Raw genomic sequence first — 56,210 nt, forward strand, 5'->3', positions numbered from 1 at the left:
TCTCGACGCCCACGGTCAGCACCGGCGCACGGTCGTAATGATAGAAAAATTCGTTGTAGCTGTCGCACAGCGCCCGCAAGAAGGTGTCGGAGATGTGCTGCTCCGCCGCCACCGCGCGCTTCTGAATGCGCGCATAGAGCGCTTCGGGGCTCGCCTGCAGATACACCACAAGGTCTGGCGGCGGAGACGCCACGCGCAGGCGCGCGGCAAGCGCCTGAAAAAGCTGCAGCTCTTCTTCGGAGAGCGTCAGGCGCGCGAACAGGTCGTTGCGCTCGGCAAGGAAATTCGTCACGAGCGGGGTGCCGGCGGCAAGCTGCGCGGCCACCTGCCGCGAGAGATGCTCGCGCTGCAGCGCCACCGCGAGTTGGGCGGCCAGCGCGTGGCGCGACGTGTCGCGGTAGAAGCGCTCGAGAAATGGGTTGTCCGCGCGCGAGCCGAGCAGCGTCTGCATCGACCAGCGCTCGGCCAGACGCGTCGCGAGTGGGGTCTTGCCCGAACCGATCGGCCCTTCGATTGCGATGTACTGGAGCGCGGCGGGGCGCGTGGCTACGGTGGTGGCGAAAGACAGTGGCGTGCTCATCGGCAAGTGCCCGAAGAGCGCGGCGTGTTATCGGGAGAGGCCGCGGAGTCGGGGGACTCGGCCGCGACGCCCGCGGGCTTACCCGTTTCGGGTTCGGCAAGACACTGGCACAGTGGTTTCATTTTTTCGATGCGCTGCTCCGCGACAGCGGGCAGGAAGGTGCTGACCACGCCGTGGCCCGGAATGGCGAGCTCGGGATCGATTTCGGCGAGCGGCGCAAGCACGAACGCGCGGCCCGTCATGCGCGGATGCGGCACGATCAGGTCGGGTTCGTCGATGATTGCCTCGCCGTACATCAGGATGTCGATGTCGAGCGTGCGCGGCGCATTGCGAAACGGACGCTCGCGGCCGAAGTGGTGCTCGATGCGATGGCACAGGCCAAGCAGATCGCGCACCGAAAGCCGCGTGTCGAGCTTCACGACGCAGTTGAAATAGTCGTCGCCGCCCGCGTCGATGGGCGCGGTGCGGTACAGACTCGATTTGGCGAGCACGGTGATGGTGTGCTGCTGCGCGAGGCACACCACCGTGTCTTTGAGGGTCTGGCGCGCATCCCCAAGATTCGCGCCGATTCCGAGCCAGGCAACCGTCATGGCTTTACTTCCTGTGTTGCGCGAACGCATTCGACATGCCCGCGCCGGGTTGCGTGCTGCATGGCTTCAGTCCTCGTGCGGCTCGTCGTTGCCCCCGCCGTCGGAGGATGCCGCTGCGGCGCTTTCGGCGCCTTCCGCGGCTTCGCCCGACTTGCGGTTCTTCGCGCCGCCACGGCGGCGGCGCTTGCGCGGCGCGCGTTCCTTGCTGCCGCCCGAGGCGAGCAGCGTCTCGCGCGCGGCCGGGTCGCCGCTGATGAAGTCGGTCCACCACTGGCCCACTTCGGCGTCGAGCTCGCCCGATTCGCAGCGCAACAGGAGGAAATCATACCCCGCTCTGAAGCGCGGGTGTTCCAGCAGCTTGATCGCGCTGCGGCCGCGTTTTTCGAGGCGCAGTTGCAGGCCCCAGATCTCGCGCATATCCGACGAGTAGCGGCGATGGATCGCGAGCTTTTCGGTTTGCGCGTCGATTACGTCGTCCATCGCGCGATGCAGCGCCGGCACGGGGAATTCGCCCTCTGCGGTGTACTGCTGCAGGCGCTGCTGCACGTCGTGCCACAGCAGCGTCGCGAACAGGAAGCCCGGCGAGACCGGCTTGCCCGCGCGTACGCGCGCGTCGGTGTTCGAGAGCGCGAGCGTGATGAAGCGCTCGCCTTGCGGCTGCTCGAGAACCACGTCGAGCAAGGGCAGGAGGCCGTGATGGAGGCCCTCCTTGCGCAGCCACTTGAGGCACTCGAGCGCGTGGCCCGAGAGCAGCAGCTTGAGCATCTCGTCGAACAGACGCGCCGCCGGCACGTTGTTGATGAGGTCCGCGAGTTCCTGGATCGGTGCGCGCGTGTGCTCTTCAATCTCGAAGCCGAGCTTCGCCGCGAAACGTACCACGCGCAGCATGCGCACCGGGTCTTCGCGGTAGCGCGTGGCCGGGTCGCCGATCATGCGCAGCAGGCGCGCGCGCATGTCGGCCATGCCGTTGTGGTAGTCGAGCACCGTCTGCGTGGACGGATCGTAATACATCGCGTTGATCGTGAAGTCGCGACGCGTGGCGTCTTCGTGCTGCTCGCCCCAGACGTTGTCGCGCAGCACGCGGCCGCTCGCGTCCACGTGGTGGGTCTTGCGGTCGAGCTCGTCGCGGCGCAGGCGCTTGTGGCCCGCTGCGCCTGCGGCCTCGGCGGGCGGTGCGTCCACGAGTGCGCGGAAGGTCGAGACCTCGATGATCTCCTGGCCGAACTGCACGTGCACGATCTGGAAGCGCCGGCCGATGATGCGGGCGCGGCGGAACAGCTTCTGCACCTGGTCGGGCGTGGCGTCGGTGGCCACGTCGAAGTCCTTGGGCGCGACGCCGAGCAGCAGGTCGCGCACCGCGCCGCCCACGATGAACGCGCGAAAGCCCGCTTGCTGCAGGCCGTCGGTCACGCGCACGGCGTTGCGCGAGATGAGCGAGGGATCGATGCCGTGGATATCGGCGGAGAGGACCACGGGCGTAGCCGGGTCGCCAGCGCCTTGGCCCGCGCGGGGCTTGGCGGCTTTCTTCGCGGTGACCGTTTTGCGGCGCGGGCGGGCAGTGGCCTCACCGGCGGCTTCGCCTTCAGGCGATGCAGCGGCCAGTGCTGTGTCGCTGTCCGGGGCGCCTTGGGTGGCGGACGCGTCGTCCTGGCCAAACAGTTTGCGGATGAATTTCTTGATCACGATGCCTGGAACAAATCGAGGATGCGCCAGCCTGCTTGTTGCGCATGCGCGCGCAGGGTGTCGTCGGGGTTGGTCGCGATCGGGTCGGTGACTTTTTCGAGCAGCGGAATGTCGTTGTGCGAGTCGCTATAGAAGTAGCTGTGCTCGAAGTCGGACCAGCGCTTGCCGAGCGAGGCCAGCCATGCCTCCACGCGCACGATCTTGCCTTCGCGGTAGCTTGGCGTGCCGGTCGGGCGGCCGGTGAAGGCCGACGCCGGATGGCCGTCCACGGTTTCGACTTCGCAGGCGATCAGCTTGTCCACGCCGAACACCTCGGCGATGGGCGCCGTGATGAATTCGTTGGTGGCCGTGACCACGCAGCAGAGGTCGCCCGCTTCCTTGTGCTGTTTCACGAGTTCGAGCGCGGCCGGCACGATGGTCGGCTTGATCACCTCGTGCATGTACTGGTCGTGCCATTCCTTCAGTTGCGCGCGCGAATACTTCGCGAGCGGCGTGAGCATGGCGAGGAGGTACGCGTGGATGTCGAGCTTGCCGGCCTTGTAGTCGGCGTAGAAGCGCTCGTTCTGCTCCGCGAAGCGTTCGGCGTCGACGATGCCGAGCTTCACCATGAAGCGGCCCCATTCGTAGTCGCTATCGGTGGGGATCAGCGTGTGATCGAGATCAAAAAGTGCGAGATTAGCCATGGGCGCTCATTTTACTTGAAGCGGGTGAAGCCGTTGCCGGCGCCGGCTGCGGCGTCCGGCGAGTCGGAAGAAGGTTCGGACGCTGGCGCCGACGGCGGCGGATTCGCCGCCGTGGGCCCGGCGGGCGGGGTTTCGCGCGTGGCGTCGGGCTGTTCTGCCTCGGGCGCGGTGGGCGCGGCAGGATCGGCGGCTGGATCGACGTCGCCGTCGAGCTCGCCGTTCATCTCGCCGCTGACATCGGCTTCCACTTCGCCCTGGAGTTCTGCGCCCAGTTCGCGGTGGACGACGTCGCGGAATCTGGCCCCCAGTTCGCCTTCGACATTGTCGGTTGGCGGCTGGAACGGCGGTGCGCTGAGTGGCGCGCGCGGGTGCAGCGCGGGAGCACGCGGCGCTTCGTAGGCAGCACTGGACGGCTCAGCCGGGGCTGTGGCGTTCGGTGCGTCGTAAGACGGGAACAGCTCCAGTTCGACGCCTTGCTCGCTGTTGCCGGCCGGCTCGGGCGTGTCGTGTTCTTCCGCTAGGGGCGTCCCGCTAGTTTCGTCCAGTTCGGCCGCGGCGGTTGCGTCGTCGATGCGCGAATCGGCTGCATCATCGGTCTCGCCCGGCGCAGCGGCGTCCGACGTCTCCTCGCCCTCGCTATTCGCCAGCATCGTGCGCAGCAGCGGCAGCGTCACCGCGCGCTTTTGCTCGAGCGAAAAGCGGTCGAGCGCGTCGAGCAGGCGCATCAGGCTCGGCATGTCGCGCCGGAAGTGCGTGAGCAGGTAGGCCGGCACATCGTCGGCGAGATTGATGCCGCGCTCGCGCGCCGCCTGCTTGAGCACGGCGGCTTTGCCCGCGTCCGAGAGCGGCGCGAGGTGGAACACGAGACCCCAGCCGAGGCGCGTGCGCAGGTCCTCGCGCACCGTGAGACCCATCGGCGGCGCATTGCCGGTGGCGACGAGCGCCGTGTTCGGGTGCGAGCGCACCTCGTTGAACAGATTGAACAGGGCGATCTGCTGGGCGCCTGAGAGCGAGTCGCAGTCGTCGACCGCGTAAATCGGCACGCGCGCATCGAACGTGAAGGCCGCCAGGCCGCTCTTCGGTCCGATGTAGCGCACGTGTCCGGGCGGCGTCTCGAATGCGAGTGCGTGCAGCAGATGCGATCGGCCGTTGCCGGGCTCTCCCCAGACATAGAACGTGCGGTCGGCCTTCGGGTCGACGGCGGGGCCCGCCGCAAGCGCGGCGTCGAGCCCGCGCAGGCGCGCGACCAGCTCCGTATTGGCGCCGGTATGAAAGTTGTCGAAGGTCGATGGCGGCGGGGTGCCGAGATCGAGCGTTAGCTGTCGCTGCACGGTGTGTCTGGCCGAAGGCGGTCTGTCAGTTCCTGTGGCGCGCGGCCTGGACGAAGGCCTGACGCTGATATCGCTTGAAAATTAGTATGTTCGGCGACAAAACGTGGTTTCCGCTTGAAGGCCCAGCTCCGCTACTACCAAAATACTCACGCGAGCCGCGGCGGCGGGGAGCCGTCAATCGGTTAAAATCGCATTTTACCGACCTTCTGCCTCTTCCCCATGAATCAACCGAAATCCGGCCCCGCTAATCAGGAGCAAGGGCTCTCCTACCGCGACGCGGGCGTGGACATCGACGCGGGCGACGCGCTTGTCGATCGCATCAAGCCCTTTGCGAAGAAGACCCTGCGCGATGGCGTGATGGGCGGCATCGGCGGATTCGGCGCGCTCTTCGAAGTACCGAAGAAGTACAAGGAACCCGTGCTCGTCTCGGGCACCGACGGCGTGGGCACCAAGCTGCGCCTCGCGTTTCATCTGAACAAACACGACACGGTTGGCCAGGATCTGGTCGCCATGAGCGTGAACGACATCCTCGTGCAGGGCGCCGAACCGCTGTTCTTCCTCGACTACTTCGCCTGCGGCAAGCTCGATGTGGACACCGCGGCCACGGTCGTGAAGGGCATCGCCCAGGGCTGCGAACTCTCGGGCTGCGCGCTGATCGGCGGCGAAACGGCGGAAATGCCGGGCATGTACCCCGACGGCGAATACGACCTCGCGGGCTTCGCGGTTGGCGCGGTGGAAAAGAGCAAGATCATCGACGGCAGCACGATTGTCCCCGGCGACGTCGTGCTGGGCCTCGCTTCGAGCGGCATCCATTCGAACGGCTTCTCGCTCGTGCGCAAGATCATCGAGCGCGCGAACCCGGACATGAACGCCGACTTCGACGGCGGCTCGCTGGCGGACGCGCTGATGGCGCCCACGCGCATCTACGTGAAGCCGCTGCTCAAGCTGATGGAAACCATCGCCGTGAAGGGCATGGCGCACATCACCGGCGGCGGTCTGGTGGAGAACATTCCGCGCGTGCTGCGCGAAGGCCTCACGGCCGAGCTGGACCACGCGGCATGGCCGCTGCCGCCGCTGTTCTCGTGGCTGCAGAAGCATGGCGGCGTGGCCGATGCGGAAATGCACCGCGTGTTCAATTGCGGCATCGGCATGGCCGTGATCGTGGCGGCCGATCAGGCCGACGCGGCGGCTGAGTTGCTGGCGGCTGCCGGTGAGCAGGTGTGGAAGATTGGCGTGGTGCGTGAGAGCAAGGAAGGCGAGGCGCAGACGGTGGTGGTCTAACGCGCGCTTTCGCGACATACGCAAAACATTCGCGCCGGTCCGGCGGGCTTTTCGAAGCCCTGCCGGCCGGCGCGAAGTCATTTCTGGTGGCGGGGTGTGAGGCCCTACAACACCGTCCTCACATGCCAAAGCTCCGGAAACAGCACGACATCCAGCATCTTGCGCAGATAAGGCGCGCCGCTAGTCCCACCGGTACCCTGCTTGAACCCGATAATCCGCTCGACCGTCGTGACATGGCGGAACCGCCACTGCCGGAACGCGTCCTCCAGATCGACGAGTTCCTCGGCCATTTCATACAAATCCCAGTACTGCGAAGGATTGCGATAAACCTCTAGCCAGGCCGCTTCCACGGATGCATCGTGCAGCGTCGGCTGCGCCCAGTCGCGAGCGAGGCGCTCCGGTGCGATCGCAAATCCACGCCGCGCAAGCAGCCGGATCACCTCGTCGTAAAACGAAGGCGCTTCAAGCGTGGCCTTCACCTGGGCATGAACCTCGGGCCGATGCTCATGCGGCTTGAGCATCTGCACATTCTTGTTGCCGAGCAGAAATTCGATCTGCCGATACTGATACGACTGGAACCCCGACGAAGCGCCCAGATACGGCCGCATCGCCGTGTACTCGGAAGGCGTGAGCGTCGATAGCACGCTCCACGCTTGCACCAGCTGCTCGAGAATGCGCGAGACGCGCGCGAGCTGCTTGAACGCGGGCGGCAGCTCGTCGCGATGCACGCACGCAAGCGCCGCGCGCAATTCGTAGAGCGCGAGCTTCATCCACAGCTCGCTCGTCTGATGCTGGACGATGAACAGCATCTCGTTGTGATCGGGCGAGAGCGGATGCTGCGCGTTAAGCACCGAGTCGAGCGAGAGGTAGTCGCCATAGCTCATCGACTTCGAGAAGTCGAGCTGGGCGTCGTGCCAGCCTTCGCCTGTTTGCGTCGCCACCGGCGCGGCGGGAGCCGCAGCGCCGTGTCCGAACGGGCAGCCGCCACGCGAGCCTTCGCTGGTGTTCTGGGCGCCGGAAGGCGAGGCATCGGTGTCGGGCACGCCGGGAATGTGCATGTGATCAGTCATCTCGCGCTCCTCAGGTCACCGCGCCGCGCGCGGCGAATTCGGGCTTGCGCCAGCTTTCGGTCGCGAGCACGTCGCGCAGCGTCTCGACGGCATCCCACACATCGGCGTAACGCAGATACAGCGGCGTGAAGCCAAAGCGCAGCACGTGCGGCTCGCGATAGTCGCCGATCACGCCGCGCGCGATCAGTGCCTGCATCACTTCATAGCCGTGCGGATGCTCGAAGCTCACGTGCGAGCCGCGTTGCGCATGCTCGCGCGGCGTGACGAGCGTGAGCGGGAATTCCTTGCAGCGCGTTTCCACGAGTTCGATGAAGAGGTCGGTGAGCGCGAGCGACTTACGGCGGATCGCCTGCATGTCGGTCTGCAGGAAGACGTCGAGGCCGCATTCGACGAGCGCCATCGAGATGATCGGCTGCGTGCCGCACAGAAAACGGCCAACGCCGTTGTCCGGTCGGTAGACGGGGTTCATCTCGAACGGCGACTTATGCCCCCACCAGCCCGAAAGCGGCTGTGAGAACGCATCCTGATGGCGCTTGGGCACCCATACGAAGCCCGGCGAGCCGGGGCCGCCGTTCAGGTACTTGTACGTGCAGCCGACCGCGTAGTCGGCATTTGCGCCGTTCAGGTCCACGGGCACCGCGCCCGCCGAGTGCGCGAGGTCCCACAGCGCGAGCGCGCCTTGTGCATGAATGTGCTCGGTGAGCGCGCGCATGTCGTGCATTTCGCCGGTGCGGTAGTTCACATGCGTGATCATCGCCACGGCCACGTCGTCGCGGATCGCGGCGGGCAGCTCGCTCGGGTCGTCGACGAGGCGCAGTTCATAGCCGCGGTCGAGCTGCTCGATGAGACCTTGCGCGATGTACAGGTCGCTCGGGAAATTCGAGCGCTCGGAGACGATCACGCGGCGTTTGGAATCGCGCGCATTCGCGAGGCGCAGTGCGGCGGAGAGCGCCTTGAAGAGATTGATGGAAATGGTGTCGGTGACCACGACTTCGTCCTCGGCCGCGCCGATCAGCGGGGCGAGCTTGTTGCCGAGGCGCCGCGGCATGGCGAACCAGCCCGCCGTGTTCCAGCTGCGGATGAGGCCTTCGCCCCATTCGCCGCCAATCACGGCTTGCGCGCGCGCGGCGCTGGCTCGCGGCGGCACGCCGAGCGAGTTGCCGTCGAGATAGATGGTTTCGGGCGCGAGCGTGAATTGCTCGCGCAGCGCGGCGATCGGGTCGGCGCGGTCGAGCGCCAGTGCTTCGTTACGGTCGTTCATTTGGGTTTTCGGAGCGGTGAGGTGTCGGGGCGAAAGTGGCAAGTAATTCAATGGCGCTCGGGCAGCGCGCGCAGCACGGCGCGCACGGGGCTTGCGTCGAGCGTAGCGAATTTCAGCGGCAGCGCGATCAGTTCGTAGTCGCCGGGCGCGATGGCGTCGAGCACGACGCCTTCGAGAATCGCCATGCGCTGCGCGCGGATGCGGTGATGCGCGTCCATCGTCTTCGATTCCTGCGGGTCGAGCGAGGGCGTGTCGATGCCGATCAGGCGCACGCCGTGCGCAGCCAGCAGGTCGATCGTCTCGGGCGCGACGGCGCAAAACGCGCTGTCCCAGCGGTCCTGCGGGGCGTTGGCGTAGGTGCGCAGCAGCACGCGCGGCGGGACGCCGGCCAGCGCCGCCTGTACGTGCTCAGGCCGCACCAGCGGCGCGGCGCCCACGCAATGAATCACGCGGCACGCGCCGATATAGGCGTCGAGCGGCACGGCGCCGATGGGCGCGCCTGCTTCGTCGTAGTGCAGTGGAGCGTCGGTGTGCGCGCCCGTGTGGGGCGAAAGCGTCACGCGCGCCACGTTGACTGGCGAGCCGGCTTCCATGCGCCAGACGCGCTCGACGCCAACGGGCGTGTCGCCGGGCCAGACGGGCGTTTCGGGGCGGATGGGCGGGGAAATGTCCCAGAGGTCGTTCATCGTATTGACGAGGTTGTCTCAGTGTTTTTTCGAATGATAGGCAACTCGTCGCGAAATGTGCTTGCGAAAAAAACGTCGCACGCTACAGTTCTTGGCACATAATTTGATTCAAGACGGGAACGGAGACCAAATATGAACGCTATCTCGCTTGATGCAACCGATTGCCGGATTCTTGCGGTGCTTCAGAACGAGGGGCGCATCAGCAATCTCGATCTGGCCGAGCGTATTTCACTATCGCCTTCCGCGTGTCTGCGGAGGCTGCGCCTGCTGGAGGAGCAGGGGGTGGTGGAGCGCTATCGCGCGTGCCTGAACCGGGAGGTTCTCGGCTTCGAAATGGAGGCCTTCGTGCAGGTTTCGATGCGCAACGACCAGGAGAGCTGGCACGAGCGCTTCGTCTCCGCGCTGCGCGACTGGCCCGAAGTGGTGGGCGCGTACGTGGTGACCGGCGAGACGCACTATCTGCTGCGTGTGCTCGCGCACAACCTCAAGCACTACTCGGACTTCGTGCTCAACAAGCTCTACAAGGCGCCGGGCGTGATGGATATCCGCTCGAACATCGTGCTCACGACGCTCAAGGTCGAGGCGGGGCTGCCCGTCGACCTGATCGCGCATCGCGGCGAGCCGAAGGTTTCGTAGCGCCGCTTCGGTTGCTTCGGTTGTGGTTCGCGCGCCCTAAAGCGGCTGTAACTGATGAAACGCGCCGCCGTGGAAGACGAGCGGCGCGGCGCTGCCCTGGTCGTCCTGGCCGGGTTCGCGCACGCCGCAGCGCTCCACCTCGCCGACGAAGATCACGTGATCGCCTTCGTCGTAGCGGCTGCGGTTATGGCACTCGAACCAGGCGATGGCGCCGTCCAGCACGGGCATGCCGGAGTCGCCGGCGGCGTGGGAGACGCCTTCGAAGCGGTCGCCCTTCACGGTGGCGAAGCGCTTGCACAGGTCGAGCTGCGACGCGGCGAGCACATTCACCACATAATGGCTGTTGCTGCGGAACACCGGCATCGACGCCGATCGCGTGGCGAGACTCCACAGCACGAGCGGCGGCGTGAGCGAGACGGAGTTGAACGAGCTCGCGGTGATGCCGATCAGCTGGCCGTCGGGCGCGCGCGTCGTGATGACCGTCACGCCGGTGGCGAACTGGCCGAGTGCACGGCGGAACGCGCCGTCGTCGAAGTTGGGCAGGCTGGCGCGGCGGGTCATGAGCGCAGGCTCCGGGCGTTGGTGAGTGCGGTATGCGTGACCTGGAAGGGGCTGGCGGCGCAAGCGGAAGTCGATGTGAACGTCATGTGTAATTTCGGCGAATTGCCCCAATTTTAACGAAAAGCGGCGGGTGACGGCTCATCGGCCTGGCTGCAGGGAAACGAGCGCGGCCAGGCGGCGACCGTTGCAAATATGCCCGGACCCCGAAACCGGACGGCCCGCGCCGCAACAATGGAGAGTTCAGCATGACTCAGACGATCGAAACCGCCACCCTCGGCGGCGGATGTTTCTGGTGCCTGGAAGCGGTGTTTTTGCGCGTGGATGGGGTGGTAGCGGTGGAATCTGGCTACGCGGGCGGCCACGCCACGAACCCGTCCTACGAACAGGTGTGCGATGGCGACACGGGCCACGCCGAAGTCGTGAAGGTGGATTTCGATCCGGCGAAGATCGGCTATCGAGAGATTCTGGACATCTTCTTCGCGATTCACGATCCGACCCAGTTGAACCGCCAGGGCAACGACGTCGGCACCCAGTATCGCTCGGTGGTCTTCACGCACTCGGAGGCGCAGCGCGAGACGGCGCTGCAGGCCATTCGCGAGCTGAAGGCCGAGGGCGTGTACGACGGCGAGATCGTCACGCAGGTGCTGCCGCTCGACGGCAATTATTTCCCCGCCGAGGCGTATCACCAGAACTACTTCGCGCAGCACCCGAATCAGGGTTATTGCGCGTTCGTGGTGGCGCCCAAGGTGGCCAAATTCCGCCAGAAGTTCGCGCATCGGCTCAAGGCGGAGTGACGGGCGACTGACCGAGGCGCTTCAGGCGCCGTCGCCGCGCATGCGCAGCATCTCGTCGGCGATGGCGCGCGCGAGCTTCGCGCAAGTCAGCGGCGCCGAGCCTTCGGCCTTGTTGTTGGTCGTGATCAGCACCGGCTGGCCGGCAATCGCATAGCGCGCGGCCAGTTCGGCGAGGGCGTCGCGCGTGTGCGGGTCTTCGTCCACGAGCTTGTCGAACGGTTCGTAGCGCGCCTTCGCCTGCTCGTACTTGAAGCCGCTGTGCAGGCTCCAGCGCACGATCAGCGGTCCCGCGGGCGCTTCGCCGTCCATCAGCGCGAGCGCCGCCGCCTGGCGTAGCGGGTCGGGCATGCGCGCGTGCAACCCGACGCAGTAGCGCACGCCTGCCGCGCGCAGCGCGCGCACGAAGCGCGGCGTGAGCAGGATGCCGTCGCGGATCTCGACGGCGTAGCAGGGGTCATCGCTTGGGGGCGCACTGCTTGAAGCCGCTTCGCCTGCATCGGCGCTCGCCAATGGCGTCGAAGCAGGCGCGGGCAGCGGCGGCAGCGCGGCGAGAAAGGCTGCGAGGCGCTCGACGAACACGGCCGGATCGGCAAGCAGTTGATCGGGCAGCGGCGGGAACTGGAACACGAGCGCACCGGCTTTCGCGCCGAGCCCCGCGAGGCACGGCTCGATAAATTCGCGGGCGGCCAGATCGGCGTTCAGGAAGCAGGGATTGGCCGAGACCGGTTCTCCGCGATCGCCGCGCACGCTCGCATCGGTGATGAGCGCAGGCGCTTTCACGATGAAGCGGAAGTGGTCCGGCACCTGCTGCGCGTAGCGCAGGTAATCGGTGACGGTGAGCGGCGCGTAAAACGAGCGGTCGATGCTCACCGAGCGCAGCAGCGGATGCGCGCCATAGGCCGCGAGCCCGTCGCGCGCGAGCTTCGAATTGCTGTAGTCGTCGCCGTAGACGATGCCGCGCCAGCCCGGAAACGACCACGATGACGTGCCCAGACGCACACCCGACGGCAGTTCTTCGGCGAGGTCGAGCACGTCCTGGCCGGGAACCGCTGGCAGCACGCCTTTCGCGCGGCGGCGCGGGGCGGGCGAGTCGGCGGAGGGCGGCGATTTGGCTGGCTTTTCGGCATTCGTCTGCTGTGTGCTGTCGCTCGCCTCTGTCGCGGATGCGTCGGCGTTGGCATCGGCGGCTTTTCGGCGCGCGGCTCGCCCCACCGCTGGCTCGGGCGGCACGAAGCCGAACAGGTCCGTCTGAGGCTCGGGTGGTGCGTTCTCTCGCGCGGTCCGCGCATTGCGGCGGCCCGCTGCGCCCGTTCGTGGCGTGGCTTGCGCCGGGGTGCGCCCCGCGTCGGAGCCGTCGTTCTCTAAAGCCCCGAAAAGGCCGTCGTCGCGTTCGTTCATGCGTATGAGTCGTGATGGCGAAGCGCGTGGTCGAAGCCGCTCGTAGCAATGCGCCGGGTGGGCCGAGTCGATGCGCGTGCCGTCCACCCAAAATGCCGGCACAAACGCAGCAGCGCGGCCTCTACCCCACCTACCTGACGCCAAACCTGCGTTAAAGCGGCTTCTCGTACATATAGCGGCGCGACCACGGCAGCGTATTCGCGTTGCGGCCGGCCTTGCGGCAGACGATCTGAAAGATCGACACGTCGTCGTGCTCGAACGCGTAGGCGCAACCCGCCAGATAGACGCGCCAGATGCGGAACTTCTCGTCGTCGACGAGCTTTTTCGCTTCCTCGGCGTGCGCCTCGAAGTTCTCCGCCCAGATTCCGAGCGTGTGCGCATAGTGACGGCGCAGGCTCTCCACGTCAACCGCCTCGAGCCCGCCGCGCTGCGCCGCTTCGAGCGCGAGGCCAACGTGCGGCAGCTCGCCGTCGGGGAACACATAGCGGTCGATGAACTCGCCGGCGCCCAGCGCCGCCTCGCCGCTCTCGGCATCGGTCGACGTGATGCCGTGGTTCATGGCGATGCCTTCGTCGGCGAGCAGCTCGCGCACCTTGGTGAAGTAACCAGGCAGATTCTTGCGCCCGACGTGCTCGAACATGCCCACGCTCGTGATGCGGTCGAACTGGCCCTGAAGATCGCGATAATCCTGCAGGCGGATCTCGATGCGATCCGCGAGGCCTGCGGCCTTCACGCGCTCGGTGGCGAGGTCGAACTGGTTTTGCGAGAGCGTCACGCCCACGCAGCGCGCGCCGAACTTCTGCGCGGCGCGCAACACGAGCGCACCCCAGCCGCAGCCGATGTCGAGCAGTGTTTGGCCGGGCCGCAACTGGATCTTGGTGAGGATGTGGTCGATCTTCTTGAGCTGCGCGGCGGCGAGGTCTTCATCGCCGTTCTCGAAGTAGGCACACGAATAGACCATGTTCTCGTCGAGCCACAGCTTGTAGAACTCGTTCGAGACGTCGTAGTGATACTGGATGGCTCTCTGGTCGGTGCTCTTCGAGTGCGTGAAGTAGCGGCGCACCCGCGCGAGCTTGCCCGCGTTCGTGATGGTGTTGTGCGCGAGCGAGTAGCCGATGTCGATGATGTCGGCGAGCTTGCCTTCGATGTCGATCTTGCCCTTTACGTAGGCTTCGCCGAGATTGTCGAGGCTTGGTTCGAGCAGCAAAGGCAGCGCGGCTGCGCTGTTGACCTTCAGCGTGACCTGCGGGGCAGCGAATTGGCCGAAGTCATACTGCTGGCCGCTCCAGAGCACTAGCCGCGCGGGCAGGTTGGCCTTGTGACGCACTTCGTCGACCCATTGAGCGAGTTTTTTCTCCCAGAACATGCGTTTCCCTCCGTGTCAGATGAACGATTGAGGCCCAAAGACAAAAGCGAATTGCAATGCGTGCCATGAGGCAAAACTGACTGACGCTGCGCCGCGGCGAAGCGCGGCGCGTGTGACGCGGGTGTTGCACGGTGTTGCGCGGTGTCGCGGATCAGGCTGGCGGAACCTTCGGGACGTGCGCCGGTTTATACGGTCCGCTCAGGGTGCTAGCCGCTCGATGCGCCACGTAGCGTTGTCTCGCGTATAGCGGATACGGTCGTGCAGCCGCGACGGACGCCCCTGCCAGAACTCGACCGCGCTCGGCACAAGCCGGTAGCCGCCCCAGTGCGGCGGACGCGGCGGTTGCTCGCCATATTGCGCGCTGATCTCGCGCTCGCGGGCTTCGAGTTCGGCGCGGCTGCCGATCACGGCGCTCTGCTCCGAGGCCCACGCGCCGATGCGCGAACCGAGCGGACGCGAGTGGAAATACGCGTCGCTTTCCGCATCGCTGGTTTTTTCGACCCGGCCTTCGATGCGCACCTGGCGCTCGAGCTCGATCCAGTGAAACAGCAGTGCAGCGTGCGGATTGTTCGCGAGTTCGTGACCCTTGCGGCTCTCGTAGTTGGTGAAGAAGACGAAGCCGCGCTCGTCCACGCCCTTGATCAGCAGGATGCGTGCGGCGGGGCGGCCTTCCTGGTCGACGGTCGCGACGGTCATCGCGTTGGGTTCGGGCAGCTTGGCGTCGAGCGCCTGGCTGAACCAGGTCTGGAATTGGCGGATCGGGTCGGGGTCGACGTCGGAGGCGTCGAGCGAACCGAGCGAGTAATTTTTGCGGAGGTCAGCGAGCGAGGTCATTTTCTTATGCAAACGCTTCAATGCGGACAAGTATACAGAAACTGCGCGGAAGACTGCGCGCAGACAGCAGCGAACGGGCGGCGCGCGCGCGTTTGGTCGCGATCAGGCAAAATACCGGCTGCCTCGGACCGTGGCAGTGCGCGATCGGTCCGCTTTCGACCCGCTATCGCCATGTCCAGTACTCCGCTTTCCGCTGCAGCCGGTTCAACCGGCCTCGCCGATATTACCTCGCCCGCTTCAACCGATGTTGCCGACCGGGCGCGCCGCTTTGGCGGTGTTGCGCGGCTTTACGGCGCACCTGCGCTGGCGGCCTTCGAGCGCGCGCACGTTGCCGTGATCGGCATTGGCGGGGTGGGGTCGTGGGTCGCGGAGGCGCTCGCGCGCAGCGCGATCGGCACGCTCACGCTCATCGATCTCGACAATGTCGCGGAGAGCAACACCAACCGCCAGATTCACGCGCTCGACGGCAATTACGGCAAGCCGAAGGTCGAGGCGATGGCCGAGCGCATCAAGCTCATCGATCCGGCCTGCGAGGTGCGGCTCGTCGAGGATTTTGTCGAGCCGTCGAACTTCGATGTGCTGCTCGGCGGCGGTTTCGATTTCGTCGTGGACGCCATCGACAGCGTGCGCACCAAGACCGCGCTGATCGCCTGGTGCGTCGAGCACCGCGTGCCGCTCATCACCGTGGGCGGGGCGGGCGGCCAGCTCGATCCCACGCGCATCCGTATCGACGATCTCGCGCTCACGATTCAGGATCCGCTGCTCTCGAAGGTGCGCGGGCAATTGCGCAAGCACCACGGCTTCCCGCGCGGCCCAAAGGCGCGTTTCAAAGTGAGCGCCGTGTATTCGGACGAGCCGCTCATCTACCCCGAAGCGGCCGTGTGTGACATCGACAACGAGGCCGAGCACGTGAGCACCTCGCCGGGCCACCACGGTCCCGTGGGCCTGAATTGCGCGGGCTTTGGTTCGAGCGTGTGCGTGACGGCGAGCTTCGGCTTTGCGGCGGCGGCGTATGTGCTGCGCGCGCTTGCGCATGGGGCTGCTGCGGGCTGAAGTTACCTGGGGTGCGGGCGTAAAAAAAGCACGGCCAGATGGCCGTGCTTTTTTGTATTCGCGCGCTGAGTACTGCGCGCTCAGTTCAGCGTAGCGCTCAGCTTGCGCCGCCATTCGCTCACGAGCTGCGGTTGATGCGATGCGAGATCGAATACCGAGAGCATGGTCTTGCGGCCGATGTCCTCGCGGAACGTGCGGTCGCGCTTGACGATCTCGAGCAGGTGTTCGAGCGCGTCCGCGTACTTGCGCCGCGCGATCAGCGCGCTCGCGAGGTCGAAGCGCGCTTCGAGGTCCTCGGGGTGCCCGGCCACGCGGGCTTCGAGCGCGTCGGTGGGCGGCAGGTCGGCGGCGGCGTCGAGCGCGTCGAGGCGCGTCTTGAGCGCGTTAAAGCGCGGGTCGATGCCCTGCGTGGTCTTGGGCGAGAGCAGCTCGACTTCCTTGTGCGCCTCGTCGACGCGGTTGTCGGCGAGCAGCAATTCGATCAGGTCCATGCGGGCGTCTTCCATGCCCGGGTCGAACGCGAGCGCGGCTTGCAGCGCCTCGTAAGCATCCTCGCGGCGGCCTTCGGCGAGCGCTTGCTGGGCGGCTTGGCGCGCAGCTTGTGCGGAATCGGGAACCAGCCGGTCGAGGAATTCGCGCAGCTGACCTTCGGACAGCATGCCGATGAACTGGTCGACCGCCTGCTGGTCGACGAACGCCACCACGTGCGGAATGCTGCGCACCTGGAAGTGCGCGGCGAGCTCCTGGTTCTCGTCGACGTTGACCTTCACGAGCTTCCATTTGCCCGCGTATTCGGCTTCGAGTTTTTCGAGCAGCGGTCCGAGCGTCTTGCACGGGCCGCACCACGGCGCCCAGAAGTCGACCAGCACCGGCGCGAGCGCCGACGCTTCGATCACGTCCTTTTCAAAAGTGGCCAGGGTGGTATCCATTAGGTCCTCGTTGGGAAAAATCCATTACGCACGATGAGCGTAAAGATGAGGGCGGATCGGCGCGCTTCAATCCCGCGGCTTCTTTTCGGGCAGCGGAATCCATTCGGTTTCGCCGGGGACGTGCCCCATTTCCTGGCGCGTCCACGCGTCCTTGGCGGCCTCGATCTTCTCGCGCGAACTGGCGACGAAATTCCATTCGATGAAGCGCTCGCCCGCGAGCTTCTCGCCCCCGAGCAGCATCACGCGTGCCCCGTTGGTGCTTGCGAGCGTGACGGTTTCGCCCGGTTCCAGCACCGCCATCGTGTATTGCTCGAGCGGCGTGCCGTCGATCGAGAGATCGCCTTCGACGAGATAGACGCCGCGCTCCTCGTGCTCCGCGTCGAGCGCGATGACGCTGCCGGGCGCGAAGTCGGCAGCCACGTAGAGCGTGCCCGAGAAGGTCGCGACGGGCGAGGTCGCGCCGAACGCCGTGCCCGCGATCACGCGCATCGAGACGCCGTTGCGCTCGAGGTTCGGCAGCGTGTCGGCGGCGTGATGGAAGAACGACGGTTCGGTGTCTTCGTGCTCGAGCGGCAGCGCCACCCATGTCTGGATGCCGTGCATGGTGAGGCCGGTCTGGCGCGCATCGTCGGGCGTGCGCTCCGAGTGGACGATGCCGCGTCCGGCCGTCATCCAGTTGACGTCGCCGGGGACGATCTTCTGCGCCGAGCCAATGCTGTCGCGATGCATGAGCGCGCCGTCGAACAGATACGTGACGGTGGCGAGGCCGATGTGCGGATGCGGGCGCACGTCGACGCCGGCACCGGGCGCGAGCGTGGCCGGCCCCATGTGGTCGAAGAAGATGAACGGGCCGACGAGGCGCGCGGCCATCGCGGGCAGCACGCGGCGCACATAGAGATTGCCGATGTCGCGCTGATGAGGCTTGAGAACCGCTTTGATCGATGAGGACATGAACGCTTCCTTGATGGGTCGGACGGCACGAATGAGAGCACAGCGGAGGGCGGCGCAACGGGCGCGGCGCGCGAGCAGGCGCTCATTCTAACGCCGGCCTCGCCGGTGTGCCGCAAGGGGCGCGAGCACGCGCGCGCGCTGGCCGGTAAACTCGCGGTTTCGACAGAACAATAAGCGGAGCAGGAGATGTCACCGAAGGACTTGCTGAGTGCGCTCGTGGTCGTACTCGCGTGGGGCGTGAATTTCGTGGTGATCAAGGTGGGGCTGCACGGCGTGCCGCCGCTTTTGCTCGGCGCGCTGCGCTTCCTGTTGGCGGCGTTTCCGGCGGTGCTGTTCGTCAAGCGCCCGAAATTGCCGCTGCGCTGGCTGCTGGCTTACGGCGCGACGATCTCGTTCGGCCAGTTCGTGTTCCTTTTCACGGCCATGTATGTGGGCATGCCCGCCGGGCTCGCTTCGGTCGTGCTGCAGGCGCAGGCGTTCTTCACGCTCGTGTTCGCGGCGATCTTCCTTGGCGAGCGCTTTCGCGCGCAGAACGTGATCGGCCTGCTGATCGCGGCTGGCGGGCTGGCGGTAATCGGCCTGCAATCGTCTTCCGCAACTGCGGGCTCGGGCGCGCAGGCGATGACCGTGGCCGGCTTCTTGCTCACGCTGTGCTCGGCCTGCATGTGGGCGCTTGGCAACATCGTCACGAAGAAGGCGGGGAAGGTGGATCTCGTCGGGCTCGTGGTGTGGGGGAGCCTGATTCCGCCGCTGCCGTTCCTCGCGCTTTCGTACCTCATCGAGGGGCCGCAGCGCATCGAGGCGGCGCTCGGGGGCATTGGCGTCGATTCGATCGGCGCGATCGTCTATCTCGCCTTCGTGGCCACGATACTCGGCTACAGCCTCTGGAGCCGGCTGCTCTCGAGGTATCCCGCGAGCCAGGTCGCGCCGTTTTCGCTGCTCGTGCCGATCGTCGGGCTGGCCGCTGCAGCACTGCTGCTCGGCGAGCGCTTGTCCACGGCGCAGATCGGCGGCGCCGCGCTCGTGATGGCCGGACTGGCCGTGAACGTGTTCGGCGGCTGGATCGGGGCGCGGCTGGCGTCGATGCTGGCCGCGCGTTCCTGAACGGGGTCGAGCGCCGCTTGCTTCAGAATTCAGAAGCGAGTGGCAACTCGATCGGGTTTACGTCATCCGGCTCTTCGCGAGCGGCGGGTTCGCCGCGAAGTAGCGCGTGATGCCCTTGAGGATGGCGTTCGCCATCTTGTCGCGATAGGCGTTGTCGTTGAGCTTTTGCTCTTCCTCGGGGTTGCTGATAAAGGCCGTTTCCACGAGGATCGACGGAATATCGGGCGCCTTCAGCACCGCGAAGCCCGCCTGCTCGACCGAGCCCTTGTGCAGCTTGTTGATCGCGCCGACTTCGTTGAGCACGAAGCCGCCGTAGCGCATCGAGTCGCGAATCTGCGCCGTGGTCGACATGTCGAACAGCGCCCGGTTCACGGAAGCATCCGCCGTCTTCACGTTGATCCCCCCGATCTGGTCCGACGAGTTCTCCTTGTTCGCCATCCAGCGCGCGGCGGCGCTCGACGCGCCGTGCTCGGAAAGCGCGAACACCGACGAGCCGCGCGCGTCCGGCGTGGTGAACGCGTCGGCGTGGATCGACACGAACAGATCGGCGCCCACGCGGCGCGCTTTCTGCACGCGCACGTTCAGCGGCACGAAGAAGTCGGCGTCGCGCGTCATCATCGCGCGCATGTTCGGCTGCGCGTCGATCTTCACGCGCAGCTTCTTTGCGATGTCGAGCGCGATGTGCTTTTCGTACGTGCCCCCACCGCCGATCGCGCCGGGATCCTCGCCGCCGTGGCCGGGGTCGATCGCCACCGTCAGCAGACGCGTGGTGCCGCCCTTGCTGGATTTCGGCGTGGTGAAACCGTAGTTGTCGGCCTGGCTGCCGCCGTCGTCGTTGTCTTGTGCGATGACGGGGGGCTTCGGCGCAGGCTTCGGCCGCGACAGGGTCGTCGCGGGCGGCACGACTGGCGGCACCGTCGGGCGCGGCGTGGCCGGCGTCGCTGGCGTGTTCGAGTCCGCATCGTTTTGCGCGTAGCGCTCGAAAAACGCGTCGCTGTTGTCGTGCGCGGGCGGGTTGTTGGGGCCCGCGAGCGTGGACGGCGGCGCGGGCGGCGCGTGGTCGCCCATTGCTTCGCGCGCGTCGAGTTGCTGCTGTTTGCGCTCGGTCTGCGCGAGCAGGTCCATGAGCGGGTCGGGCGCGACCGCCGGATAAAGGTCGAACACGAGCCGGTACTTGTACGAGCCCACCGGCTGCAGATTGAAGACCTGTGGCTTCACCGCCCCCTTGAGGTCGAACACCATGCGCACCACGTTGGGCTGATACTGGCCCACACGCACGGCCTGGATCTGCGGATCGTTCGGCGTGATCTTGGAGACGAGATTCTTGAGCGCGTCGTCGAGGTCGAGGCCGTTCAAGTCGACGACGAGCCGGTCGGGGCCTTGCAGCAATTGCTGCGAGTTCTGCAGCGGCTGATCCGACTCGATGGTGACGCGCGTGTAGTCGCGCGCGGGCCACACGCGCACGCCGATCACCGAAGTTGCCCATGCAAGACGCGGCGCCGCGACCGTGAGGCCGAGCATCAGCGTGGACGCGCCCGCTTTCAGAATCTGCCTGCGCCGCCAGTTGTGGGTGGCGGTGGCCGCGGATTCGATCGAGCGGAACGGTTTGATTAACATCTTTCTAGACATGCCTTTCCTGATGCGCTGTATGCGTACGCGGTGAGCACGCGGCCCTCACCGTACGGACCCGGTTCCAGATGGAACACGAGGTCGGGCACGCCGAGCAGGCCGCCCGCGCGTTGCGGCCATTCGACGAGACACACCGCCCCTTGCGCGAAATATTCGCGAAAGCCGGCGTCGGCCCATTCGGCCGGGTCGCTGAAACGATAGAGATCGAAGTGATAGAGCTGGAGTTCCCCGCTCGTCGTAGTCACCGTGTAGGGCTCGACGAGGGTATAGGTCGGGCTGCGTACCCGTCCGGCGTGGCCGAGCGCGCGCAGTGCGGCGCGCACGAGCGAGGTCTTGCCCGCGCCCAGGTCGCCGAACAGCTGCACGTGCAGGCCGCTGAACTCCGCAAGGCCGGATTCTTGCGTGCGCTGGCTTTCGAACGCGTGCGCGAAGCGCGCGCCGAACGCATCGGTGGCGGCTTCATCCGCGAGTTCGAAGCGGCGCTCGAGCAGAATGGGCGCGGCAGGCAGACTCGCGTGGTCGTGTCCGGGCATGTTGGGTGTTCCGGGCATTCTCGTAAAATAGCGTAATGAAACCCTCGCATTCCCCTTCGAACCCGATGCACGACGGAACGCACAAAACGCACGAAGTGCACGATTTGGTCGATGCGCGCATGCCGGTCGAGACGCCGGTGAATTCGCCCGCGCCGTTGGCTGCTCAGTCGGCTGCACCGGGCGTTGCCATGTCGGGCGCCGGCGGGTTAGTGCCGCGCGTTGAGGCTGCGCCGCTCGATGAAGCGGCGCTGGCCGCGCTCGCGACACGCATCCGCGCATGGGGACGCGAGCTGGGGTTCGGTGCGATCGGCATCAGCGACACCGATCTATCTCATGCCGAGGCGGGCCTTGCTGCGTGGCTCGAAGCAGGCTGCCATGGCGAGATGGATTATATGGCCAAACATGGGATGAAACGCGCGAGGCCCGCAGAGCTTGTGGCCGGTACGCGACGCGTCATCACTGCGCGCATGGCCTATTTGCCTGCTGCAACGCTCGCCGACAAAACGCTTTCGAAAGACTGGCGACAGCACGAACGCGCGCGTCTGGACGACCCGCACGCGGCCGTAGTGTCGATCTACGCGCGCGGCCGCGACTATCACAAGGTGCTGCGCGCGCGGCTGCAGCAGCTGGCCGAGCGCATCGAGGCCGAGATCGGCGCGTTTGGCTATCGCGTGTTCACCGATTCGGCGCCGGTGCTCGAAGTCGAGCTTGCGCAGAAAGCCGGCATCGGCTGGCGCGGCAAGCACACCTTGCTGCTGCAGCGCGATGCGGGCTCGCTGTTCTTTCTCGGCGAAATTTACGTGGACGTGCCGTTGCCCACCGATGCCGACGATGCACAGAACATGCAGGAGCCGCGGGACCGCCCCTCGCGAGCGCCTGAGCAGCCCGGCGCGCATTGCGGCAGTTGCACGCGCTGCATCGGCGCATGCCCGACGGGGGCGATCGTCGGGCCGTACCGCGTCGACGCGCGGCGCTGCATTTCCTATCTGACGATCGAATTGAAGGGCAGCATTCCCCTGGAATTGCGCGAGCTGATCGGCAATCGTGTCTATGGCTGCGACGACTGTCAGCTCGTGTGCCCGTGGAACAAGTTCGCACAAGCCGCGCCAGTCGCGGATTTCGATGTGCGCCACGGGCTCGACCGCGCGAGTCTCGTCGAGCTGTTCGGCTGGAGCGCCGAGCAGTTCGACGAGCGCATGCAGGGCAGCGCGATCCGTCGCATCGGCCATGAGGCATGGCTGCGCAATATTGCGGTGGCGATGGGTAACGCGCTGCGCGCGACGTGTGATGGTCACGACGGGCAGGATCGGCAGGAAGGCCGGGCGGCGATCGTGGCGGCGTTGCGCGCGCGCGAGCACGATGCGTCGGCGCTCGTGCGCGAGCATGTGCAATGGGCGCTGGAAGCGGCTTAGACTGGCGCGTGCATTCAGCTGGCACGGGATTGAGGTAAGGAGAAGACGCGATGTTCAACGCAGTAATCGAAGCGCCGTTCGGCAAGGTCGGCATTCGCACCGGCGATGGCGCGGTGCGCGAGATCGTCTATCTGCCCGAGTCCACGCGTGCGTTCGCGCCCGACTGCCCGCTCGCCGAGCGCGCGGTCGCGCAGATCACGCGCTATTTCGCGAGCGCGCAAGTGGACTTCGACTTGCCGCTCGCGCCGCTCGGCACGGCGTTTCAGCGCCGCGTCTGGGACGGCATTTGCGCGATCGGCGCGGGCGAGGTGCTCACTTACGGCACGCTTGCGAAGCGCATCGGCAGCATCAGCGCGCGTGCGGTGGGGCAGGCGTGCGGCTCGAATCCTTTTCCAATCGTGATTCCGTGCCATCGCGTGGTCTCGGCGAGTGGCATCGGCGGCTTCGCGCATCATGGCGGTGACGGCTTCTTTCGCGACGTGAAGCGCTGGCTGCTCACCCATGAAGGCGTCAGCATCCGATGACCGGCGCGCAAGAAGCCGAAGCCTTCGCGCTTGCGCCAGCCTCCGCGCAGGCGCTTTCTACGAGCCTGCTCGCCATCGATACCTTCTGCGACGCCATGTGGCTCGAGCACGGTCTCTCGCGCAACACGCTCGACGCGTACCGGCGCGATCTGCGTCTCTTTGCCGAGTGGCTCGCGCACGCGCGCTCGCATGGTCTCGACACGGTGCGCGAGGACGATCTGCTCGCCTACAGCGCGCGCCGCAAGGACGACAAATCGACCTCGGCGAACCGGCGTCTTTCGGTATTCCGGCGCTACTACGGCTGGGCGCTGCGCGAGCGGCGCGTGAGCGCGGACCCGACCGTGCGCGTGCGCTCGGCGAAACAGGCGCCGCGTTTTCCATCGACGCTCACCGAGGCGCAGGTCGAAGCGCTCCTGAACGCGCCCGACGTGGCCACGCCGCTCGGCCTGCGCGACCGCACGATGCTCGAGTTGATGTACGCGAGCGGCCTGCGCGTGACCGAGCTCGTCACGCTCAAGACCGTCGAGGTGGGCCTGAACGAAGGCGTCGTGCGCGTGCTCGGCAAGGGCTCGAAGGAGCGCCTGATTCCGTTCGGCGAAGAGGCCTCGGCCTGGATCACCCGTTATTTGCGCGAGGCGCGGCCCGCGCTGCTCGGCGCGCGCCCGGCCGATGCGCTGTTCGTCACCGCGCGCGCCGAGGGCATGACGCGCCAGCAATTCTGGAACATCATCAAGCGCCACGCGCTCAACGCGGGCGTGCACGCGCCGCTTTCGCCGCACACGCTGCGCCATGCGTTCGCCACGCATCTGCTCAATCACGGCGCGGACCTGCGCGTGGTGCAACTGTTGCTCGGCCATAGCGACATCTCCACGACGCAAATCTATACGCACGTCGCGCGCGAGCGCTTGCGGCAACTGCACGAAATACATCATCCGCGCGGCTAGGGTGAACGGGTGCAGGCATGCCACGGCAGCGCCGGGCGCCGTTGCCCATTAAAATGCGCGCCATGAGCAAATCGAAACACGTCTCCGAAACGCCCGCCACGCAGATGCTGCGCCGCGCGGGCGTCGCGTTCGGCGAGCATCCCTACGAGTACGTCGAGCACGGCGGCACGGGCGAATCCGCGCGCCAGCTCGGCGTGGATGAGCATCGCGTCGTCAAGACGCTCGTGATGGAGGACGAGCACGCGAAGCCGCTGATCGTCCTCATGCACGGCGACCGCAAGGTCTCCACCAAGAATCTCGCCCGGCAGATCGGCGCCAAGCGCGTCGAGCCCTGCAAGCCTGAAGTCGCGAATCGCCACTCGGGTTACCTGGTGGGTGGCACCTCGCCGTTCGGCACGAAGAAGACGATGCCCGTGTACGTCGAATCGAGCATTCTCGAACTCGACCAGATCTGGCTCAACGGCGGCAGGCGCGGCTATCTCGTGAGCCTCGCGCCCGCGGTGCTCACGACGCTGCTGGGGGCAAAACCGGTGCAGTGCGCCAGTGTTGAGTGATGTCTGGGTCGGTGCCTGGGTGCGTGCAGTCCGCTCCCCGCCTTCCCTGATTGCCCTGGGATGGCGGCAAGAGCCGCCCGCGCTTCGGTAGAATGAGCGTCTTCGCGCGCCCATCCCTGCTGATCCGCACTGGGCCGCCACGCTTTGTTTTTCTTCCTTCGGGTTTCGTGCATGTACAACCTGTTTGTCGCCGTTGCTGCCTATCTGATCGGCTCGATTTCGTTTGCCGTGGTCGTGAGCGCCGTCATGGGCCTCGACGACCCGCGTTCCTATGGCTCCGGCAACCCGGGCGCGACCAACGTGCTGCGCAGCGGCAACAAGAAGGCCGCCATCCTCACGCTGATCGGCGATGCGTTCAAGGGCTGGCTCGCGGTCTGGCTCACGATGCGCTTCGGGCCGCGTTTCGGTCTGGGCGAGACGGCCGTCGCCTTGTCGGTCATTGCCGTGTTCCTCGGCCACCTTTATCCGGTGTTCTTCCGCTTCCAGGGCGGCAAGGGCGTGGCGACCGCAGCGGGCGTGCTGCTCGCCGTGAGCCCGGTGCTGGGCGGCGCCACGCTGCTCACCTGGTTGATCGTCGCGTTCTTCACGCGCTATTCGTCGCTGGCGGCGCTCGCGGCCGCCGTGTTCGCGCCGTTCTTTTGCGTGCTCATGTTCGGCATGCACGTGATGGCGCTCGCGATTCTCGCGATGAGTGTGCTGCTGTTCTGGCGCCATCGGGCCAATATCTCGAAGCTCATGAACGGCACCGAGAGCCGTATCGGCGACAAGAAGAAGGCCGCTGCCAGCCAATAAGTCGGGGAGGGGCCGCGTCGTTGTGCTCGCGCCCCGATAAACCGGACTCAAGTCCTTCGCGCTGGACGCCGTAAACGCGTGGATCATCGGCTCTTGCCACCGGTATCGCAGATCGATACCGCAACTTGATTCACTCATCTCCATACGGCGCCTTTCGTTCTATGTTCACCACCATTCGGGCGCGCATCGTCGCGCTATGCGTCGTTATCGTCGTCGTCGCGCTGGCAGCCAACACGGCGCTCAACTACGTCGTTGCCAACTCCCACAACCAGGATTCGATCGACGCCATGCTCACGGCCGTCGAGGACAGCCACGCCCAAGGCATCGACGAATGGGTCGCGGGCCATGCGCGCATGGTCGATTCCCTGCAGGACGCCGTGCTGCAACCCGATCCCGTGCCCATGCTCAAGCAGGTCGCCGCGGCCGGCGGTTTCATGGACGTCTATGTGGGCTACCCCGACAAGAGCGCGAAGTTCGCCGACAACGCCGGCATTCCCGCCGACTACGATCCGACCGGCCGGCCCTGGTACCAGCAAGCGGTGGCGGCGGGCAAGGGCGTGGTGACCCCGCCGTACGTGGATGCGGCCACGGGCAAGCTCGTGGTGTCGTTCGCGCAGCCCGTGATCCGCGAGGGCGTTGTGAAGGCCGTCGTTTCGGGCGACGTCGTCATGGACAGCGTGATCGCCAACGTGCGCGCGATTCATCCGACGCCTGCGAGCTTCGGCATGCTGATCGACGGCGCCGGCCAGATCGTCGCGCACAACGACCCGAAGCTCACGCTCAAGCCTGTTACCGACATCGCGCCCGCGCTCACGGGCGACAAGCTGGCCGCGCTGTTCGCGGCTCGCGTGCCGCTCGCGGTCGAGGTGGGCGGCGACGTCCGGTTGATGCGCGCGCAGCCGATCGCGGGCACGGACTGGCGCGTGGTGGTCGCACTCGACCGCGCGGACGCCACGGCCGGCATGCGCTCGCTCCTCACGGCCTCGCTCGCCGCGCTGGTGGTGATCGCGGTGGCGGCGGCGCTGGTGGTTGGCGCGGTGACGGCGGTGTCGTTTCAGCGCCTCTCGCGCGTGCGCGATGCGATGGACGCCATCGGCAAGGGCGAGGGCGATCTCACGCAGCGCCTGCCCGCGGCGGGCAACGACGAAGTCGCGCAGATCGCGCGCGCGTTCAACGCGTTCATGGACAAACTGCGCGACGTGATGCGCCAGATCCGTGATGCGAGCGAATCGGTGCGCACCGCGAGCGACGAGATCGCCGCGGGCAACGTCGATCTCTCGGGCCGCACCGAATCGGCGGCGGCGAGCCTCGAGCAAACGGCGGCCTCGATGGAGCAGATCACGGCGACGGTGGCGCAGTCCGCCAACGCGGCGCAGCAGGCGGACGTGACGGCGTCGTCGGCCTCGGCGGTGGCCTCGCGCGGCGGCGCGGTGATTTCGGACGTGGTCGACACGATGGGCGCGATCGAGCACGCCTCGGTGAAGATTGCCGACATCATCGGCGTGATCGACGGCATTGCGTTTCAAACCAACATTCTCGCGCTGAACGCGGCGGTGGAGGCGGCGCGCGCCGGCGAGCAGGGGCGCGGCTTTGCGGTGGTGGCGGGCGAGGTGCGCAGTCTCGCGCAGCGCAGCGCGCAGGCCGCGCGCGAGATCAAGGCTCTGATCGAGTCGACGGTGACGAGCGTGAATTCGGGCTCGCAACTCGTGCGCCGCGCTGGCGAGACGATGGACGAGATCGTCGCGAACGTGTCGAACGTGACCACCATCATTTCCGAGGTGACCCAGGCGGCCGGCGAGCAGACGCGGGGCATCCAGGAGGTGAACCGCGCGGTGAGCCAGCTTGACGAGATGGTCCAGCAGAATGCGGCGCTCGTCGAGCAGTCGACGGCTGCCGCCGCTGCGCTGCGCGGGCAGGCCGCGAACCTCGCGCAGACGGTGGGGCAGTTCAGGCTCGAATGAGCCCGCCGCGAATCGCGGGAGGGTGCGCGAGAGAACGGCAGGAATGGGACGGCGCTACGGCGCCGTTTTTTTTCGCCTGCGCGTTGATGCTTGCCGCGCGCCGGTTTCGCGAGGGGCTGCGATTGGGCCTATGCCGATTGGCCGAGATTACACGCGAGAGCATGCCCCTTATGCTTGCTCGGGTCATTGCCTGCCAACTCGGCCTCGGATATCGGCTCGAATCCGGCGCACGCTTGATCCAGTGCAAACGATTACGTGTCCCGCACGGTTGCGGGGCGTTCAAAAAACCCAACGTTAGGTTATTCTCGGAGCCATGCCCACAGTCCTTCGCGTACCCGGCGCCCGTGTGGTCATCTTTCCCAACGACCATTCGCCCGCGCATGTTCATTTGGTGAGCCCGCAGGGCTCGTGTGTCTTCAACCTCAACTGCCCAGGCGGCCCGCTGGTGTTGCGTGAGCGCTTCGTGCTCGCGCATCATGAGGTCGCGCGCCTTGCTGGCGCGATCGAACCGCAAATCGGGCGCTTGTGCAGGGAATGGCAAAGCATCGCAGCATGGAGAGTGCAAACATGGTCGACATCAGCCACGAGCAGTTCGCAGCCGCGACCCGGGCGGCACAGGAAAGTCCGGTCGCGGTTGCCGTGCGGTACAGCCGCACGCATCGCAAGCTCGAGGTCGCGTTCGCGAACGGCGTGAGCATTGCGGTGCCTATCGGACTCATTCAGGACTTCCAGATGCTCGAAACGCCGCCCACGGCCGCGCAGCTTGCGGAGGTCGAGATTTGGGGCGGCGGGCAGTCTGTCTACTTTCCCCGGCTCGATCTGCTGGTCTGGGCGCCGGGGCTGCTGCAAGGCGTCTATGGGTCGAAGGCGTGGATGCGCGAGCTCGCGCGCGGCATGGGGTCAGTCACGTCGCCGGCCAAGGCCGCCGCGGCACGCGCGAACGGGCGCAAGGGCGGGCGGCCCCGCAAGAAGCCGCCTGCCTTGTGCGCGCAGGAGGCCTGACTGGAGTGGTGCGGATGCGTTCCTCGAACTCAAACGCGCACCCGAGGGAAACGGAGGTAGCCATCATGAGCAGCAGTGAAGGCCACGTGAGTGGCAAGGGTGACAAGGGTGAAAGGGGCGGCACGAGTGGCGCGGTGAGCGAATCCGTGTTCGTCTACGTCATGTTCATGCGCGCCACGCCCCAAGCGCTATGGGAGGCTCTCACCAGCCGCGCGTTCACGGAGCGGTATTGGTTCGGCATGCATCACGAGTGCGACTGGCAGGCCGGCTCGCCGTGGTCGCTGCGCTTTTCCGATGGCCGGGTGGCCGATTCGGGCGAGATCGTCGAGTCGGACGTTGCGCATCGTCTCGTGATCCGCTGGCGCAACATGTTTCGCCCGGAACTGAACGCCGAGGGCGATTCCCTGTGCACGTTGCAGATCGAGCAGGTGGAGTACGCCGTGAAGCTCACGGTTACGCACCGCATGGAGCGTGCGGGCTCGAAGTTCATCGAGGCGGTGTCGGGTGGCTGGCCGCGCATCCTGTCGAATCTCAAGACGCTGCTGGAGACGGGCGAGACGCTGATGCCGCTCGTCACGACGAGCGATTAGGCGAGGAAGAAGGGGGAGTGAGAACGAGGCGGCGCGTGCCGCCTCGTTGCGAGCGATTTTGTGAAAAACCGCGGAAAGCCTTGAAGAGCCGCAAAGAAGCGCGGCAGCGCGCGACGAATCAGTCGCGGAAGTTGTTGAAGTCGAGCGGGGTATCGGTCACGTCCTTGCGCAGCATGGCCATTACGCTTTGCAGATCGTCGCGCTTGGCGCCGGCGACACGCACAGCGTCGCCCTGGATGCTCGCCTGAACCTTGATCTTGCTTTCCTTGACGAGCTTGACGATCTTCTTGGCGAGGTCGCCCGAGACACCCTTCTTCACGGTGATGACCTGCTTGACCTTGTCGCCGCCGATCTTCTCGATCTTGCCGTAGTCGAGGAAGCGCACGTCCACGTTGCGCTTGGCCATTTTCGAGATCAGTACGTCCTTGACCTGGTCGAGCTTGAAATCGTCGTCGGCGAACGCGGTCAGCTCGCGTTCCTTTTGCTCGACGCGCGCATCCGAGCCCTTGAAGTCGAAGCGCGTGGAGATCTCCTTGTTGGATTGCTCGATAGCGTTCTTCACTTCGATCATGTTGGCTTCGCTGACGACGTCAAACGATGGCATTGCTTTCTCCCAAAAGTGCGAGTGGGGCACGAGCGGTGCATATTGTGCGGCTCGCGGGCCGCAGCGGGGCTCGCCGGTACGGCGCCCTGTACTCGCTATAATCACGGACCGACGCCATTTTACCGGCGCCGCTGCGTTTGCCCAAGGCTGCGCGGCGTTGTGTGCCGGCGGCCCCGCAGCCGGCGTGCCTGCGCTTCGCATCGTGCGGGTTTGAGCGGGTTTGAGTTTTGCGGTTTGCGTCGTTCGTTTTCAGCGCCCGTTTTTTCGTCTTCGGTCATTTCGTGTCACATCCATCCTCGATGCCTGTTTCCGCCACGTCCGCCGTTCCGTCCCCGGTGTGGTTCGCCGCTGGCTACCCGCTGCGCGAGCACAACACCTTCGGCTTCGACGTGCGTGCGCGCTTCGCCTGCCGCATCGAGAACGAGGCCGGTCTCGCTGCCGCCTTGCGCGATCCGCGTGCCCAGGGGCTGCGCATGCTGGTGCTGGGCGGCGGCAGCAATGTCGTGCTCACGCGCGACTTCGACGGCCTCGTGCTGCTCGTCGCGCTGGCGGGCAAGCGCGTGACGCGCGAGGACGGCGACGCCTGGTACGTCGAAGCCGGCGCCGGCGAGAACTGGCACGATTTCGTGGCGTGGACGCTCGAAGCGGGCATGCCGGGCCTCGAAAACCTCGCGCTGATCCCGGGCACGGTGGGCGCGGCGCCGATTCAGAACATCGGCGCGTACGGACTGGAAATGGCGGAGCGCTGCGCGAGCGTGCGCGCGATCGAGATCGAGTCCGGCACGTCGTACGTGTTCGATGCCGCCGATTGCCGCTTCGGCTATCGCGACAGTTTTTTCAAGCAGGAAGGGCACGACCGATTCCTGATTACCTCGGTGACCTTCCGTTTGCCGAAGGCGTGGCGGCCCAATGCCGGTTACGCCGATCTCGCGCGCGAGCTTGCGCAGCGCGGGCTGTCCGAGGCGCGGTGCGCGCGCGACGTATTCGACGCCGTGGTTGCGGTGCGCCGCGCGAAGCTGCCCGATCCGCTCGCGCTCGGCAATGCGGGTAGTTTTTTCAAAAATCCGGTGATCGACGCACAGCAGTTCGACTCGCTCGTCCTGCGCGAGCCGCGCATCGTCTCGTACACCCAAGCCGACGGCCGCGTGAAACTCGCCGCGGGCTGGCTGATCGATCAATGCGGCTGGAAAGGCCGCACGCTGCGCGGGGCGGCCGTGCACGAACGGCAGGCGCTCGTGCTCGTGAATCTCGGCGGCGCCACCGGCAGCGATATCCTCGAACTGGCCCAGGCGATCCGCCGTGATGTGTTCGAGCGCTTCGGCGTGGAGCTGGAGCAGGAACCCGTCAGCCTGTAAGTCGCCTTCTCAGCGCTCGCTATATCCGCACTATCCGTACTACGCTGCGCTGTGCTGCGTGGCGAACACGGGCCCTTGCACGAAGCGCACGTCGTACTGCTGCAACTGCTCGAACTGCGCGGCGTCCACCACGCGATTGAAGATCAGCGGAATACGCAGCCGCGCCGCGTAGCTCACCAGCGGCTTCACCATCGAATCGCGCAGTGCCGCGCTCGCATCCATCTTCAGGAAGTCGAGCCGCGCCATGTCCGACACGGACAGAATCTGCCCCGCGTTGGGCAAATTGCCCGCCACCTTGAACCCATAGCGCTGATAGCTCTTCGTCAGGTAGCCGACGAAGGTCCGGTGCGCGACCGCCGCCGCCGGCAATTCGATCACCACGCGCCCGGGGTTCAGTCCGAACGAGACCAGCACATTCGAAAAGTGCCGCCCGTGGTCGTACTTCACGCTCTTGAGCAGTTGCTCGTGCACGCGCAAAAACAGTAGCCCGTGCTGCTGCGAGCCAAGAAAGTTGATCGTGTGAAGCGCGCGCACGCAGCGGTCGAGCGCGACGAGCTCGGGGTCGTCGACGGTGGTGGCGAACGGGTCGAAGGGCTCGACCTTGCCGTCGTGCTCGCGTAGCGTCACCGCCTGAAAGCCGAGTTCGTCGCCGAAGCGCGAGGCCAATGTGAGGTCTGCTGTGATTGACTGCGCGCCGCCGTGCACGCTGATGTCGTAGATCGGCTCATAGGCGCTCAAGAGCTCCACGCCATTGCGGTGCGCGACGGCCTCCGCGTGATGCGTACCTGTGCCCATCATCAGGTGCTCGCCGAGAAATGGATGGTTGGCGGCACGGGCGACGAGCTCGGGAATGGTTGGGGCGATCATGACGCGATGAATGTGGCGTAACGGGTAATGCGCGGTCGGCCCGCGCCGGTTGGTTTATCGCGACAACAGGGCCGCATGGCTTGATGGTAGCAGCCCCGGACGCTTCGGCATGCACCGATTAGTGATAACGATATCCACGCAGAGGCGCATTTCCGACTCCCGCCCTGGGATATCAGGGTTTACATGTAATTTCACTAATCATAATCCGTTTTACTATTCGTAAATCGCGCGGCGGGCTTCGCCGGTAAAACGTGGAGAGACAGTGATGAACGCACCCTTGCGGGACGTAACCCAGGCGGATGTAGAAAAAAGCGGGAAAAGCGGATCGGACACGGCGGCCGCGCGCTATATGAGCGGCTTTGCCAATGAGTTCGCCACCGAGGCGCTGCCCGGCGCCTTGCCAGACGGCCAGAACTCGCCGCAGCGTTGCGCCTATGGCCTGTACGCCGAGCAGCTTTCGGGCACGGCCTTCACCGCGCCGCGCGCGCACAATCGCCGGACGTGGTTCTATCGGATCCGGCCGGGCGCGGTGCATCAGCCGTTCACGCTGCTTGCCGCGCGTGCCAGCGTCGATGGTGGCAAGGGCCGCGCGCCGCGCCTCGTCGCCGATTTCGGTGGCGTGCCGCCTACGCCGCCCAACCAGTTGCGCTGGGATCCGCTGCCGATGCCCACGGAGCCGACTGATTTCATCGACGGCTGGGTGACGATGGCCGGCAACGGCTCGGCGGCCTCGATGAGCGGCTGCGCGATTCATCTGTACGCGGCGAACCGTTCGATGACCGATCGCTTCTTCTACAACACCGACGGTGAACTGCTGATCGTCCCGCAGCAGGGGCGCCTCGCGATCGCGACCGAGATGGGCAAGCTCGAGGTCGAGCCGTTTGAGATCGCGGTGATTCCGCGCGGCGTGCGCTTCACGGTCGAGTTGCCCGACGGCGAGGCGCGCGGCTATATCTGCGAAAACTTCGGCGCGCTGCTGCGTCTGCCCGATCTGGGCGTGATCGGCTCGAACGGGCTGGCGAATCCGCGCGACTTCCTCACGCCGCGCGCGGCCTATGAAGACCGCGAAGGGCAGTTCGAGCTCGTCACGAAACTGAACGGCGAGCTCTGGCGCGCCGACATCGGCCATTCGCCGCTCGACGTGGTCGCGTGGCACGGCAACTACGCGCCGTATAAGTACGACCTGCGCCGCTACAACACCATCGGCTCGATCAGCTACGACCACCCGGATCCGTCGATCTTCCTCGTGCTGCAGTCGCCCACCGACACCCCGGGCGTCGACGCGATCGACTTCGTGATCTTCCCGCCGCGCTGGCTCGCGGCCGAGAACACCTTCCGTCCGCCCTGGTACCACCGCAACGTCGCGAGCGAGTTCATGGGCCTCGTGCACGGCGTGTACGACGCGAAGGCCGAGGGCTTCATGCCGGGCGGTGCGAGCCTGCATAACTGCATGACGGGCCACGGCCCCGATGCCGAGACCTTCGAGAAGGCCTCGAACATCGATACGACCAAACCGAATAAGGTCGCCGACACGATGGCGTTCATGTTCGAGACCCGCACGCTGATTCGCCCGACGCGCTTCGCGCTCGAATCGGCGCAACTGCAGGCGCATTATTACGAGTGCTGGCAAGGCCTCAAAAAACACTTCAATCCGGAGCAGCAATGAGCAACCCCAGCAACCCCATCCCCGCCGATCTGCAGGCAACGTTCGATCCGCAGCGCAAGAGCTGGATCGAAAGCGCGAACGATGCGGCCTGTGATTTCCCGATCCAGAACCTGCCGTTCGGCGTGTTCAGTACGGCGAGCCACGAAAACGCGCGCGTGGGCGTGGCCATCGGCGACTCGGTTGTCGACCTGGCGGTGCTGCACGAGGCCGGATTGCTGCGCGTGCCGGCCGGGTCCTCGGGTGCGGAAAACGTCTTCGCGCGTGCCGCGCTGAACGACTTCATCGCACTCGGCCGCGAAGTGTGGCGCAGCGTGCGCGTGCAGCTTTCGTCGCTGCTCGCACGCGATACGACGAGCGGGGCCACGCTGCGCGATGACGCGGGCCTGCGCCAACGCGCGCTCGTGAAGCTTGCCGATGCGAAGCTGCATCTGCCAGTGGAGATTCCCGGCTATACGGACTTTTATTCGTCGAAGGAGCACGCGACGAATGTGGGCTCGATGTTTCGCGATCCGAAGAATGCGCTGCTGCCGAACTGGTCCGAGATGCCGATCGGCTATAACGGACGCGCTTCGTCGGTGGTGGTGAGCGGCACGTCGGTGCGCCGCCCCAATGGCCAGTTGAAGTTGCCCGACCAGGAGCGCCCGGTGTTCGGCGCATGCCGCAAGCTCGACATCGAACTGGAGACGGGCTTCATCGTCGGGCGCGGCAATGCGCTTGGCGAGCCGATCGCGTGCGAGAACGCCGAGGCGCATATCTTCGGCATGGTGTTGCTCAACGACTGGAGCGCGCGCGACATCCAGCAGTGGGAATACGTGCCGCTTGGGCCGTTCAATGCGAAGACCTTCGCCACCACGATCTCGCCGTGGGTTGTGACGCTCGACGCACTGGAGCCGTTTCGCGTCGCGCAGCCGGTGCAGGAGCCGCAGCCGCTCGACTATCTGCGTCACGCGGGCAATCATGCGTTCGACATTGCGCTCGAAGTGCTGCTGCACCCCGAAGCGGCGAGCGAGGCAACCTCGATTGCGCGCACGAATTTCCGCCACATGTACTGGACGATGGCGCAGCAACTCGCGCATCACACGGTGGCCGGGTGCAACACGCGTGTGGGCGACTTGATGGGCTCGGGCACGATCTCGGGGCCGACGCCGGATTCGTTCGGCAGCCTGCTCGAACTCACGTGGAACGGCAAGAATCCGCTTGAATTGAAGAGCGGCGGCACGCGCGGCTTCATCGAAGACGGCGACGAACTTACGCTCGCGGGCTGGTGCCAGGGCGAGGGTTATCGCGTGGGGTTCGGTGAGTGCGTCGGCAAGATTTTGCCGGCGTTGAAGTAATGAAGTAAGCGCGCCGACGCCGGGTTGGCGTCGGCATCGGCATCGGCTTATCAAGCCTTCGCGCGCACAACCCCCCGTGCGCGCTCCCAGCGCAGCGTCCCGAGAAACATCAGCGCGCAAGCGAACAGCACCCACAGCATGGCGTCGCGGCCCGCGTGTTCCATCAGCGCGCCGGTGACGATCGGCCCGCCGAAGCTCGCCGCACTCCACGAGGCGCTCACGAGCGCGCTTGCCGACACGAGCGCCACGCCTTCGAAGCGCTCGCCGCACGCCACGATAGCCAGCGTGTAGATCGATCCCGCCGCTGCGCCCAGCACGAAGAGCAGCGGCCAGCGCAGCCATGGCGTTGCGACCGCCAATGGCAGCAATGGCAAGAGCACCGCCACGAGCACGCCCATCAGCGCGTGCACGCGCTCGCGGCCGAGCCGGTCGGCGAGCCAGCCGATGGGGAACTGCATGGTGGTGTCGCCGAGCAGCACGACCGAGGCGAACAGCACAGCCGTTTCGGTGTCGATGCCGTGGCCCATCGCGAAGAGCGGCAAGAGCGAGAGCGCGAGCGTGTCGAACAGCGCGAAGAACCCCGTGGCGACGATCAGCGCGGGCATCTTCGGCAGGATATGGCGCCAGCTGCCGTGCGGCTCGTGCAGGTCGGCGCTCTGCGCGGTCGTGCGGATGGCGGCGAGCGTCGGCAGTGCGACAAGGAAGATCGCGCCGCAGATCGCGAAGCGCCACGACGTGAATCCCTCGATCTGGCTCACGAGCACCGGGCCGGACATCTGAAACAGCGTGAAGGTGGTCGCGTAGATGCCGACCACGCGGCCGCGGTTGGTGTCGTTGGCGAGCTCGTTGACCCATGCTTCGCTGATGGTGAAGAGCAGCATCAGCGCCGCGCCACAGACCATGCGCAAGAGCGCCCAGAGCCACAGGTTCGCGTTGAACTGCATGAGCGCGGTGGCGACGGCGGCGGCAAGCACCGAACCCACGATCACCTGACGCGAGCCGAAGCGCGTGGAGATCCACGCCGTGGCCGGCACCACGAGCAGCCCGCCGAATGCTTGCGCGGCGGTGAGCAGGCCGACGATGGCGGTGCCGTAGCCGGCGTCGGTGAGGGCGAGGGCGGTGAGCGGCAGGGTTGCGCCCGAACCGAGGCCGACCACGGCCACGCTCAGGATCAGGGCGAGGAAATCGCGGGTGAAGATGGTTCTCATCGGGCGAGATCCTACTACGGGTGAGGGCGCCGCGTCGCGCCGCGAGTGCTCCGCGTGGCTTGCGTTCTTCTTACGCAACAGCGTCCTGCTGCGGGTGGCCTTGACGATTTCTTCAGGTTGCGTCCATGGTGCACCCCGCAGGCGGGCCGCACCATTGGCCTACGATCCAGTGCGCGTTATCTGGTGCAAAGCCCGTTCTTCAGCTTGGCGGGGGGACTACTGGTTTCGTCCGCGTTGCGCATGGCGGGTGGGGTGCATGCGCTGTTCTCCTGGAGCGATGACATGAACACGATGAACACAGTACGCATCGCAGTGGCCTGCACGGCCGCTTTCTTCGCAGGAATCGCGTTTGCCGATACGTCGTCCGATCCGTCACAGGGCACGCCGTCGGCTTCGCAGGACGTGGGCGGCATGCCCATGACCAATAGCGCCGCGGGGGCGCCGCTATCGATGTCGCATGCGCAGGTGTATCAGGATCTGGAACGCTCGATCAAGTCGGGTGAGCGCGACCGCCTGAACAACGACTTGTATCACGGCAATTGAGGTGCGAACGGAGACCTCGAACGAAACCTTTGGCCGCAACGGCCGACAGACACACAAAGGGCGCTCGAAGAAGCGCCCTTTGTGTGTCTGTGAGGAGCGCTTACGATTCGGGCCTGCGCGCCATTCAACGCATGGGCCCGTCGCCGATGTGCTGTTCGATGTGCCGCATGCGTCCGCTCGCGCGATAGGGCTGGAACCACGGATTCATGCGTAGCTCGCACAGCCGCGAGCTGCGTTCGGCGAGCGCCGCGTCCAGCCACTGGAACATCTCGTTGGGCTGGGCGAGCCGCGCGTAGGCCTCGGCGATCAGCAAGGGCGAGGTGTACTGCCTGCGCCGCCGCGCCAGCAGGTCGTCCAGATACCAGTGCAGCACCGCGTCGTAGCCGCCCGTTTCCCAATGCATGCGCACGGCGGCCGAGCGTGCAAGCAGATTGCAGCGATCGAGCGCTTCCGCGGTGGCGTCCACGGCCTGCGCAAAGAGCTTCTTCACTTCGAACGCGGTTGCCAGCACCTGGTACACGAGCGGCGAATGCTCCATGTGGCCCGGCGAAAGATATTCGCTCTCGACTTGCGCGTGCTGGCCCGCGAGGATCATGCCGAACGCGCGTGAGCCCTGGAACGCGTGCGGATCGATTTTCTCGGCGCGCGCCATGGCGGCCTGGCCTTCGGCATGGCGGCCCGCGGCGAGCAGCAGCCGTGCGTAGAGCCGGTGCGCCTCCGGGTAGCTCGGATTGCGCCGTAGCGCTTCCTTGAAGCCTGCCTCGGCGCGCGGCCAGTCCCAGTCGAAGAAGTAGCGCACCGCGGCCAGCGCGTGATGCGCTTCGGGCAGGTCGGGGTCGAGCTCCAGTGCGCTTTGCGCGAGCGCGCGCGCGATCGGCCAGCCGTCGTCGGGCGCGAACAGGCCGTGCACGACCGACGCCCCGTAGTAGTTCGAGAGCCCGGCGTAACCCAGCGCGTAGTTCGGGTCGTGCTCGAGCGCCGTTTCGAAATAGGCGCGGCTGCGCGCGAAGTCTTCGCCGTCGATGCCGTGCTGGGCGCAGAACCCCGCATCGAAATGCACGCGCCGGTACCAGAAGTAACGCCCGCGCACATAGGCGTCGTGCGCAGCGGGGTCGACGGGCAGCCGCCGCGCGAGCAGCGAGCGCTGCTGTTCGGAGAGTTTGGAGGCGAGCTCCTGCGCGAGCGCGGCGGCGGCCTCCTTGAGGAGGTCGAGCGAGCCCTGCGAAACCGGTTCGTGTGCGCGGCTCCAGATCTGCACTTCGTCGGCGCAGCGAATCAGGCGCGCGAGAATGCGCACCTGGTGCGCTTCGCGCGAGAACGAACCTTCGAGTACATAGTCGAGCTTGAGCTCGCGCGCGATCTCGCCGATGCTCTTGGCCGTGTCGCGATAGCGCGCGGCGGTGGTGCGCGCGATCATGCGCAGATGGTCCGCGCCGAGTGCGCCGAGCGTGGCCGAGATTTCGTCGGCGAGCGCACTGCACAGCGACTCTTCCTTGCCGTCACCCGTGAGGTTTGCAAACGGCAGCACCAGCACGCGCACTGCGTTGTGCGTGTCGCTGGGCTCCGTCGCGCCTGCCGGGTTCGCGAAGCTTGCACCGTCGAGCCGGTAGCCCTTGCCCTTCACGGTGACGAGATGGCGCGGCTGCGCCGGGTCGTCGGCGAGCGCGATGCGGATCTTGCGGATCGCCGTGTTGATGCCGTTCTCGGTGTCGCGCCAGGGATTGCTGCGCCATAGCCGCTCGACGATGTCGGCGCGCGAGATCAACTCGCCGTGGCGCGATGCGAGCAGGATCAGCAGATCCATCGGCAGCCGCTCCAGCCGCACTTCTTCGCCCGCGCGGCGAAGCTGGTAGCGCTCGACGTCGAGTTCGAAATCCGCGAACCGGATGATTCGATCCGTCGGCATGGAAGGTCCCCTGATGCAGCATCATGGGTCGTGCGCGGCGGGGTTTCGTCCAGGGAATGCTCCATCGTGCAACAGATGACGTGGGCGATTCTGGCGGCGCTCGGTGCGGGCGGTGCGGACAGCCGATCGATCGATGGGGGGCTCGAAGCGGCTGTCAGATTTAAATTTAGCGGCTTGCGCGGCGACCTTCAAGAATCAGGCATCGGTGTTTGTGGCGTGGGATGGGCGCGGGTTTCGTCAGCTTTTTTCCAGTGTGCCGGCAACATCTTCATTCGGTGTGCATAGGTCACGAAAAATTCACATATCCCTCGTAGCTTAGGCCCCTTTTCACTGCTACAAGAGATGTGCCTGACGCATGCCGCAGACGACCCTGTCCACGCCCACCGAAATGCCATCGATTCCGCCACTGCCGCCGCCGTCCGCGTCAGGACCTTTCTGGACCGTGCCAGTGCCGGGACATCATCCCTACGATCACGTGCGTTTCAAGCGCGTCTTCGCGACCGATGGCACGCGTCACGAAGTGGTGGTGGTCGACCTGTACAAGCTGCTGGTCTGCGCGGATCGCGACGACACCGACTATGTGCTCAAGCCCGTCGATGACTGGCATGTGGGCAAGGTGCGCGGCATCCGCGAGTTTCTCGACCCGCGCAACGAGCGGGTGCCGCAAATGCCCTATGTGACGATCATGAAGCGGCGCGTGGCAGGGCTGGCGGGTTGGCTCGGCCTCGCGCACGAGGGCGTGGTGGCGTTTCGCAACGGCCAGCATCGTGCGCGCTATCTCTCATGGGCGGGCGCGAGGTGGCTGCCGGTGGAAGTGCACGAGCGCGAAGCGCCGCTGCTGCGCGAGCTGTGCGGCCACATGGGACTGGAACAAAGCGGGCGGGGCGCGGCGCCTGGGGCGGCGTAGGCGCGCCGGGTCTGCGCGGCACTTGTACCGCTTTTGCGCCGTTCTTGTGCCGTTCTTGTGTCGGGTTAGCGCCTGGCAGATCTATATAACCGCTGCCAGGCGAGTCCTCACACGCCGTTCGACATATGCAGCGCCGCACCGTTGCCGAGCGTGCTGCTCATGGACCGCAGAGCGGCGTGACCGGATGCCGGGAGCGCTGCGGACGTGACCGTATTGCGCCCGCTGGCGTCGCTCGCCCGCTGGAAATGCTCGATGGCGTAGTCGACGAAGCGCAGCGTTTTCGCGGGCAGATATTGGCGATTCGGATAGACGATCGACATGTTGGCCTCGGGGTCGTCGATCTCGTACTCGGGCAACAGGCGCACGAGCGTGCCGGCGGCGAGGTCGTCGGCGACGAGCGACGCCGGCACGATAGCCAGGCCCATGCCCGCGAGCGCGGCGTGCCGCACCATCAGCATGTTGTTGACGGCATAGGCGGGCCGCAGCGTGACCTGCTGCGCGTGCTCGCCGGGTCTTGCGAACTGCCAGGTGACGCTGCGCGCCTCGGGCGGCAGCGTCACCGCCGCGTGACGAGCAAGTTGCGCGGGCGTGCGCGGCTCGCCGTGCTCGGCAAGCCAGCCGGGCGACGCGCATGGCACGAAGGTTGCCACATCGAGTGCCCGCTCGACGAGATCCGGGTCGCCGTCGCGCGTGGGCGAGGCGGCGACGATGCCCACGTCGAAGCCGTCCTCGACAAGCGAGAATTGCCGCTCGACGAGCGTGAGGCGCACGTTCACGCGCGGATAACGGCGCCGGTAGCCGTCGATGAGCGGCGTGAGCGTGACGAGCGACAGCGTGCTGGCCGCTGCCACGCGTAGCGTGCCGCCGGGCTCGCGCTCGGTATGCGCGAGCGCATTTTCGAGGTGGTCCAGTTCGTCGAGCACGCTGCGGCAGCCTTCGAGATAGCGTTGGCCCGCTTCGGTAAGCGAAAGATTGCGCGTGGTGCGGTTGATGAGCCGGGTATGCAAATGAGCTTCGAGCATTGCAACCGAGCGGGTGACCAGGGCATTCGAGACGTCGAGTTGCTGCGCGGCCCGGCGAAAGCTTTGTGATTGCGCAACCGTGACGAAGACGCGCATGGCGTGTATCTGATTCATGGAATTTCGCCTCGTATGCTGATTGCATTTACCCGGTTAAGGGCATTCCGTTCGGCATTGCCGAGATGACGTCCGGCAATGGGCACGCTAGATGCGGCCTTGTTGTGGAGATTGCGGCGGCGATATTGGAAGGAAAATAATATTGACAGTTGTAAAGAATTGCAATATTTATCTCAAACGGCGCCGGCGTTTCACTCTTGTAAAGGAATAGAATTTCTGGCGATATGCGCATAGAGCTGTGAAACGAACAGTGCGCACGCAATCGACGCCGATCTTGGAATCAATTGCATAATTCAATCTGCTGCATGCCGAGCGCAATGGCATTGCAGGCTTGGGTCGCGTCGCGAAGGGGCAGGTCTGGCAGGCTTGTGGGCGTTGCGGGCGTGAAATGTTTGTTGTCGATGCGTTGATGATCGGGTTGTCGCGTTGTCTTGCATTTTTCACAAAAGTTAGATTCAGTCGGGACGGATTTTTTTGTGCTTCGCGCAAAAAATGTCGTGAAGCACGGGAATAGAGACGTGCATGCTGCGTGCATGTTTTTTATGCATTTTTCTGAAAACTAAAACGTAAATCGGCAGACCAGACATGATCGTCGAATTGCTGAAGTCGCAGCCCGAGATAGCGTTGTTCGTAAGTCTCGCGCTCGGTTATTTGATCGGTTCCATCCGTTTCGGCCCGATCTCGCTAGGTGGCGTGTGCGGCACGCTGATCGTCGCGCTTGTGCTGGGGCAGACGGGCGCGCGCATCTCGCCCGATCTCAAGAACGTTGCCTTTGCGTTGTTCATCTTCGCGCTCGGCTTCACGGGCGGCCCGCAATTTTTCGCGAACATCGGGCGTGGCTGGCGCTATGGGCTCCTTTCGATCATCGAGATTGTCTCGGTCATGACGCTCATCATGATCGTCGTCGTCGTGATGAAGCTCGACGCGGGCACCGCGGCCGGCCTGTTGGCGGGCGCCGCCACCGAGTCGGCGGTGATCGGCACGGCCTCCGAGGCAATCACGAAGCTGGGCTTGAGCGACACCCAGGTGAGCACGCTGCAGGCGCACATTGTGACCGCCTATAGCGTGAGCTACCTGTTCGGCCTGATCACCATCGTGCTGTTCACGAGCCAGATCGCGCCGCTGCTTTTGCGTGTGAACTTGCGTGAGGAGGCCGCACGCCTGTTTCGCACGCTCGGCGGCGACGGCGTGCTCGACGAAGGCCAGCGGCTCGCACTGCCGCTGCTCGAGGCGCGCGCGTTCAAGGTGGGTCCGGCTGCGGGCACCCAGGTCTCGGCATTCGAGGCGCGCTTTGGCAACAACATCACGGTCGAGCGCATCGTGCGCGGCAAGCAGGAGATCGACGCCGCCGCGCAGGCCGTGCTGCAGGCGGGCGATATCGTATTCATCGGCGGGCGGCGCGAGGTCGTGGTGGAGGCGTCGGGCAGCCTTGGCGCCGAAGTCTCGGGCGAGGGTTTCGTGAAGCTGTTCGCGCAGCGCGTGGACGTGATGCTCACGCGCCGCGAAGCCGACGGCCTCACGCTCGCGCAAATGCGCGAGCGCGCCTCGCCCGAAGACGGGCGCGGCATCTACGTGGGTGCAATTTCGCGTCTCGAGAACGCAGTGCCCGCGCTGCCCGGCACCGTGGTGCACCGCGGCGACGTGCTCACGCTGATCGGCGCGCCCAACGACGTCGCGCGCGGCGCGAAGCGCCTCGGCTACGTGATCCAGCAAACCCAGAAGACCGATTTCGTCTACCTCGGTCTCGGCGTGCTCGTGGGCATGATCATCGGCCGCTTCGGCTTGAAGCTGGGCGGTATCGCGCTCGAGCTCGGCACCGGCGGCGGGTGCCTGCTCTCGGGCCTGTTCTTCGGCTGGCTGCGCTCGCACTTCCCGGTGGTCGGCTCGCTGCCTTCGGCGGCGGCGCAGGTGCTCAAGGACTTCGGCCTCGCGACCTTCATTGCGGCCGTGGGTCTTTCGGCTGGCCCCGACGCCATCAAGCTCGTGCGCGAGTACGGTCTCGCGCTGCCGCTCGTCGGCATCATGATGGTGCTGATTCCGGGCCTCATGTCCCTCTGGATCGGGCGCATGTTTCTCAAGCTCGACGCGCCCATGCTGCTCGGCGCGATCGCCGGCCAGCAGTGCAGCACGCCGGCGATCAGCGCGCTGGTCGGCGTGACCGGCAATTCGATTCCGGTGATCGGCTACACGATCACCTACGCGTTGTCGAATATCTTGTTGCCGCTCATGGGGCCCGTGGTGGTCGGGCTCGCGACGAAATTCGGCTGATTTCGGCTGATATGTGGTGCGTGCCGCGTTTGAGCACGTGGCGCGCACCGATCCGTTCGTGGCCGATGATGGCCGCGTTATTTCAATAACGATGCGCTTTCGTCGGGGCGTCCGCCCGGTTGTCCAACAGGTCGCCCAATTGGCCGTCCAACCGGCCGTTCAACTTCAACGGCAGCAAGCAGTTACTTCTACCATGCGAGGGCACGATGGAATGGCTACATGACATCTTTCACAAATCCCCGGAAATCGCCTTATTCCTCTCACTGGCCGTGGGTTACTGGGTCGGGCAGATCAACTTTGGCAAGTTCCAGCTCGGCGGCGTAGGCGGGTCGCTGCTCGCCGCCGTGGTGATCAGTCAGGTTGGCGTGACGATCGACAACGGCGTCAAGGCGGTGATGTTCGCGGTCTTCATCTACGCCGTGGGCTACGACTCCGGGCCGGGCTTCTTCAACTCGCTCAACCGCAAGACGCTGCGCGAAATCGCCATGGCCGTGTTCATGGCGCTCGCGGGTCTCGCAACCGTGCTCGTCTGCGCGAAGCTCTTTCACCTCAACAAGGGCCTCGCCGCCGGTCTCGCCGCGGGCGGCATGACGCAGTCGGCGATCATCGGCACGGCGGGCGACGCCATCGCGCGTCTCGGTCTTCCGCCCGACCAGGTGAAGGCCATGCAGGCCGACGTCGCGATCGGCTACGCCGTGACCTATGTGTTCGGCTCGCTCGGCGCGATCATCGTTTGCGTGAACATCTTGCCGAAGTTCATGGGCCGCAGCCTCAAAGACGCCTCGATGGACGCCGAGCTCGAAATGGCGGGCGGTAGCGCCTCGGCCGGGCCGGGCCAGCTTGCAGCGCTGCCCGAGTTGTTCGGCCGCGTGTTCCGTGTGGAGGCCGCAGCCGGCAAGACGGTCAAGCAGATCGAACTGGCCCAGCAGGATTTCGTCGCCGTCGAGAAGATCCGCCGCGCCGGCAAGATCGTCGACGCCACGCCCGACTTCGTGCTGAGTCGCGACGATCTCGTGCTGGTCGTCGGCCGCCGTGAACAGATGGTCGAAGTGGGCGCGCTGATCGGACCGGAAATGCCGGATTCGGGCGGCATGAGCCTCGTGATGCAGACGCGCCAGATCGTGTTCACGAAGAAGGGCATGAACCACACGACGATTGCCGAAGTGCGCAAGAACGTCGACCGCGACCTGCGCCACGGCGTGTACATCGAGAAGATCGAGCGCGCGGGGCAGCCTGTTGCACTGCTGCCGGGCTCGAAGCTCGAGCACGGCGACGTGATCACCGTCTACGGCACCGCAACCGACACCAAGCGCGTTGCAAAGGACGCAGGCTACGAGCTGGCCTACAGCAACAAGACCGACTTCATCTACATGGGCGTCGGCCTTGTGCTCGGTCTGCTGGTCGGCCTGATCGTCGTGAACGTGGCTGGCATTCCGCTCACGCTCGGCTCGGGTGGCGGCTGTCTGCTCGCGGGCCTGCTGTTCGGCTGGATGCGCGGCAAGCACCCGATGTACGGCGTGATGCCGCCGGCCGCCTCGCAACTGCTCAAGGACTTCGGTCTCGCGGCGTTCGTTGCGGTGGTGGGGCTGAATTCGGGCCTGCAGGCCGTGGTGACGATCAAGCAGAGCGGCATCACGATCTTCCTGCTCGGCGTGGTCGTGACCATCGTTCCGCTCATTCTCACGATGCTGTTTGGCCGCTACGTGCTCAAGTACAACAACGCGGCGATTCTCGCGGGCGCGCTGTCCGGCTCCCGCAGTGCGAACCCGGCCTTCGGCGGCATTCTCGACAAGGCCGAGAGCGCCGTGCCGACGGCGCCGTTCGCCATCACCTACGCGATCGCCAACGTGCTGCTCACGCTGCTCGGGCCGCTCGTGGTGGGTCTTGCATGACATGAAGTTAATCGGGCCGCGTAGGTCGGGCCGCGCGAGCAGTCGAACAGGCGCAGGCCCGTCCGCATCGATTAGTCGAAATCGCGTGCCGCCCTCGCCGGTGCATCGAGCACCTGCAACGGCGGCACACTCAACGTCTTCCAACGGAGAGCATCATGGCAAAAGGTAGAGCTGAATCGAAGGACAAATCAGGCATCGAAGCACTGAGCCCGTTCGAGCTCAAGGACGAGCTGATCAAGGCGGCGGGCGGCGGCGCAGCCGAGCGCCCGGCCAACTTCTCGATGCTCAATGCGGGCCGCGGCAATCCTAACTTCCTCGCCACGATTCCGCGCCACGGCTTCTGGCAACTGGGCGCGTTCGCGATGCGCGAATCGGAGCGCTCGTTCTCCTATATGCCCGAGGGCGTGGGCGGTTTCCCGCAGCGCGCCGGCATCGTCGAGCGCTTCGACCAGTTCCTGCGCGAGAACAAGGGCCAGCCCGGCATCGATTTCATCGGCGGCGCGGTGTCGTACGTGCGCGACCAGCTCGGCCTGTCGGCAGGCGACTTCCTGTACGAGATGTGCGAAGGCATCCTGGCCTGCAACTATCCCGTGCCGGACCGCATGCTCAAGCTCTCGGAGATCATCGTCGGCCAGTATCTGCGCCGCGAGATGATCGGCAAGCATCCGTTCGTGGGCGAGTTCGACGTGTTCGCGGTGGAAGGCGGCACTGCGGCCATGACGTACATCTTCAACACGATGCGCGAGAACTTCCTGATCAAGGCCGGCGACACCATTGCGCTCGGCATGCCGATCTTTACGCCGTACATCGAGATTCCCGAGCTCAACGACTACCAGCTCAACGTCGTGCACCTCAACGCGACCGTCGAGAACAACTGGCAGTACTCGAAGAAGGAGCTCGACAAGCTGCGCGATCCGAAGATCAAGGCGTTCTTCCTCGTGAATCCGAGCAATCCGCCTTCGGTGAAGATCAGCGACGAGAGCCTCGAATACATCGCCGAGATCGTCAAGGAGCGCCCGGACCTCATCCTCCTCACCGACGACGTGTACGGCACCTTCGCCGATAACTTCGTCTCGCTGTTCGCGCTCGCGCCGAAGAACACGATTCTCGTGTACTCCTACTCGAAGTACTTCGGTGCGACGGGCTGGCGTCTCGGCACGATCGCGACGCACCAGGACAACGTGCTCGACGCGGCGATCGCGAAGCTCCCGAAGGACGAGAAGAAGATCCTGCACGAGCGTTACAAGTCGATCACGACGGAGCCGGACAAGCTCAAGTTCATCGACCGGCTGGTCGCGGACAGCCGCACGGTCGCGCTCAATCACACGGCCGGCCTCTCGACGCCGCAGCAGGTGCAGATGGTGCTGTTCTCGCTGTTCTCGCTAATGGACACGCCCGACGCGTACAAGAATGCGCTGAAGCGCCTGATCCGTAGCCGCAAGCGCGCGCTCTTCGAGGAGATGGGCATCGCCTACGACGAAAGCGATCCGAACCAGGTCGACTATTACTCGATTATCGACATGGAGTACTACGGCGAGAAGCTCTACGGCCGCGAGTTCGTCGACTGGCTCCTGAAGCAGACGCAGCCCAACGAGCTGCTGTTCCGCCTCGCCAGCGACGCGCGCGTCGTGTTGCTGCCGGGCAAGGGCTTTGGCACGGCGCACCCGTCGGGCCGCGTGTCGCTCGCGAACCTGAACGAAGCGGATTACCGCAAGATCGGCCGTGCGGTGCGCAAGCTCACTGCGGAGTACGTGGAGCGTTATAACGCGGCCACGGGCAAGAAGCTCGATCCGAATGCCGTGAAGAAGTAAACCAGACGAGCGCGGTGGTGTGATGCCGCCGCGCCCTGAACCTTGAAACGAGCCGCACCCGCCTGGGTGCGGCTTTTTTATTTCGTGCCCACTTTATTCGGCCTGCGATGCCGCGCCGTGCACGCTCTTGCGGTGCAGCGAGACCGACAGCGCCACGCCCGCAGCGGCCGCGATGGCCGCGAACATGTACACCGATCCGTAGCCGAACAGATTGGCCACATAGCCCGCGAGCGGCCCGGTGATGCCGAGCGAGAGGTCGAGAAACACCGAATAGGCCGACAGTGCCGCGCCACGGCTCGCCGCCGGCACGAGACTGACCGCTTCCACGCCCAGCGCCGGGAACACCAGCGCGAAACCGAAGCCGGTGAGCGCGGCGCCCATCAGCGCAACCGTGGGCGTGGGCGCGAGCCACAGCAGCACCAGACCCGCGCATTCGCACGAGAACGAGGCGATGGCCACGCGAAAGCCGCCGAATGCCTTGATCGTGTTCGAAAACAAGAGGCGCGCGCCGATGAACATCAGCCCGAACAGCGTGAGCGCGAAGGCCGCGTTGGGCCACTGGTGCGCCGCGTAGAACAGCGTGATGAAGGTGGCGATCGAGCCGAAGCCCGCCGAGCCCAGCGCGAGGCCGAGGCCGTGCGGCAGCACGCGCGTGAGCACGCTGCGATACGGCATGCGCTCGCCATGCACGATCGGCACCGGCGCGAGCGGGCGCGCGAGCCAGAAGCCGAGCGCGGCCAGCGCCATCACCGAAATGCCGAGCGACCAGAAGCCGAGGTAATGCGCCATTTCCACGCCGAGCGGCGCGCCCAGCGCCAGCGCGCCATAGGTGGCGATGCCGTTCCACGAGATCACGCGCGCGTTGTTAGCCGTGCCTACGCGGCCGATGCCCCACAGAATCGCGCCGGTACCGACCAGGCTTTCGCCGCAGCCGAGCAGCAGCCGGCTCGTCACGAGCAGCGCGAGCGAGAGCGCCTGCCAGTGCGCGACGAGCGTCGCGAGCAGCAGCAGCACGCCGCTCGCGCCGCAGAGGATCAGGCCGATCGTGACTGTTTTCTTCGGGCCGAGCGTATCGGCCGAACGACCGGCCAGCGCCCGGGAGCAGAGCGTCGCGATGTACTGCACGCTGATCGCGCCGCCGGCCACGATCGTGCTGAAGCCGAGGTCGTTGTGCACGTAGCCCGGCAAGACCGCGAGCGGAATGCCGATGGTCAGATAGCAGAGGAAGGTGAAAAAGACGACCGGGATGATTTGCAGGGTCATCGATGTGGCGCTGCGCTGGGGCGCTGAGTCGGCGGACATGGGGGAAACACGGATGGATAACGGCGGGAAAGGCGAGATTGTCCCATGGAACCGGTTCTTCTGCTGGTATGTAGAAAGCGCTTAGCGCGGCGAAACCGGGGATCTTTCCGCCATTTTATGGCCGATTTGCGCGAATATCATTTGAAATCGCGCGTTTCAGCCATCCTCCAGACATATAAGCGCAGCCCGCGCACGGCCTGATGATTCATCGCGGTAACGATATAACCCCCATGTACCTCTGCCTATGGGTTCTCGATATTGGCAGTGTTAATTTTCGTACCGTCCACAGAAGCGCGGCGTACGCACCTCCATTTGGGGCGTCCTGCGAGCCGCAGAACACGACGAGACAGAAACCATGAGTCAGCCGATCCGCTTTTATCACCGTAACGCGATCCGTGAAGTCAGCGACGCGGACGTCACCCGTACCGTTCTCCAGTACCTGCGCGAAGACGCGCACTGCACCGGCACCAAGGAGGGCTGTGCTGAAGGCGACTGCGGCGCGTGCACGGTCGTCGTCGGCGAGCGCACGGCCGAAGGCGGCGTGAGCTTCAAGGCCGTCAATGCCTGCATCCAGTTCCTGCCGACGCTCGACGGCAAGGCGCTCTTCACCGTCGAAGACCTGCGCCAGCCCGACGGCTCGCTGCACCCCGTGCAGCAGGCGATGGTGGATTGCCATGGCTCGCAATGCGGCTTCTGCACGCCGGGTTTCGTCATGTCGATGTGGTCGCTCTACGAAAAACATGGCCACGAGCATGCGGGCCAGGCTCAGGGTTGTGCGGGCAAGGCAGCCTGCAGCGTGCCCTCGCGCGACGAGATCGCCAACGCGCTGACCGGCAACCTGTGCCGCTGCACGGGCTATCGCCCGATCCTCGACGCTGCCGAGCAGATGTTCAAGATCGACGGACCGAAACAGCCCGTCGATGTGAAGTCGCTCTCGCAGACGCTCGCCACGCTCGAGCGCGGCGAGACCTTCCATTACGAGCACGACGGCCAGCAATACGACGCGCCGCGTACCGTTGACGCGTTCGCCGCGATCAAGGAAGCGCGCCCCAATACGCGCATTCTCGCCGGCAGCACCGACATCGGCCTGTGGGTCACCAAGCAGATGCGCGAACTCGGCGACATCGTCTACGTGGGCCAGGTCGAGGCGATGCGCCAGATCGACGTGAGCGACGAATGGATCGAGATCGGCGCGGGCGTCACCGTCGAGCGCGGCTACGCCGAGCTCGCGAAGCACTATCCCGAGCTTGAAGAAATGTGGCAGCGCTTTGCGTCGCTGCCGATCCGCAACGCGGGCACGATCGGCGGCAACGTCGCGAACGGTTCGCCGATCGGCGACTCGATGCCGGGCCTGATCGCGCTGGGCGCACATGTGGTGCTGCGCGGTGGCGACACGGTGCGCGAGATGCCGCTCGAAGACCTGTACCTCGCGTATCAGAAGAAGGACATGGCCGAGCACGAATTCGTGCTCGCGCTGAAGGTGCCGACGCGCACCGGCGCGCGTGCGAACCTGCAGTTCCGCACCTATAAGATCTCGAAGCGCTTCGACTCCGATATTTCGGCGGTGTGCGCCGCGTACTCGTTCATCGCCGACGGCGACACGATCCGCGAGCCGCGCATCGCGTTCGGCGGCATGGCCGCGACGCCCAAGCGCGCGACCCACGCCGAAGGCGTGCTCGCCGACGCGCAATGGCACGAGGCCACCGCGCAGGCAGCGATGATCGCGCTCGCCAACGACTACGCACCGCTCTCCGACATGCGCGCGACGAGCGACTATCGCCTCGAATCGGCGAAGAACACGCTGTATCGCTTCTGGCTCGAAACGCGGCCGAACAATCCGCTCGCACCGCAGGCGCTCAACGTGCGCGCCGTGGCGGCGGAATGTGCAAACAGCGCAGCCTGACCCCAGGAAACGGACAACATACGGAGATCGAAACAATGAACCAGCAAGCCGAACCGTTCCTGGAAGAAGCGAAGGCGCTCGAAGATTTCAAGCAGGTGCACGTCTCGCGTGCGCACGAATCGGCGCACCTGCACGTGAGCGGGCGCGCCACCTACACCGACGACATTCCGCTCGTGGGGGGCACGCTGCACGCAGCGCTCGGCCTCTCGCAGAAGGCGCATGCGCGCATCGTCTCGATGGAGCTCGCCAAGGTGCGCGCGACGCCGGGCGTGGTGGCTGTGCTCACCGCCGGTGATATTCCGGGCGTAAACGACTGCGGCCCGATCATCCACGACGACCCGATTCTGGCCGATGGCGTGGTGCAGTACGTGGGCCAGCCGATGTTCATCGTGGTGGCGACCTCGCACGACATCGCGCGCCAGGCCGCGCGCCGCGCCGAAGTCCAATACGAAGAATTGCCCGCCGTGCTCACCGCGCAGCAGGCGCGTGCCGCCGAGCAATACGTGCTGCCGCCGATGAAGCTCGCTCGCGGCGATGCTTCGACGCGCGCCGCGCGCGCCGCGCACCGCCATGAGGGCGAAATGCTGCTGGGCGGCCAGGAGCAGTTCTATCTGGAAGGCCAGATTGCCTACGCGGTACCGAAGGACGACGACGGCATGCACGTGTTGTGCTCGACGCAGCACCCGAGCGAAATGCAGCATCTGGTCGCGCACGTGCTGGGCGTGCACTCGCACAACGTGCTGGTGGAATGCCGGCGCATGGGCGGCGGCTTCGGCGGCAAGGAATCGCAGTCGGGCATTTTTGCGTGCTGCGCGGCGCTCGCCGCCTGGAAGCTGCTGTGCCCCGTGAAGCTGCGTCCGGACCGTGACGACGACATGATGATCACGGGCAAGCGCCACGACTTCCACTACACGTATGAAGTGGGCTACGACGACCAGGGCACGATCGACGGCATTTCGGTCGACATGACTTCGCGTTGCGGCTTCTCGGCCGACCTGTCCGGCCCGGTGATGACACGCGCGGTTTGTCACTTCGACAACACCTACTGGCTGCCCGACGTTTCCATCGCCGGCTACTGCGGCAAGACCAACACGCAGTCGAACACCGCGTTCCGCGGCTTCGGCGGCCCGCAGGGCGCGTTCGCGATCGAGTACATCATCGACGACGTCGCGCGCTCGCTCGGCCTTGACTCGCTCGACGTGCGCAAGCGCAACCTCTACGGCAAGACGGACAACAACGCGACGCCGTACGGCCAGACGCTCGAAGACAACGTGATTCACGAGCTCATCGACGAACTCGTGGAAACGAGCGGCTATCACGCGCGCCGCGCGGCGATCCGCGAATTCAACGCGAACAACGAGGTGCTCAAGAAGGGCATCGCGCTCACGCCGGTGAAGTTCGGTATCGCGTTCAACGTCACGCACTTCAACCAGGCGGGCGCGCTCGTCCATATCTACACCGACGGTTCCGTGCTCGTGAACCACGGCGGCACGGAAATGGGCCAGGGCCTGAACACCAAGGTGGCGCAAGTGGTGGCGCACGAGCTCGGCATCGAGTTCGGCCGCGTGCGCGTGACCGCCACCGACACCAGCAAGGTGGCCAACACCTCGGCCACGGCCGCATCGACGGGCAGCGACCTGAACGGCAAGGCCGCACAGGACGCCGCGCGCCAGCTGCGCGAGCGCCTTGCCACGCTCGCCGCCGCCACGTGGGGCGAGGGCCGCGTGAGCGCCGCCGAGGTGCGCTTCGCCAACGACACCGTGATTGTCGGCAACGAGGTCGTGCCGTTCGAGACGCTTATTTCGAAGGCCTATTTCGCGCGCGTGCAACTGTGGTCGGACGGCTTCTACGCGACGCCCAAGCTGTACTGGGACCAGAAGACGCTGCAAGGCCGCCCGTTCTACTATTACGCGTATGGCGCGGCGGTTTCCGAGGTCGTGATCGACACGCTCACGGGCGAAATGCGCGTGCTGCGCGCCGACGCGCTGTACGACGCGGGCGACTCGCTGAACCCCGCGCTCGACGTGGGGCAGGTGGAAGGCGGCTTCATTCAGGGCATGGGCTGGCTGACGACCGAGGAACTGTGGTGGAAGCCGGACGGCAAGCTCATGACGCACGCGCCGTCCACCTACAAGATCCCGACCGTGAACGACACGCCTGTCGAGTTCAACGTGAAGCTGTTCAAGAACAGCAACGTGGAGAACAGCATCCATCGTTCGAAGGCCGTGGGCGAGCCGCCGCTGCTGCTGCCGTTCTCGGTGTTCTTCGCGCTTCGCGACGCCGTGGCGAGCGTGGCCGACTACCGCTTCAATCCGCCGATGAATGCGCCCGCGACCGCCGAGGAAATCTTGAAGGGCGTGCGCGCGGTGCGGACGATGGCGCGCGGTTGAGTGTGATGTTTTGAGGGAGTCTCGTCAGATGACCAGCGGTGTGAATAAAAGCGCCAATCACTGTGAACGGATCGACGCCGCGGGGCGCGTCGTGATCGGTCGGCGCGGCACGCCGGTGCCGCACTATGGGCCGATGCATGTCGTGCTGTTCGGCGCGGGGCACGTGGGCCATGCACTGGTCACGCTGCTCGGCATGCTGCCGTGCGTGGTGCAGTGGGTGGACGAGCGCGACGAGCTCTTTCCCGACGAGGTGCCGGCCAACGTGCAGATCGAGGCGACCGACACCCCCGCCGCGATCGTCGACGAGGCGCCGCCGGGCGCGTACTTCATCGTGATGACTCACAATCACGCGCTCGATTTCGACCTGTCCTTGCGCATCATGGAGCGCGGTGACTTCTCGTGGTTCGGGCTGATCGGTTCGAAGACCAAGCGCGTGAAATTCGAGCGCCGCCTGATCGACCGCGGCGTGGCGGCCGAACGCATGAGCGAGATGACTTGCCCGATCGGCGTGCCTGGCATCGTCGACAAGGCGCCTTCTTCGATTGCGGTTGCCGTGGCTGCGCAGCTTATGCAGATGCGCGTACCGCACGCCGCTGCGGGTCATGCCGCGAGCGCGCAGAGGTTCGCGCGAGTTTGAGGTCGAGTGTCCACCTGAACCCGAGCGGGGGAAAGTAGGCGAAAAAGTTTCGTTTCTGCCGTGAGCTAGCCCCAAACGTTGGATGTCATCCTGCGTTTGGGGTGTTTTTTTGTCTGCGCGTTGGGCGGTGGGGGCGTCGCGAGTTAACGTTTTTATCGAGAAGTGGGGTATTCTTAACGAAATTATTCGCCAGTTAACGAAATTAATGGGGATGTATCAATGTCGGACGACTGGGTGGGTTACCGCTGGCTCGCCGAACGATACAACGCGCACCCCGTGCAGCCGCAACCGGTTGAAAGCGAAATCGGCGCGACACGGCGGACTATCCAGCATAACGGCACCGTAAGGGAAGCCTATACCGCGGCGATGAGGCCGGCCGATACGCTGCCAGCCCATCTGACCTTTGCGCTCAAGCATGAGGGCGTTTTCCTGGAGCCGCTCGCCCGGCTTTTCAATGCTATTCCCGAAGCCGAGATTCGCGATTGGGTTCTCGCTGAACGAACCGGCCAATATGCCCGGCGCGTGGGCTTCCTGTACGAGTGGCTGATGGGTCGTCAACTCGCCGGGGTTCCGGCGGTGGCTAATGGCGGTTATGTGGACGCGCTCGATCCGCGTGCCTATCTGGTCAGCACGTCTGCTCGCAACAATTCACGGTGGCGCGTGCGTGACAATTTACCCGGCCACCGCGAATTCTGTGTCACTGTGCGCCGCACGGATCTCGTGCGGAAAGCAGAAACCTACGATTGCGCGGCACAACTCGATGCGCTTCAGGCAGAGTACGGTGTCGACGTGCTGCGGCGCAGTGCGGTGTGGCTGACGTTCAAGGAAAGCCGCGCCAGTTTTCAGATCGAGCACGAGTCGGACAAAAGAGACCGAATCAAGCGCTTCGCGGCGGTCATGGAAACGCGCATGGGCACCTATGCCAATCCATTAGACATTGCCGCGCTCACGGAACTGCAACGGGAAATCATCGGCGAACGGACGACCCTCAAGCATTTCGGTCTGAGGCAGTCGCCCGTGTTTGTTGGTGCGACAGACCATTTCCTCAACGTCATCCACTATATTGCTCCCCGCTGGGAGGACGTTGGCGGAATGCTCGATGGACTCGATGCGTTCCTGGCACGCACGACGGGAGCCTCGACGATCGCGCGGGCGGCAGTGGTGTCGTTTGGTTTTGTCTATATTCACCCGTTGGCCGATGGCAATGGCCGCGTGCATCGTTTCCTGATCAACGACATTCTGCGGCGCGACAACGCGGTTCCGCGGCCCTTTGTCCTGCCTGTTTCATCGGCCATTACCAGTAAGCCTCAACATCTTGCGGCTTACGACCAGGTGCTCGAAGTCCTGTCCAGGCCACTGATGCAACGTTACGAGGAATACGCGAGATTCGAGGCGCACCGCGAGTTCGGCGACGGTGTGAAGTCGAACTTCACATTTGGTGCTTACGACGATGCGGCATTCACGTGGCGCTATCCCGACCTCACGGCTCACGTGGAATATCTTGCCGAGTTGATTGACAGAACTATCCTCACGGAGATGCGTCAGGAGGCCGAACTGATCCGAAACTGGGATCGGGCGAGGTCTTCAGTGAAGGAACTACTTGATGGGCCGAATCTGGATATCGACCGGATCATCCGGTCGATACGAGACAATCACTGGAGCGTGTCGGGCAAGCTAAGCAAGGAGTTCCCGATTATCCAGGAGGCAAACCTGGGTGAAGCTATCGTGCATGCGGTTCGCGAAGCGTTCGATGCAACAGATGCGCCACTGCCGTCTTCTGATGCACGCTCTTGATGGTCATTCCGGATTACCCGACGGACGGCCGGCCCCCGCCTTGCGCGCCTTCCCCTTCCTCGCCGGTTCGGTGAGCGTCGCCGACACCTTGTCGATCAACCCGCGCAGCCAGTCGATATCGCTCGGCCGGTCCGGTTGCGGATGCCACATCTGATAGCAGCGAATGCGCGGAAACGCCAGCGGCGGTTCGGCCACGGCGATCGGCAAAAGCCCCGCGTAATGCGTCGCAAAGCGGCGTGTGGTCGTGAAGATCAGATCCGATTGCAGCAGCACCTGGGGCGCGAGCCCGAAGTAGGGCAGCGTCGCCACGATGCGCCGGTGCGCACCGGCTTTCGCGAAGCCGATGTCGACGGGGCTCGCGTTCGCGCCGGTATAGGGCGTGGGTGCGAGATGCGCCGCCGCGAGATACGCGTCGCGCGTGAGCGGCGCGCGCGCGAGCGGATGGTCGGCGCGCATCATGCAGACGATCTTGTCGGTGAACAGGTCGCTGCGCGGGAAGTGCGGGTCGGGCTTCGGCCAGTTGCCGATCACGATGTCGATCTCGCCGGCCTCCAGCGCGGCGTGATGATCGAGCGAGGGCGACAGCGAAATGATCTCCAGTCGTGCCGAGGGCGCTGCTTCGCGAAAGCAGGAGATCAGCGTCGGCATGAAGAAGTCGTTGAGATAGTCGGGCGCGGCCACGCGGAAGATGCGCTTCGAGCGCTCCGGATCGAAGTCGCCGTGTGGCGTGGCCACGAAGTCGACGTCGCGCAGCACGCGCTGCGCGTGTTGCAGCAGCGACTCGCCGTACTCGGTCGGCACCATGCCCGCTTTGCCGCGCACGAGGATGGGGTCGCCGAGAATTTCGCGCAGCCGACGCAGCGCCGTGCTGATTGCCGGCTGGGTTTGATTCAGCCGCAGCGCGGCCTGCGTGACGCTGCGCTCGATCAGCAGCGTGCGCAGCACGCGCACGAGCCAGATGTCGAGGGATAGGGCAGTGTCGTCCATGGCAATGCGTATGCTCTGGGGGGGAAATGCCGCGCGCATTTCAGCACGTTTCGCGCGCAGCTTGATTCATAACGATATTCCGCTGAGTGCGCTGCCGCCATAGGGCGCCTGGTATGACCAGCATCAGCAGGGCGGCCGGCGCGAGCGCCGTGCCGCCGGATGGAGCGCGGTGCGCGCTATATCCGCATTACAGCCGCTCTACACCTTGTCCTGCTTCGTGAGCCCCGAAGGCAGCGAGCTGATGCGCTTGACCTCGCGCGAGTCGAGCCAGTTCGGCGTGCGCGCGCAGTAGAGCACCATCGGCAGCGTGTCTTCGCCCCAGAAAAGCTGCTTGTTCATCCAGAAGGTGGGCACGCCGAACACGCCCATCGAGATCGCGTCGTTGGTGTTGCGACGTAGTTGCGCGCGCACCGATTCCTGTTCGATCATCGCTTCGCCGTGCGCGATGCCTACGCGTTCGCACAGTTGTTCGAAGCCCTCCTCGCTCGACGGGTCGCGCCCCTCGCGCCAGATGAAGCGGAAGATCTCGCGCACGCACGCGAACTCGCCGCCGGCGGCGATGGCGAGCAGCATCGGCTTGATCGAGTCGAACGGATGCGCGGGCGGCATCTTGAACGGAATGCCGAGCTGCTCCGCGCGAAACAGCGCGTGCCGGTAGGTGAACACGCGCTTGGCCGGAATCGTCGAGCCATACGGCGTGCCCCAATGGCGGTACAGGTCGCTCAGCAGCACCGGCGTGGGCGCAAAGTCGAAGCCCGGCCATTTGTCGTATTGCTCCAGCAGCAGGTACGAGAACGGCGACACGAAGTCGTAGAACCAGGCTGGCCGGTTGGCGTCGATGCCGCTGATCATGCTGTTCCTCCGATATGGGCTTCTTGTGGACCGCATCGGCGGCCCGCTTTTTCGAGTAGTGATTGCGAGTATCGATCGAATTCGCTGCTGCGTGCTGCTTTTTTCGCAGCGCGTTT

General features: G+C 65.4%; 48 protein-coding genes and 1 pseudogene (1 of these 49 only partly in view). 25 read left to right on the plus strand and 24 right to left on the minus strand.

The window, feature by feature from the left end; all coding sequences use genetic code 11:
- The 5 genes and pseudogenes from HV773_RS00460 to hda form a co-directional block, all read right to left on the minus strand.
- A protein-coding gene (locus tag HV773_RS00460; protein WP_129561258.1) for a deoxynucleoside kinase crosses the window boundary here: on the minus strand, window positions 1-580 show its 5' portion. The gene continues 104 nt to the left of window position 1, outside the view; 580 of the gene's 684 nt are visible here — the first part of the coding sequence; its start codon is at window positions 578-580; its stop codon lies off the left edge, out of view.
- Window positions 577-1,170: a 2-amino-4-hydroxy-6-hydroxymethyldihydropteridine diphosphokinase gene (gene folK, locus HV773_RS00465; protein WP_129561259.1), complete on the minus strand. Its 594-nt coding sequence runs from the start codon at window positions 1,168-1,170 to the stop codon at window positions 577-579. The genes HV773_RS00460 and folK overlap by 4 nt, the downstream gene beginning before the upstream one ends.
- A 66-nt stretch (window positions 1,171-1,236) precedes the next feature.
- The gene (gene pcnB / locus HV773_RS00470) at window positions 1,237-2,853 is read right to left on the minus strand and encodes a polynucleotide adenylyltransferase PcnB (protein ID WP_129561260.1); all 1,617 of its coding nucleotides are present in this window, start codon (window positions 2,851-2,853) and stop codon (window positions 1,237-1,239) included.
- The gene (locus tag HV773_RS00475; RefSeq protein WP_129561261.1) at window positions 2,850-3,536 is read right to left on the minus strand and encodes a histidinol-phosphatase; all 687 of its coding nucleotides are present in this window, start codon (window positions 3,534-3,536) and stop codon (window positions 2,850-2,852) included. The genes pcnB and HV773_RS00475 overlap by 4 nt, the downstream gene beginning before the upstream one ends.
- 617 nt (window positions 3,537-4,153) lie before the next feature.
- Window positions 4,154-4,867: pseudogene (hda, locus tag HV773_RS00480) on the minus strand (DnaA regulatory inactivator Hda); the annotation flags it as partial.
- 219 nt (window positions 4,868-5,086) lie between these two features.
- Between hda and purM the strand changes: the two are divergent.
- Complete coding sequence (gene purM / locus HV773_RS00485) at window positions 5,087-6,148, plus strand: phosphoribosylformylglycinamidine cyclo-ligase (RefSeq protein ID WP_129561262.1); 1,062 nt, start codon at window positions 5,087-5,089, stop codon at window positions 6,146-6,148.
- 104 nt (window positions 6,149-6,252) lie between these two features.
- On the opposite strand, the gene kynA is transcribed toward purM, so the two are convergent.
- From kynA to kynB, 3 genes are read right to left on the minus strand one after another with little or no spacing between them, the layout of a single operon-like run.
- The gene (kynA, locus tag HV773_RS00490) at window positions 6,253-7,218 is read right to left on the minus strand and encodes a tryptophan 2,3-dioxygenase (RefSeq protein WP_129561263.1); all 966 of its coding nucleotides are present in this window, start codon (window positions 7,216-7,218) and stop codon (window positions 6,253-6,255) included.
- A gap of 10 nt (window positions 7,219-7,228) precedes the next feature.
- Window positions 7,229-8,479 carry a kynureninase gene (gene kynU / locus HV773_RS00495; RefSeq protein ID WP_129561264.1) on the minus strand — a complete coding sequence of 417 codons (1,251 nt, stop codon included), beginning with the start codon at window positions 8,477-8,479 and terminating at the stop codon, window positions 7,229-7,231.
- 47 nt (window positions 8,480-8,526) lie between these two features.
- Window positions 8,527-9,165, minus strand: a complete 639-nt coding sequence (gene kynB / locus HV773_RS00500) for an arylformamidase (protein ID WP_129561265.1) — start codon at window positions 9,163-9,165, stop codon at window positions 8,527-8,529.
- Window positions 9,166-9,297: 132 nt separating this feature from the next.
- Here kynB and HV773_RS00505 point away from each other — a divergent pair, with 132 nt between their 5' ends.
- A complete protein-coding gene (locus tag HV773_RS00505) occupies window positions 9,298-9,801 on the plus strand; it encodes an Lrp/AsnC family transcriptional regulator (RefSeq protein WP_129561266.1) in 504 nt (167 codons plus the stop codon).
- 36 nt (window positions 9,802-9,837) lie between these two features.
- On the opposite strand, the gene HV773_RS00510 is transcribed toward HV773_RS00505, so the two are convergent.
- Window positions 9,838-10,362, minus strand: a complete 525-nt coding sequence (locus tag HV773_RS00510; RefSeq protein ID WP_129561267.1) for a flavin reductase family protein — start codon at window positions 10,360-10,362, stop codon at window positions 9,838-9,840.
- A gap of 245 nt (window positions 10,363-10,607) precedes the next feature.
- Between HV773_RS00510 and msrA the strand changes: the two genes are divergently transcribed.
- Complete coding sequence (gene msrA, locus HV773_RS00515; RefSeq protein WP_129561268.1) at window positions 10,608-11,156, plus strand: peptide-methionine (S)-S-oxide reductase MsrA; 549 nt, start codon at window positions 10,608-10,610, stop codon at window positions 11,154-11,156.
- Window positions 11,157-11,177: 21 nt separating this feature from the next.
- Here msrA and HV773_RS00520 read toward each other — a convergent pair whose 3' ends face one another.
- The 3 genes from HV773_RS00520 to pdxH form a co-directional block, all read right to left on the minus strand.
- Complete coding sequence (locus HV773_RS00520) at window positions 11,178-12,554, minus strand: DUF72 domain-containing protein (protein ID WP_129561269.1); 1,377 nt, start codon at window positions 12,552-12,554, stop codon at window positions 11,178-11,180.
- A gap of 151 nt (window positions 12,555-12,705) precedes the next feature.
- Window positions 12,706-13,920, minus strand: a complete 1,215-nt coding sequence (locus HV773_RS00525; protein ID WP_129561270.1) for an SAM-dependent methyltransferase — start codon at window positions 13,918-13,920, stop codon at window positions 12,706-12,708.
- 198 nt (window positions 13,921-14,118) lie between these two features.
- On the minus strand, window positions 14,119-14,754 hold the full coding sequence (pdxH, locus tag HV773_RS00530) for a pyridoxamine 5'-phosphate oxidase (protein ID WP_129561271.1): 636 nt from the start codon (window positions 14,752-14,754) through the stop codon (window positions 14,119-14,121).
- A 171-nt stretch (window positions 14,755-14,925) separates the two neighbouring features.
- On the opposite strand from pdxH, the gene HV773_RS00535 reads away from it, so the two are divergent.
- Window positions 14,926-15,807, plus strand: coding sequence for a tRNA threonylcarbamoyladenosine dehydratase (locus tag HV773_RS00535; RefSeq protein ID WP_129561272.1), 882 nt, complete (start codon window positions 14,926-14,928; stop codon window positions 15,805-15,807).
- An 80-nt stretch (window positions 15,808-15,887) separates the two neighbouring features.
- On the opposite strand, the gene trxA is transcribed toward HV773_RS00535, so the two are convergent.
- Entirely contained in the window at window positions 15,888-16,736 is an 849-nt protein-coding gene (gene trxA / locus HV773_RS00540) for a thioredoxin (protein ID WP_129561273.1), read from the minus strand.
- 66 nt (window positions 16,737-16,802) lie between these two features.
- Window positions 16,803-17,687: a pirin family protein gene (locus HV773_RS00545; RefSeq protein ID WP_129561274.1), complete on the minus strand. Its 885-nt coding sequence runs from the start codon at window positions 17,685-17,687 to the stop codon at window positions 16,803-16,805.
- A 186-nt stretch (window positions 17,688-17,873) separates the two neighbouring features.
- Between HV773_RS00545 and HV773_RS00550 the strand changes: the two genes are divergently transcribed.
- On the plus strand, window positions 17,874-18,791 hold the full coding sequence (locus HV773_RS00550) for an EamA family transporter (RefSeq protein ID WP_129561275.1): 918 nt from the start codon (window positions 17,874-17,876) through the stop codon (window positions 18,789-18,791).
- 57 nt (window positions 18,792-18,848) lie between these two features.
- Here HV773_RS00550 and HV773_RS00555 read toward each other — a convergent pair whose 3' ends face one another.
- Both HV773_RS00555 and tsaE read right to left on the minus strand, forming a co-directional pair.
- The gene (locus tag HV773_RS00555; RefSeq protein ID WP_129561276.1) at window positions 18,849-20,420 is read right to left on the minus strand and encodes an N-acetylmuramoyl-L-alanine amidase; all 1,572 of its coding nucleotides are present in this window, start codon (window positions 20,418-20,420) and stop codon (window positions 18,849-18,851) included.
- Window positions 20,402-20,971 carry a tRNA (adenosine(37)-N6)-threonylcarbamoyltransferase complex ATPase subunit type 1 TsaE gene (gene tsaE, locus HV773_RS00560; protein ID WP_174220036.1) on the minus strand — a complete coding sequence of 190 codons (570 nt, stop codon included), beginning with the start codon at window positions 20,969-20,971 and terminating at the stop codon, window positions 20,402-20,404. The genes HV773_RS00555 and tsaE overlap by 19 nt, the downstream gene beginning before the upstream one ends.
- A gap of 170 nt (window positions 20,972-21,141) precedes the next feature.
- Between tsaE and queG the strand changes: the two genes are divergently transcribed.
- The 8 genes from queG to HV773_RS00600 all read left to right on the plus strand — a co-directional run bounded on the left by queG (window position 21,142) and on the right by HV773_RS00600 (window position 28,732).
- The gene (gene queG, locus HV773_RS00565) at window positions 21,142-22,365 is read left to right on the plus strand and encodes a tRNA epoxyqueuosine(34) reductase QueG (RefSeq protein WP_129563274.1); all 1,224 of its coding nucleotides are present in this window, start codon (window positions 21,142-21,144) and stop codon (window positions 22,363-22,365) included.
- A gap of 50 nt (window positions 22,366-22,415) precedes the next feature.
- Window positions 22,416-22,889 (plus strand): methylated-DNA--[protein]-cysteine S-methyltransferase, encoded by a 474-nt coding sequence (locus HV773_RS00570; RefSeq protein ID WP_129561278.1) that lies wholly within the window; start codon window positions 22,416-22,418, stop codon window positions 22,887-22,889.
- Window positions 22,886-23,833, plus strand: a complete 948-nt coding sequence (gene xerD / locus HV773_RS00575) for a site-specific tyrosine recombinase XerD (RefSeq protein ID WP_129561279.1) — start codon at window positions 22,886-22,888, stop codon at window positions 23,831-23,833. Before HV773_RS00570 ends, xerD begins: the two co-directional genes overlap by 4 nt.
- 62 nt (window positions 23,834-23,895) lie before the next feature.
- The gene (ybaK, locus tag HV773_RS00580; protein WP_129561280.1) at window positions 23,896-24,387 is read left to right on the plus strand and encodes a Cys-tRNA(Pro) deacylase; all 492 of its coding nucleotides are present in this window, start codon (window positions 23,896-23,898) and stop codon (window positions 24,385-24,387) included.
- Window positions 24,388-24,558: 171 nt separating this feature from the next.
- Window positions 24,559-25,179: a glycerol-3-phosphate 1-O-acyltransferase PlsY gene (gene plsY, locus HV773_RS00585; protein ID WP_129561281.1), complete on the plus strand. Its 621-nt coding sequence runs from the start codon at window positions 24,559-24,561 to the stop codon at window positions 25,177-25,179.
- Between the two features lie 161 nt (window positions 25,180-25,340).
- The gene (locus tag HV773_RS00590) at window positions 25,341-27,140 is read left to right on the plus strand and encodes a methyl-accepting chemotaxis protein (RefSeq protein WP_129561282.1); all 1,800 of its coding nucleotides are present in this window, start codon (window positions 25,341-25,343) and stop codon (window positions 27,138-27,140) included.
- A 567-nt stretch (window positions 27,141-27,707) separates the two neighbouring features.
- Window positions 27,708-28,142 carry a DUF2442 domain-containing protein gene (locus HV773_RS36735; protein WP_129561284.1) on the plus strand — a complete coding sequence of 145 codons (435 nt, stop codon included), beginning with the start codon at window positions 27,708-27,710 and terminating at the stop codon, window positions 28,140-28,142.
- 134 nt (window positions 28,143-28,276) lie between these two features.
- Window positions 28,277-28,732 (plus strand): SRPBCC family protein, encoded by a 456-nt coding sequence (locus HV773_RS00600; protein WP_129563275.1) that lies wholly within the window; start codon window positions 28,277-28,279, stop codon window positions 28,730-28,732.
- A gap of 118 nt (window positions 28,733-28,850) precedes the next feature.
- On the opposite strand, the gene HV773_RS00605 is transcribed toward HV773_RS00600, so the two are convergent.
- Window positions 28,851-29,336: a YajQ family cyclic di-GMP-binding protein gene (locus HV773_RS00605; RefSeq protein ID WP_129561285.1), complete on the minus strand. Its 486-nt coding sequence runs from the start codon at window positions 29,334-29,336 to the stop codon at window positions 28,851-28,853.
- 299 nt (window positions 29,337-29,635) lie between these two features.
- On the opposite strand from HV773_RS00605, the gene murB reads away from it, so the two are divergent.
- The gene (gene murB, locus HV773_RS00610) at window positions 29,636-30,691 is read left to right on the plus strand and encodes a UDP-N-acetylmuramate dehydrogenase (protein WP_129561286.1); all 1,056 of its coding nucleotides are present in this window, start codon (window positions 29,636-29,638) and stop codon (window positions 30,689-30,691) included.
- 39 nt (window positions 30,692-30,730) lie between these two features.
- Here the strand turns inward: murB and HV773_RS00615 are convergent, their stop codons facing one another.
- Entirely contained in the window at window positions 30,731-31,558 is an 828-nt protein-coding gene (locus HV773_RS00615; protein WP_129561287.1) for an EAL domain-containing protein, read from the minus strand.
- A 349-nt stretch (window positions 31,559-31,907) separates the two neighbouring features.
- Here HV773_RS00615 and hmgA point away from each other — a divergent pair, with 349 nt between their 5' ends.
- Both hmgA and fahA read left to right on the plus strand, forming a co-directional pair.
- Window positions 31,908-33,224: a homogentisate 1,2-dioxygenase gene (hmgA, locus tag HV773_RS00620; protein ID WP_162497820.1), complete on the plus strand. Its 1,317-nt coding sequence runs from the start codon at window positions 31,908-31,910 to the stop codon at window positions 33,222-33,224.
- On the plus strand, window positions 33,221-34,558 hold the full coding sequence (fahA, locus tag HV773_RS00625) for a fumarylacetoacetase (protein ID WP_162497804.1): 1,338 nt from the start codon (window positions 33,221-33,223) through the stop codon (window positions 34,556-34,558). The genes hmgA and fahA overlap by 4 nt, the downstream gene beginning before the upstream one ends.
- A 50-nt stretch (window positions 34,559-34,608) precedes the next feature.
- On the opposite strand, the gene HV773_RS00630 is transcribed toward fahA, so the two are convergent.
- Entirely contained in the window at window positions 34,609-35,766 is a 1,158-nt protein-coding gene (locus HV773_RS00630; RefSeq protein ID WP_129561290.1) for an MFS transporter, read from the minus strand.
- A gap of 282 nt (window positions 35,767-36,048) precedes the next feature.
- Between HV773_RS00630 and HV773_RS00635 the strand changes: the two genes are divergently transcribed.
- Window positions 36,049-36,309 carry a hypothetical protein gene (locus tag HV773_RS00635; RefSeq protein WP_129561291.1) on the plus strand — a complete coding sequence of 87 codons (261 nt, stop codon included), beginning with the start codon at window positions 36,049-36,051 and terminating at the stop codon, window positions 36,307-36,309.
- A gap of 124 nt (window positions 36,310-36,433) precedes the next feature.
- On the opposite strand, the gene HV773_RS00640 is transcribed toward HV773_RS00635, so the two are convergent.
- Window positions 36,434-38,215, minus strand: coding sequence for a winged helix-turn-helix domain-containing protein (locus HV773_RS00640; RefSeq protein ID WP_129561292.1), 1,782 nt, complete (start codon window positions 38,213-38,215; stop codon window positions 36,434-36,436).
- A gap of 355 nt (window positions 38,216-38,570) precedes the next feature.
- Here HV773_RS00640 and HV773_RS00645 point away from each other — a divergent pair, with 355 nt between their 5' ends.
- Complete coding sequence (locus tag HV773_RS00645; RefSeq protein ID WP_377731415.1) at window positions 38,571-39,122, plus strand: plasmid fertility inhibition factor family protein; 552 nt, start codon at window positions 38,571-38,573, stop codon at window positions 39,120-39,122.
- A 107-nt stretch (window positions 39,123-39,229) separates the two neighbouring features.
- On the opposite strand, the gene HV773_RS00650 is transcribed toward HV773_RS00645, so the two are convergent.
- Window positions 39,230-40,258 (minus strand): LysR family transcriptional regulator, encoded by a 1,029-nt coding sequence (locus HV773_RS00650; protein WP_129561293.1) that lies wholly within the window; start codon window positions 40,256-40,258, stop codon window positions 39,230-39,232.
- A gap of 585 nt (window positions 40,259-40,843) precedes the next feature.
- Here HV773_RS00650 and aspT (HV773_RS00655) point away from each other — a divergent pair.
- From aspT (HV773_RS00655) to HV773_RS00665, 3 genes are all read left to right on the plus strand, one after another.
- Entirely contained in the window at window positions 40,844-42,526 is a 1,683-nt protein-coding gene (aspT, locus tag HV773_RS00655; RefSeq protein WP_129561294.1) for an aspartate-alanine antiporter, read from the plus strand.
- A 206-nt stretch (window positions 42,527-42,732) separates the two neighbouring features.
- Window positions 42,733-44,418 (plus strand): aspartate-alanine antiporter, encoded by a 1,686-nt coding sequence (gene aspT / locus HV773_RS00660; RefSeq protein ID WP_129561295.1) that lies wholly within the window; start codon window positions 42,733-42,735, stop codon window positions 44,416-44,418.
- A gap of 155 nt (window positions 44,419-44,573) precedes the next feature.
- Window positions 44,574-46,229, plus strand: a complete 1,656-nt coding sequence (locus HV773_RS00665; RefSeq protein WP_175193981.1) for a bifunctional aspartate transaminase/aspartate 4-decarboxylase — start codon at window positions 44,574-44,576, stop codon at window positions 46,227-46,229.
- 93 nt (window positions 46,230-46,322) lie between these two features.
- Here HV773_RS00665 and HV773_RS00670 read toward each other — a convergent pair whose 3' ends face one another.
- Window positions 46,323-47,531: an MFS transporter gene (locus tag HV773_RS00670; protein WP_129561297.1), complete on the minus strand. Its 1,209-nt coding sequence runs from the start codon at window positions 47,529-47,531 to the stop codon at window positions 46,323-46,325.
- A gap of 355 nt (window positions 47,532-47,886) precedes the next feature.
- Between HV773_RS00670 and xdhA the strand changes: the two genes are divergently transcribed.
- The 4 genes from xdhA to HV773_RS00690 all read left to right on the plus strand — a co-directional run bounded on the left by xdhA (window position 47,887) and on the right by HV773_RS00690 (window position 54,255).
- On the plus strand, window positions 47,887-49,434 hold the full coding sequence (xdhA, locus tag HV773_RS00675; protein ID WP_175193984.1) for a xanthine dehydrogenase small subunit: 1,548 nt from the start codon (window positions 47,887-47,889) through the stop codon (window positions 49,432-49,434).
- A 35-nt stretch (window positions 49,435-49,469) separates the two neighbouring features.
- On the plus strand, window positions 49,470-51,824 hold the full coding sequence (gene xdhB, locus HV773_RS00680) for a xanthine dehydrogenase molybdopterin binding subunit (RefSeq protein WP_129561299.1): 2,355 nt from the start codon (window positions 49,470-49,472) through the stop codon (window positions 51,822-51,824).
- Between the two features lie 28 nt (window positions 51,825-51,852).
- Complete coding sequence (gene xdhC, locus HV773_RS00685; RefSeq protein ID WP_175193986.1) at window positions 51,853-52,461, plus strand: xanthine dehydrogenase accessory protein XdhC; 609 nt, start codon at window positions 51,853-51,855, stop codon at window positions 52,459-52,461.
- 219 nt (window positions 52,462-52,680) lie between these two features.
- Entirely contained in the window at window positions 52,681-54,255 is a 1,575-nt protein-coding gene (locus tag HV773_RS00690; protein ID WP_175193988.1) for a Fic family protein, read from the plus strand.
- Window positions 54,256-54,258: 3 nt separating this feature from the next.
- Here the strand turns inward: HV773_RS00690 and HV773_RS00695 are convergent, their stop codons facing one another.
- Complete coding sequence (locus tag HV773_RS00695; RefSeq protein WP_129561302.1) at window positions 54,259-55,242, minus strand: LysR family transcriptional regulator; 984 nt, start codon at window positions 55,240-55,242, stop codon at window positions 54,259-54,261.
- Between the two features lie 198 nt (window positions 55,243-55,440).
- Window positions 55,441-56,094: a 2-hydroxychromene-2-carboxylate isomerase gene (locus tag HV773_RS00700; protein ID WP_129561303.1), complete on the minus strand. Its 654-nt coding sequence runs from the start codon at window positions 56,092-56,094 to the stop codon at window positions 55,441-55,443.
- Window positions 56,095-56,210 lie beyond the last annotated feature (116 nt).

The sequence above is a fragment of the Paraburkholderia caffeinitolerans genome, assembly GCF_902859945.1.
GTDB classification, from domain to species: Bacteria; Pseudomonadota; Gammaproteobacteria; order Burkholderiales; family Burkholderiaceae; genus Paraburkholderia; species Paraburkholderia caffeinitolerans.

What these genes read in the sequence shown, in the direction of transcription:
- HV773_RS00635 (WP_129561291.1), top strand. Translation starts at nt 36,049, where the DNA reads ATGAACACGATGAACACAGTACGCATCGCAGTGGCCTGCACGGCCGCT.
- xdhA (WP_175193984.1), top strand. Translation starts at nt 47,887, where the DNA reads ATGAGTCAGCCGATCCGCTTTTATCACCGTAACGCGATCCGTGAAGTC.
- HV773_RS00550 (WP_129561275.1), top strand. Translation starts at nt 17,874, where the DNA reads ATGTCACCGAAGGACTTGCTGAGTGCGCTCGTGGTCGTACTCGCGTGG.
- aspT (WP_129561295.1), top strand. Translation starts at nt 42,733, where the DNA reads ATGGAATGGCTACATGACATCTTTCACAAATCCCCGGAAATCGCCTTA.
- HV773_RS00475 (WP_129561261.1), bottom strand. Translation starts at nt 3,536, where the DNA reads ATGGCTAATCTCGCACTTTTTGATCTCGATCACACGCTGATCCCCACC.
- kynA (WP_129561263.1), bottom strand. Translation starts at nt 7,218, where the DNA reads ATGACTGATCACATGCACATTCCCGGCGTGCCCGACACCGATGCCTCG.
- HV773_RS00690 (WP_175193988.1), top strand. Translation starts at nt 52,681, where the DNA reads ATGTCGGACGACTGGGTGGGTTACCGCTGGCTCGCCGAACGATACAAC.
- HV773_RS00525 (WP_129561270.1), bottom strand. Translation starts at nt 13,920, where the DNA reads ATGTTCTGGGAGAAAAAACTCGCTCAATGGGTCGACGAAGTGCGTCAC.
- HV773_RS00555 (WP_129561276.1), bottom strand. Translation starts at nt 20,420, where the DNA reads ATGTCTAGAAAGATGTTAATCAAACCGTTCCGCTCGATCGAATCCGCG.
- HV773_RS36735 (WP_129561284.1), top strand. Translation starts at nt 27,708, where the DNA reads ATGGTCGACATCAGCCACGAGCAGTTCGCAGCCGCGACCCGGGCGGCA.
- xdhB (WP_129561299.1), top strand. Translation starts at nt 49,470, where the DNA reads ATGAACCAGCAAGCCGAACCGTTCCTGGAAGAAGCGAAGGCGCTCGAA.
- folK (WP_129561259.1), bottom strand. Translation starts at nt 1,170, where the DNA reads ATGACGGTTGCCTGGCTCGGAATCGGCGCGAATCTTGGGGATGCGCGC.
- purM (WP_129561262.1), top strand. Translation starts at nt 5,087, where the DNA reads ATGAATCAACCGAAATCCGGCCCCGCTAATCAGGAGCAAGGGCTCTCC.
- HV773_RS00535 (WP_129561272.1), top strand. Translation starts at nt 14,926, where the DNA reads ATGTCCAGTACTCCGCTTTCCGCTGCAGCCGGTTCAACCGGCCTCGCC.
- queG (WP_129563274.1), top strand. Translation starts at nt 21,142, where the DNA reads ATGTCGGGCGCCGGCGGGTTAGTGCCGCGCGTTGAGGCTGCGCCGCTC.
- HV773_RS00570 (WP_129561278.1), top strand. Translation starts at nt 22,416, where the DNA reads ATGTTCAACGCAGTAATCGAAGCGCCGTTCGGCAAGGTCGGCATTCGC.
- HV773_RS00640 (WP_129561292.1), bottom strand. Translation starts at nt 38,215, where the DNA reads ATGCCGACGGATCGAATCATCCGGTTCGCGGATTTCGAACTCGACGTC.
- HV773_RS00670 (WP_129561297.1), bottom strand. Translation starts at nt 47,531, where the DNA reads ATGTCCGCCGACTCAGCGCCCCAGCGCAGCGCCACATCGATGACCCTG.
- pdxH (WP_129561271.1), bottom strand. Translation starts at nt 14,754, where the DNA reads ATGACCTCGCTCGCTGACCTCCGCAAAAATTACTCGCTCGGTTCGCTC.
- hmgA (WP_162497820.1), top strand. Translation starts at nt 31,908, where the DNA reads ATGAGCGGCTTTGCCAATGAGTTCGCCACCGAGGCGCTGCCCGGCGCC.
- msrA (WP_129561268.1), top strand. Translation starts at nt 10,608, where the DNA reads ATGACTCAGACGATCGAAACCGCCACCCTCGGCGGCGGATGTTTCTGG.
- fahA (WP_162497804.1), top strand. Translation starts at nt 33,221, where the DNA reads ATGAGCAACCCCAGCAACCCCATCCCCGCCGATCTGCAGGCAACGTTC.
- ybaK (WP_129561280.1), top strand. Translation starts at nt 23,896, where the DNA reads ATGAGCAAATCGAAACACGTCTCCGAAACGCCCGCCACGCAGATGCTG.
- HV773_RS00605 (WP_129561285.1), bottom strand. Translation starts at nt 29,336, where the DNA reads ATGCCATCGTTTGACGTCGTCAGCGAAGCCAACATGATCGAAGTGAAG.
- kynU (WP_129561264.1), bottom strand. Translation starts at nt 8,479, where the DNA reads ATGAACGACCGTAACGAAGCACTGGCGCTCGACCGCGCCGACCCGATC.
- plsY (WP_129561281.1), top strand. Translation starts at nt 24,559, where the DNA reads ATGTACAACCTGTTTGTCGCCGTTGCTGCCTATCTGATCGGCTCGATT.
- tsaE (WP_174220036.1), bottom strand. Translation starts at nt 20,971, where the DNA reads ATGCCCGGAACACCCAACATGCCCGGACACGACCACGCGAGTCTGCCT.
- HV773_RS00645 (WP_377731415.1), top strand. Translation starts at nt 38,571, where the DNA reads ATGCCGCAGACGACCCTGTCCACGCCCACCGAAATGCCATCGATTCCG.
- HV773_RS00615 (WP_129561287.1), bottom strand. Translation starts at nt 31,558, where the DNA reads ATGATCGCCCCAACCATTCCCGAGCTCGTCGCCCGTGCCGCCAACCAT.
- trxA (WP_129561273.1), bottom strand. Translation starts at nt 16,736, where the DNA reads ATGGATACCACCCTGGCCACTTTTGAAAAGGACGTGATCGAAGCGTCG.
- HV773_RS00700 (WP_129561303.1), bottom strand. Translation starts at nt 56,094, where the DNA reads ATGATCAGCGGCATCGACGCCAACCGGCCAGCCTGGTTCTACGACTTC.
- xerD (WP_129561279.1), top strand. Translation starts at nt 22,886, where the DNA reads ATGACCGGCGCGCAAGAAGCCGAAGCCTTCGCGCTTGCGCCAGCCTCC.
- murB (WP_129561286.1), top strand. Translation starts at nt 29,636, where the DNA reads ATGCCTGTTTCCGCCACGTCCGCCGTTCCGTCCCCGGTGTGGTTCGCC.
- HV773_RS00520 (WP_129561269.1), bottom strand. Translation starts at nt 12,554, where the DNA reads ATGAACGAACGCGACGACGGCCTTTTCGGGGCTTTAGAGAACGACGGC.
- aspT (WP_129561294.1), top strand. Translation starts at nt 40,844, where the DNA reads ATGATCGTCGAATTGCTGAAGTCGCAGCCCGAGATAGCGTTGTTCGTA.
- HV773_RS00695 (WP_129561302.1), bottom strand. Translation starts at nt 55,242, where the DNA reads ATGGACGACACTGCCCTATCCCTCGACATCTGGCTCGTGCGCGTGCTG.
- HV773_RS00590 (WP_129561282.1), top strand. Translation starts at nt 25,341, where the DNA reads ATGTTCACCACCATTCGGGCGCGCATCGTCGCGCTATGCGTCGTTATC.
- HV773_RS00650 (WP_129561293.1), bottom strand. Translation starts at nt 40,258, where the DNA reads ATGAATCAGATACACGCCATGCGCGTCTTCGTCACGGTTGCGCAATCA.
- xdhC (WP_175193986.1), top strand. Translation starts at nt 51,853, where the DNA reads ATGACCAGCGGTGTGAATAAAAGCGCCAATCACTGTGAACGGATCGAC.
- HV773_RS00510 (WP_129561267.1), bottom strand. Translation starts at nt 10,362, where the DNA reads ATGACCCGCCGCGCCAGCCTGCCCAACTTCGACGACGGCGCGTTCCGC.
- HV773_RS00665 (WP_175193981.1), top strand. Translation starts at nt 44,574, where the DNA reads ATGGCAAAAGGTAGAGCTGAATCGAAGGACAAATCAGGCATCGAAGCA.
- HV773_RS00505 (WP_129561266.1), top strand. Translation starts at nt 9,298, where the DNA reads ATGAACGCTATCTCGCTTGATGCAACCGATTGCCGGATTCTTGCGGTG.
- HV773_RS00630 (WP_129561290.1), bottom strand. Translation starts at nt 35,766, where the DNA reads ATGAGAACCATCTTCACCCGCGATTTCCTCGCCCTGATCCTGAGCGTG.
- HV773_RS00545 (WP_129561274.1), bottom strand. Translation starts at nt 17,687, where the DNA reads ATGTCCTCATCGATCAAAGCGGTTCTCAAGCCTCATCAGCGCGACATC.
- kynB (WP_129561265.1), bottom strand. Translation starts at nt 9,165, where the DNA reads ATGAACGACCTCTGGGACATTTCCCCGCCCATCCGCCCCGAAACGCCC.